This is a genomic window from Heyndrickxia acidicola, from assembly GCF_001636425.1.
Lineage (GTDB): Bacteria > Bacillota > Bacilli > Bacillales > Bacillaceae_C > Bacillus_AE > Bacillus_AE acidicola.
In genome coordinates this window covers 3,086,792-3,144,462 of record NZ_KV440953.1, presented here as the reverse complement: position 1 = coordinate 3,144,462, position 57,671 = coordinate 3,086,792, and the positions used below count along the sequence as shown (strand labels likewise).

Genomic DNA, 57,671 nt, shown 5'->3' with positions numbered 1-57,671 from the left:
GGCTGTCCCAAAAGGTCCAATGATAGCAGGTGACGTTGGATACAGTATCTTTTTTTCTGCTCGTTGATTTCTGCTGCAGTGCCGGTAGTGGCACCTGGGGTCTTCCTAAGGCCAGCTTATCTCGCAGGAGTCGCACTTTCCTCTCCAATCAACCTTTGAATTAAATCCAAATTGGGATTGTACATAGATATAGGCTGCGATCTGTTCATCCTGCTGGGTTGATTTCCACTTCAGGCAATCGCTTTACGCTCCAATCAACCTTGATTGAAAACGCACATTAGGCTTTACTCGGATATGAGTACTGCTGTTTGTCTGCCTGTTCACTTCCATTAATCAACATAGATTTTTTCAGAGGCCACCCTAGTATGTTCTTTCTTCCATATTGATAAGGCAATAATGATTACCATAGGTCGGTGTGGCTTGATTTTTGAATTCGTATAAAGTGATTTTCGGGTCTTTTTAGTCTAAAACTAAATAGAAGAATCCCACTACCTTTTTTATTCAGTAGTAAAAAAGGGTGACTCCATTCAGCGGCATAGTCCGGCCTTTTGAGTCACCCTCTTTCTTGTCGTTTAGGAAATTATGAAAATGCTAAATCTGTGGATATTTTTTCTTGTCTAACTCTAGCGCCTATCGGTTAGTGTATTTCTGCGTCTTCTCCCTGCAATAAGTCAACATCTAGTTTCCTTTATCTCAGTTGAAGACTACGAAATCCGTACGCTGCTGAACAAGGTGCTTGCGCTTTTTTCTCTAATCCTGCCCCCATTACTTCTAGGTTTTTCGTCGTCTGGAAAAATTACTAAATTATACACAATTATACAATAAATCTACTTAGATCTCTTTTGGAAATGATATAGAATTGACTATAATAAAGAGAAATCAGATATGTAAAAGGAGCTGCCATGACATGAACGTTTTATTTGTCTGTACTGGAAATACCTGCAGAAGCCCAATGGCTGAAGCCATTATGAAAAATCAGCAGATTCATGATATAACGGTTAAGTCCGCGGGGATATTTGCCGCAGAAGGCAATCATGCGTCTGCTCATGCCATTAGGGTACTGGAAGAAAACCAAATAAAGCATATCCACCGTTCCAGGATGCTAAGCAAAGAAGATATCCTGTGGGCTGACTATATATTCACTATGACGGAGGGACATAAAGCTATACTGATGGATCAATATCCTTTTGGTGCAGATAAAATTTTTACATTAAAAGAATTTGTTAATGAATCAAGAGAAGATATGGATGTAGCAGATCCATACGGCGGGAGTAAGGAGGTTTACCTAGAAACTTTTAATGAATTAAAGGGCTTAATTAAGGGATTGCTCAAAAAAATTGGATAACTCATTCAGGGATTGGGAGAAAAAATTATGAAGCAAAAACAAAGATATCCTTTTAGTTTGCGGAAGAAGCTGGTCATATTTATCACACTATTAGCGTTAATTACTTATTCAACAAGTGCCTTTTTCTTATATTATGTCTATCCAGCGTATTTCTCGCATGTAATCGGATCTGTTGGATTCACCATTATTACGTTAAGCCTGGGGATTTTTTGGTCTGGATTATTAGGTTATTTTGTAGCTGGATTTATTGTCCGTCCTCTTAAGAGTTTGGAAACAGCGGCAATTGAAGCGAGCAGGGGTAATCTGGAGCAAAATGTTCATCTGCCGAAGTCAAATGATGAAATCAGTTCACTTGGTTTCGCTTTTAACCAAATGCTGGGAAATTTAAGAGAGATGGTAAAAAGGATAGAAGAGAACGTTGAACAAACGAATGAGAACGTTACAGAAATATCCGGCAAAACAGCAAAGGCAGCTCTTCAATCTGAGAGTATAGCCAGAACCATTCAAGAAATTTCAGCTGGAGCTGAGAGTTCGGCAGGAGCCATTATGCAAACAGCTGAGTATGTTGAAAGTATTACTCAGATTGCTGCGGAGGTTCAAACAAAGGCAAGGTCCTCAGAACAGGTTTCAGGTGAAATGTTGGATGAATTGCATGAAAGCAAGCTGGTGGTGAATTCACTCATTGACGGTATTCAGCGATTAGCAGGCGGAAACAAAGATTCTTTAGCTGCAGTCTTAAGACTGGAGGAAAAGGCAGGGAAGATAGAGCAAATTATTCTTCTTGTTGGAGAGATGGCTGCACAAACAAACCTGCTGGCTCTTAATGCCTCGATAGAAGCTGCCCGTGCAGGTGAGCATGGAAGAGGCTTTGCTGTAGTAGCAGAAGAGGTAAGGAAATTGGCGGATGAAAGTGCAAGAGCTGTACAGGGTATATCCACTCTGATTAAGAGCATTCAGGATGAAATGAAAGAAGTAGTAGATCAAATAACAGTCCAGGTGAGAGCTGCCAACGATGAGGCTGAAAAAGGCTCTAAAACAAACGAAGTGATAGAGGCGATGACAGAAACTATCCATGAGGTAGCTGGAGCAGTGAAGAGCATTTCAGCTCTAGTGGACAAGCAAATGGAAAGCATCCAATTTACGGCTTCCCAATCTCAGGAGGTTGCAGCAATTGCAGAAGAAACATCGGCCGGAGCCCTGGAGGTAAATATGGCCACGAGCCAGCAGGCAGCTGCAATGGAAACCATTGAAGCCCTCGTACAGCAGTTAAAAGGAGATGCACAGAGGCTGCAGGGAACTATTGTTCAATTTCGTCAATAAAGTGAACATACAAAACTATTGTGGTTGTTGCGCAGTAGTTTTTCTTTTTCCGTTTTTTACTTAGACACCTGTTTACTTTTCGAACAATGGATAAATTTCGTATTTTCGTTTAGGGAGTCTCCCCTAACCAGCTTTTCTAAGCAGGAGACTCGCGCCTGCTGCTCCAATCATTATGGGGTAATATCAATAACTGCAGGAAGGTCCTTCACATAATAATATCTGCAAATAATGTGTAAGCTATTAGTTCCGTTTCTTTTAAAAAATGATTCGCTATGCAACAATAAATAGACAATGAGATATGCTTTATTGCAGAAGCCCCAGTGAAAACAAAGGAAGGGAGTTTTTTATATGAATAACAATTTAAAACAGCTTGGAAGTCAGCTTCATCAAATTTTGAAAGACTTCACTGCGCAAGCTCCTTTTAAACGGAAAGGCCAGGTCTTTGTGGTGGGATGTTCAACCTCCGAGGTAATGGGGAAAAAAATAGGCACGGCTGGAGTTCTTGAAGTAGCATCCGTTATTTTTTCAGAGCTGGATCATCTTGCAAAGCATTCGGGCATAAGCCTTGCTTTTCAGTGCTGTGAACATTTAAATCGTGCGCTGGTAGTGGAAAGAAAAACGGCAATAGAGAACGGCTGGGATGAAGTATCCGTAATTCCGGTCCAGAAAGCTGGAGGATCGATGGCTACGTATGCTTTTAACCATTTTGAAGATCCTGTTGTGGTGGAATTTATAAAGGCTGATGCAGGGATTGATATAGGAGACACCTTTATTGGTATGCATCTTAAGCATGTAGCCGTGCCTGTCAGGGTATCAAACAACCAGCTGGGCGAGGCGCATGTAACGATTGCTACCACCCGGCCAAAGCTAATAGGCGGCGAAAGGGCTGTTTACCAGAATACGCAGGAAAATAATAGCTGCTCCTTTTAATAATGCTCTGTATATTTGCCGGATGCTTGTTGCGCAATCGCCAATGGATCCATATAAACAATTTTTAAAAATTAGGCTCTGTTAAAGGACACTGTTGTTTTTTAGCTCATTCGTGTGAAAAGGCCGTTTCACACTCCCTTCAGCATAGCTGAAAAAATGAGCTGAAAAACGAGCAGTTATCAAAGTTGAAATCTAACACAACCAAAAATTAAAGTTGAAATTAAAGAATTCCCACTTTTACATCCCTTGCGATATTTGAAAGAAAGATAAGCACCAGTTTGCAAATTATGATAAAATAAAAACGATTTTAAGTATTTGGCCGACACAGAGGGGGATTTACATGAACAAATTAGCGCAGCAGGATAAAGAACTATACCAGGCAATGCAGGATGAATTAACTCGTCAACGGACCAAAATCGAGCTCATTGCTTCAGAAAACTTTGTCAGTGAAGCGGTAATGGAAGCTCAAGGATCTGTTTTGACAAATAAATACGCAGAAGGATATCCGGGGAAACGTTATTATGGAGGCTGTGAATATGTCGACGTAGTAGAGGATCTGGCGCGTGATCGGGCAAAAGAGATTTTTGGAGCAGAATATGTTAATGTTCAGCCGCATTCAGGGGCACAGGCCAATATGGCGGTGTATTTTACAATCCTTGAAACAGGAGATACTGTTTTAGGTATGAATCTGTCTCACGGTGGTCACTTAACACATGGAAGCCCAGTGAATTTCAGCGGCATTCAATATAACTTTGTGGAGTATGGTGTTGATGAAAAGACACATACCATTAATTATGATGATGTCTTGGAAAAAGCACGCAAGCATAAACCGAAGCTGATTGTTGCAGGTGCAAGTGCCTATCCGCGTGTAATTGATTTTAAGAGATTCAGGGAAATAGCAGATGAAGTGGGTGCTTATCTGATGGTGGATATGGCACACATAGCAGGCCTTGTCGCGGCAGGTGTTCATCCTAGTCCGGTGCCTTATGCTGATTTTGTTACAACAACTACGCATAAAACATTAAGGGGTCCCCGCGGGGGAATGATTTTATGCAAAGAAGAATTTGGGAAGAAAATTGATAAATCGATTTTCCCTGGTATTCAGGGTGGTCCGTTGATGCATGTCATTGCAGCTAAAGCAGTTGCTTTCGGCGAAGCTCTTCAGGACAATTTTAAAGACTATGCCAATAATATAGTAGAAAATGCACAAAGACTTGCACAAGCTTTAAAAGCACAAGGAATTGACTTAGTTTCAGATGGAACAGATAATCATTTGCTTCTAGTAGATTTACGTTCTTTGAATTTAACGGGGAAAGTGGCTGAAAAGGTTCTTGACGATATTGGTATTACTGTCAATAAAAATACCATCCCGTTTGACCCGCAAAGTCCTTTTGTGACCAGCGGAATTCGTATTGGAACAGCTGCAGTGACGTCCCGCGGCTTTGGTCTGGAAGAGATGGATGAAATTGCGTCAATCATTTCTCTGACTTTAAAGAACCATGAAGATGAAACGAAGCTTGAAGAAGCGCGTAACCGAGTAGAAGCGCTGACAGCAAAATTTGAGCTATATCCAGGCAAATAATATAGAAGGGTCTGATTTCTGGGATAACTCCCCTTGAGGTCAGACTCTTTTTTCGTGTAAAATAGGTAAAGGTAAAAAAGAGTACTTTACTACTTTAACTTAATACATAAAAGGGAGCGAAAAAAATGAGTAATGTCTATGTAATTGATCATCCTCTTATTCAACATAAATTAACCTATATACGTGATAAAAATACAGGTACAAAAGAGTTCAGAGAATTAGTCGATGAAGTGGCTACTTTAATGGCTTTTGAAATTACGAGAGATATGCCCCTTGAAGAGATTGAAATCGATACACCGGTAAGTAAAGCGAAGGCAAAGATTCTGTCAGGAAAAAAACTTGGGATTGTGCCGATCCTTCGTGCGGGAATCGGAATGGTTGACGGCGTATTAAAATTGATTCCTGCAGCAAAGGTTGGACATATTGGCCTTTATCGTGACCCTGCAACCTTGAAGCCGGTCGAGTATTATGCAAAGCTTCCTAATGATGTAGAAGAACGTGATTTCATTTTAGTTGATCCAATGCTGGCTACTGGGGGATCAGCTGTAGAAGCTATTAACTCCCTTAAAAAACGGGGTGCCAAAAATATTAAGTTTATGTGCTTAATTGCAGCTCCTGAAGGTGTTGAAGCTATTCAGAATGCTCATCCTGATGTAGATATTTTCATTGCTGGATTGGATGAAAAGCTTAATGAAAAAGGCTATATTGTTCCAGGGCTTGGGGATGCAGGCGATAGGCTTTTCGGCACTAAATAATAGAAAAGGTAAGTGAGAAAAGAAAGAAAGTAACCAGATGAGCACCTTTGTTATGCGGATTGGATTCATAATAGGACGGCTCTGTTAAAGAACAAAGTTGATTGGAACTGATAAGCTTGTTTCAGGAGATCCCCCCACGAGCATACAATGAGGAGGCTTACCTCCCGCTACTGCAGCGAAATTCAACAGGCAAGGTTATAACAGAGCCAATAGGAAAAGGGAGATAGCTATGGGACACATAAAAGTAATGACCATCTTTGGCACAAGACCAGAAGCAATTAAAATGGCTCCATTAGTACTTGAACTTCAAAAATATCCAGACGTTTTTGAGTCAATTGTTACCGTAACAGCTCAGCACCGCCAGATGCTTGATCAAGTTCTTGATATCTTTAACATTACACCTGATTATGATCTAAACATTATGAAGGAAAGGCAAACGCTGACAGATGTAACAACAAGAGGACTAGCGGGCCTTGATCTGGTAATGAAAGAAGCGAAGCCGGATATTGTTCTTGTTCATGGGGACACAACAACTACTTTTGTAGCCAGTCTGGCTGCTTACTATAATCAAATTGTTATAGGGCATGTGGAAGCAGGGCTCCGTACCTGGAATAAATATTCTCCGTATCCTGAAGAGATGAATCGCCAATTGACAGGGGTCCTGGCAGATCTTCATTTTTCACCAACAAGTAAATCTGCGGAAAACCTCCTAAGGGAAAATAAAAAAGAAGGCAGCATATTTATAACGGGGAACACCGCAATTGATGCGCTGGAAACAACTGTTGAAGACAGCTATTCTCATCCTATTTTGGAGAGTGTCGGAGAAGACCGCCTAATACTGATGACGGCACACCGACGCGAAAATCTTGGTGAACCTATGAGAAGCATGTTCCGAGCAATTAAACGAATTGCGGAGGAACACAAAGATGTTCAAGTGGTATATCCAGTCCACTTAAATCCTGCAGTTAGGGAAGTAGCAGATGAAATTCTTGGAGGCCATGCACGTATTCATCTGATCGAGCCTTTGGATGTTATAGATTTCCATAATTTTGCAAGCCGCTCTCACCTTATTCTGACTGATTCCGGAGGGGTTCAGGAGGAAGCTCCATCACTTGGAGTGCCAGTTTTGGTTTTAAGGGACACAACTGAAAGGCCTGAAGGAATTGAAGCGGGTACTTTAAAGCTAGCTGGTACTGATGAAGAAACCATTTACCAAATGGCCAAAGAATTATTAACCGTCCAGGCAGCCTATGAAAAAATGGCGAAGGCTGCTAATCCATATGGAGATGGTAAGGCTTCGAAAAGAATTGCAGAAGCCATTCGTTACTACTTTAAGAATACAGATAAACGTCCAGATTCTTTTGTGTCTCTTTCGTAATCATTTATGCAGTAAAAGCTTGCCTCAGGGAGAAAAATTCCGCAGGCAAGCTTTTATTATATAGAATTTTTTATATTTCTATTTTAATAACTGCCCGTTTTTTAGCTCATTCGTGTGAAACTGTGTTTCACACGCCTTTCAGCTAAGCTGAAAGGTTACTGTAAAATGAGCTAAAAAACAATAGAGACCGCCATGCTATTAAAATTCGCATTATGTCGCATGAAAATAAGTTCTTTTGCCCATAACAGTAAGGTGATGATTATTACCAAAGGTCGGTTTAGCTTGGTGCTTCGAACTCATAATAAAGTTATTTTCAGGGCAGCACATTTAATAGAAGAAGCAAATCTCTTTTTTCATTGCAGCGATAAATATTTAAGCTTGCAGGCAACTTGGCTGAAGATGAAAATAGTTGAGTTTCTTCTTATAATAAATGTTAATCATGTTAATAATATTAAAAGCAAAATGTAGCTATACAAAATAATACATAATATTAAGCAAATAACAAATTTGAGGATTTTGTGACAATTGTGTCTAAGAGAGTATAGGATTGCGCAGTTTTTCACTAAACACATTGACATTGATTATTGCCTATTGTATGCTTACAGAGGATGTAGGGTAGTAGGGTTTTGAAACGTTTACAGCGCTGTTTCTGCCTCTTGATTTTACTTCTTTTACCTAAAAAAAGAAACACCTGATTGAATGGATGAATGTAAATGAAAGACGGAAAAAAACCTCCCTTTACTGCCTCGGGAATGGCTTTATATTCCGCAATTCTTGGACAATTAGCAGGATCTATTCTAATTGGGGTTTTTTGCGGCAGATATTTAGATCATTCATTCCAAATAGAACCACTTTTTTTGATTATCGGACTACTCCTTGGCCTTGCTACAGGCATATGGGCCATGCTTCATACAGTCCGCCATTTCTTTTCGGGAGATTAAAAGATATGCCGGAACTCCAAAAAATGCATAGCAGACATCGCAAGTATATACTGTACCTTTTATCCCTTTTTGTTTTAGGATGGGGGTTCACCTCATATCATTCCATTTTTTTAGGACTTATTCTTGGTACAATTGTCAGTCTCTTTAATTCCTGGCAATTAATGAGGAAAACGATAAGTATAAGCGATGCTGTAGCGCAAGAGCGCAAAGCACGCTCATTAGGAACCATTACAAGAATGGGGACAGCCTTAATCGCTGTTATGGTGGCTTCGCGGTATCCGGAGACTTTTCATTTCCTCAGTGTAGTTATTGGATTAATGACATCCTACTTTGTCATTATGATAGATTTTGCAATCCTTACTATTCAATCACATAAATAAGCGGAAAGAGAGGTGATTTTAGTTGAATCATAAAGCACCTGTGGTAGAATTTATGGGGCTTTACTTTAATTTAGCAAATGTCCTGATGATTACTGTTGCCTCTTTAATTGTATTCATCATAGCACTTGTATCCACTAGAAAGCTTGCAATGAAGCCAACCGGTATGCAAAACTTTTTTGAATGGATTATGGACTTTGTTAAAAATATTATTAAAAACAACATGGATTGGAAAACAGGCGGTGCCTACCATATTCTTGGGCTTACCCTGATCCTGTATATTTTTGTATCGAATATGCTCGGACTGCCATTCTCTGTTGTTTACGATGAATATCTCTGGTGGAAATCACCTACCTCTGATCCTGTTATCACATTGACTCTTGCTGTAATGGTAGTTGGATTAACACATTACTATGGAATCAGACAAAAAGGATTTAGAGAATATGCACGTGGGTTTGTACAGCCATTTTCATTCCTGCTTCCTTTTAAACTGATTGAGGAGTTTGCCAATCCGTTGACATTAGGTCTCCGGTTATATGGGAATATCTACGCTGGGGAAATCCTGCTTGCGTTGCTATCAGGAAGTTTGGCTAAAACAGTTGGGGGCACGATCGGTGCCATTATTCCAACCATTGCATGGGAAGGTTTTTCCGTTTTCGTCGGCTCCATTCAAGCATTTATTTTTACAATGTTAACAATGGTCTATATGGCTCATAAAGTGAGTCATGATCATTAAAATATACCTTATCAAGGTTAAAATTTGATTAAAAAAATATTTTTTTTATACATTTAAAGGAGGAACTTTATAATGACAGGAGTTATTGCAGCAGCAATTGCAATTGGTTTAGCAGCGGTAGGCGCTGGTATTGGTAACGGTCTTATTGTAGGACGCACAGTTGAAGGTATTGCTCGTCAACCGGAAGCACGTGGTATGCTTCAATCTACAATGTTCATCGGGATTGCGTTAGTAGAGGCGATTCCTATTATCGCGGTTGTTATTGGATTCATGGTTGTTAATAGATAGTAAATGCGTGAATAAATGGCGAAGATTACTTTGAAGGAACCTTCGCCATTCATTTATGTAAAAGCTATTATTTTTTTATGAAAAATAGGATTTGGAGACTGTTAGAAGCCAGCCTGCAGGGCATATCAACATATTAATACTCCTTTTTGGTTTTGTTTCAGGGGGAACAGGACCATTTTCCGCGAGTTATGATTGAATATACCTTCTAACTTCATTCCATAATTAACCTTCAATCTTGAAAAACTAATGGAAAGCAGGAGCTTAACTTCTCTTGTTTTCATCTCTATTCAGAAGAGAATTTTAAAATTGGCTCTTGAAGGGAGTGACGAAAGCGTGTTAACAGATGGTTTCGTTTTGGGATTTGTCTCAGGTAAATTGAATACCGGTGACATCGTATTCCAGCTAATCATGTTTATTATCTTGCTATTATTGCTTAGAAAGTTCGCTTGGGGTCCTTTAATGGGGATTATGAAGCAGCGTGAAGAGCATATTGCAAATGAAATACTGGCAGCAGAAAAGAGCCGCGAGGAAGCCAACAGGGCTTTGGAAGAACAGCGGTCATTATTAAAAGAATCACGAATTGAAGCACAGACTTTAATTGAAAACGCCAGAAAACAAGGCGATATTCAGCGTGAAGAAATTATTAAAACTGCACGTCTTGAAGCAGAACGTTTAAAAAGTGCAGCTAAAGTTGAAATTGAGACGCAGAAAGAAAAGGCTGTTACTGCATTGCGTGAACAGGTTGCATCTCTTTCTGTATTAATTGCATCTAAAGTTATTGAAAAAGAATTGAATGCGGATGATCAAGAAAAACTAATCAATGATTATATTCAAGAGGCAGGAGAAAAGCGATGAGTAACGAGGCAGTTGCAAAACGATATGCTTTGGCGCTTTTCGAAATAGCGAAAGAACAGCAAATGCTCCAAAGTTTTGATAATGAACTGAGGACAATTAAAAAAGTTGTGCTGGATAATCCGGATTTGATCAGTCTTTTGAAATCTCCAAAGCTATCAACCGACCAGAAAAAGTTAATTATAAAAGATGTATTTAATGGAACGTCCGTTTATGTACTTAATTTACTAATGCTTCTTACGGACAGAAACCGTCAGGCAGTCATTGCCGATGTAGCAGATGCATTTATTGACCTCTCCAATGATGAGCAGGGCATAGCAGAAGCGAGTGTATACTCAGTAAGACCTCTTACCGCAAATGAGAGTGCTGTAATTTCCTCCGAATTTGCTAAGAAGGTAAATAAAGTATCCTTAAATATTGAAAATATAGTTGATCCTGACCTTCTGGGTGGATTAAAGGTTCAAATTGGTAATCGAATATTCGATGGAAGCTTACAAGGTAAGCTAAACCGTCTTAAGCGTGAATTAATAGGCTAAGATTTAGAAATGAGGGGTGAAATTCATGAGCATTAAAGCTGAAGAAATCAGTGCACTGATAAGAAAGCAGATTGAAAATTATCAGTCTGAGATGAAGGTTACGGATGTAGGTACTGTTATCCAAGTAGGTGATGGTATCGCACGTGCTCATGGCCTGGATAATGCCATGGCTGGTGAACTTTTAGAGTTTTCAAACGGTGTAATGGGTCTAGCCCAAAACCTTGAAGAAAACAATGTAGGTATTGTAATCCTCGGACCATATAAGGATATTCATGAAGGTGATGAGGTTCGCCGTACAGGACGCATTATGGAAGTTCCTGTAGGGGAAGAACTGATTGGACGTGTGGTAAATCCGCTGGGACAGCCTGTAGATGGCCTTGGTCCAATTAACACAATAAAAACTCGCCCTATTGAAAGCCCTGCTCCTGGCGTAATGGACCGTAAATCTGTTCATGAACCGCTACAAACTGGTATTAAAGCGATTGATGCACTAGTGCCAATCGGCCGCGGACAACGTGAATTGATCATTGGTGACCGTCAAACAGGTAAAACAACAGTAGCGATTGATACGATTCTAAACCAGGCAGATCAAAATATGATTTGTATATACGTAGCGATCGGACAAAAGGAATCTACTGTCCGTAATACAGTTGAAACACTTCGTAAGCATGGAGCTTTGGATTACACAATCGTCGTAACTGCATCAGCTTCTCAGCCGGCTCCGTTATTATACCTTGCTCCATATGCAGGTGTAACGATGGGTGAAGAGTTTATGTATAACGGTAAACATGTACTTGTAGTATATGATGATCTGTCAAAACAAGCTGCAGCATATCGTGAACTTTCCTTGCTGCTTCGCCGTCCTCCAGGCCGTGAAGCTTATCCAGGGGATGTTTTCTACTTGCATTCCCGTCTTTTGGAAAGAGCTGCGAAACTAAGTGATGCTAAAGGTGCAGGTTCCATTACAGCACTGCCGTTTGTTGAAACACAAGCAGGAGATATTTCAGCTTACATTCCAACAAACGTTATCTCCATTACAGACGGCCAAATCTTCTTGCAATCTGACCTTTTCTTCTCAGGTGTACGTCCAGCAATCAATGCCGGATTATCCGTATCCCGCGTAGGAGGAAACGCACAGATTAAAGCGATGAAGAAGGTTGCCGGTACTCTTCGTCTTGACCTTGCTGCATTCCGTGAATTAGAGTCATTTGCTCAATTCGGCTCTGACCTGGATAAAGCAACACAAGCCAAGCTTGCACGTGGTGCTCGTACAGTAGAGGTATTAAAACAAGATTTAAACAAACCTGTAAAAGTAGAAAAACAGGTTATGATCCTTTATGCATTAACAAAAGGACATTTGGATGACATTCCTGTCCAGGATATCGTACGTTTTGAACTTGAATTCTACGGATGGCTTGATCTAAACCGTGAAGAACTTCTAAGTGAAATCAGAACAACTGGGGGACTTCCAGCAGACGAAAAAATCGTATCTGCTATTACAGACTTCAAAAAGACATTTGCGAAATCTGAGTAATAAATAAAAGTAAAGCATTCAACCATATAAATGTGAATTCGGATGGCCTTCATGACTTAACGGGCATGAAGGCTAATATAAGACGAGGGTGGTGAGATGAGTGGCATCCTTACGTGATATAAAAACTCGTATTAACTCGACTAAAAAGACAAGCCAAATTACAAAAGCGATGCAAATGGTTTCTGCTTCCAAGCTTAACCGTGCTGAATTAAATGCTAAATCCTTTGTTCCATATATGGAAAAAATTCAGGAGGTAGTTGCTAATATTGCTCTTGGCAGCCAGGGACTAAGACACCCTATGCTGATAGACAGGTCTGTGAAAAAGACAGGTTACCTTGTAATTACATCTGATCGTGGTTTAGCAGGAGCTTTTAACAGTAACGTGCTTCGCCAAGTATATAACAGCATCCGCGAAAGACATCAGTCAGATGATGAGTTTGCGATTATTGCTATAGGCAGAATTGGATTTGATTTTTTTAGAAGCCGCAATATAAATGTAGCATTAAGTATAACGGGCCTGCCAGACCAGCCGTCATTTACTGATATTATGGATATTGCAAGGAAGACTGTAGGAATGTACTTAGATGAAACGTATGATGAACTATTCCTTTTCTACAATCACTATGTAAGTGCAATCCAGCAAGATGTTACATCCAAAAAACTATTGCCGCTTTCTAATATCAATACAGTAAACAAACTGACTTCCTATGAATTTGATCCATCACCGGAAGAGATTCTGGAAGTATTGCTTCCACAATATGCTGAAAGCTTGATTTATGGTGCGTTATTGGACAGTAAGGCAAGTGAACATGCTGCCCGTATGACAGCTATGAAGAATGCAACAGACAATGCAAAAGAATTAATTGACACGCTTACTCTTTCATATAACCGTGCCCGCCAGGCAGCTATCACTCAGGAAATTACTGAAATAGTCGGCGGTGCTGCTGCACTGGAGTAGTAAGAGTTAATTTATTAAATGAAATATGAAAAAGGGTTCTTGAATTGTGTTTAAGAACCGAATATGCAGGTTAGGAGGGAATTTAATGAACACAGGGCGCGTTCTGCAAGTAATGGGACCAGTTGTTGACGTTAAGTTCGAAAACGGCAAGATTCCAAACATTTATAATGCGTTAAAAGTTCAATATAAAGCGCAAACTTCGACTGAAAAAGATGTTGATTTGACTTTAGAAGTTGCACTGCATTTAGGAAATGATTCAGTTCGTACGATTGCTATGGCATCTACAGATGGTGTTCAGCGTGGAATGGAAGTACTTGATACAGGTGCTGCTATTTCTGTCCCGGTTGGTGATGTTACTCTAGGCCGGGTATTTAATGTTCTTGGTGAAACAATCGACTTGGACGGTAAGCTTCCTGAAGAGGGAATTCGACGTGATTCTATTCACCGCTCCGCTCCAAGCTTTGAACAGCTGTCAACAGAAGTAGAAATTCTTGAAACAGGAATTAAAGTAGTAGACCTTCTTGCCCCATATATCAAGGGTGGTAAAATTGGACTATTTGGTGGTGCCGGTGTAGGTAAAACCGTTTTAATTCAGGAACTTATCAATAACATTGCCCAAGAGCATGGCGGTATTTCTGTATTTGCCGGCGTTGGTGAGCGTACACGTGAAGGAAATGACCTTTACTATGAAATGAAGGATTCAGGAGTTATCAGTAAAACCGCAATGGTGTTCGGACAAATGAATGAGCCGCCGGGTGCGCGTATGCGTGTTGCGTTAACAGGCTTGACAATGGCTGAGTTCTTCCGTGATGAGCAAAGCCAGGACGTACTATTCTTTATTGATAACATTTTCCGCTTTACACAAGCTGGATCTGAAGTTTCTGCATTGCTTGGCCGTATGCCATCTGCAGTTGGTTATCAGCCAACTCTTGCTACTGAGATGGGACAATTGCAGGAACGGATTACATCTACAAATGTGGGATCTGTAACATCTATTCAGGCGATCTATGTACCTGCGGATGACTACACTGATCCGGCTCCAGCAACAACATTTGCTCATTTGGATGCAACAACTAACCTTGAGCGTAAGCTTTCTGAAATGGGTATCTACCCTGCGGTTGATCCATTGGCTTCGACATCTCGTGCATTATCACCTGAAATTGTTGGTGAAGAGCATTATAATGTAGCACGTCAAGTACAACAAACTCTGCAGCGCTATAAAGAATTGCAGGATATCATCGCTATCCTTGGTATGGATGAGTTAAGCGATGGAGATAAACTAATTGTTCAACGTGCTCGCCGTATCCAATTCTTCTTATCTCAGAACTTCCATGTTGCCGAGCAATTTACAGGGCAAAAGGGATCTTACGTACCTGTTAAGGACACTGTTCGCGGATTCAAAGAAGTGTTGGAAGGAAAATACGACCACTTGCCAGAAGATGCTTTCCGTTTGGTCGGCCGTATCGAGGAAGTTATCGAAAAAGCAAAAGAAATGGGCGTAGAGGTATAATTTCGGGACCAGGAGGATAAAAAATGAAGACACTAAAAGTCAGTATTGTCACTCCAGACGGCCCAGTGTATAGTTCAAATGTGGAAATGGTAAGTACAAAAGCCAAGAGTGGTGAAATGGGTATTTTGCCGGGACACATTCCGACAGTAGCACCACTTGAGATTGGTGCAGTGAGACTTAAAGATGGCGGTAACACTGAGCTTGTAGCAGTTAGCGGCGGCTTCCTTGAAGTTAGGCCCCAAGAGGTAACAATTCTAGCTCAAACTGCTGAAACGGCAGCAGGGATAGATATTGATCGTGCAAGAGAAGCAAAGATTCGCGCTGAACAGCGCATTGAATCCAAGCTGGATGATATAGATCAAAAACGGGCTGAATTAGCTTTAAGAAGGGCTATAAACCGTATTAACGTGTATGAACGTCGCTTTTAATAGGAAAGACCCTGCGATTATTGGTAATCAAAGGGTCTTTTTTACTTGCATTTTAAAACTGATAGTTGTATTATTTGTAATGTATTTGTAACAATCGAAAAAAATATTTGCATGAAACTATTTCCCTGCATAGTTCGTCTAAATGATGTGGCGTCTTTTAGTGTACTACTTGCTCAGTTGTAATATTGAATAGGTAAGAAAGTAACTAAAAACTTAAACAATCTATTATGGACAAGTTTTAGTTTTGTCTATATTGGGTATTTTAAGCAAGTAGACATTAAATAAAGCCTGTGTGTTGATTATTCATGATCAGAAAACACTCTATATCAGAATAACTGGTTATGCAGCAAAATGACAGCAGGAGGATCTAAATGATTTCAGGTTTTGGCCAGCAGGCCATTATCAGCATCCTTTCCCATTTGGCCTTTATAGCGATTACTTTTTGGGCACTACAGGCGTTTCATATTGAAAAACTTCTTAAACCGAATAGGGTTTTTCAAGCAAGGGTGCTGATTATTTTAATTACCATAGCTATAGGCTCAGCAGTAAGCAATTTTTTTCTTGATTATTTAACCTGGGCACAGCAACTACCAATGCTTTTTCAAATGATCCTGTAAAGGCATAGGCTTTCTTACATATATTCAAAGTGTCTTTGAATTAGTATGAAGAGGTTGACTGGAGATTGTCAAAGTCTCTTTTTCGTAAACTCTGTTGCTATTCGACAAAAAATGATTAAAAATTTAGGAGCACTATAAAAATTATTGATTAACTTACGAAAAGATGCCACGAAGATAGTCCCAATACGGAATGTAAAGCAGTAATTTATGCGAAAACAGTCTTGTCAAAAGATGACGACTTTTCCCAAGTATGTCCTTTCCATTAGTAGTAAACACTTTTACTAAGGGGAGGAATACACATGAAAAAAAATGCATTTTTTATTACGGTGATTTTATTTATATCTGTGGCTTTGCTGATTGTTTCGGGGAAAAACATGGCCTCAGCTGATTCTGTATTGGATATGAATAAAATAGTAAAGGTTTCAAAAGAATTTCATGGCAATATCACTGGATGGTCTTTATATGCAAGAGAATCATTTGATTGTTCATCGCAAAGTGACTGGTTAAATAAGGTCGCGTCCTTAAAGAGCGAATTTCCAAATATGAATTGGCAGATTGCTTCTGATGCACGTTCTAAAAGTGCAACCGGGCAATTAATTCATAAAAACAGTGTCGAAACAATTAAGTTGGTGTCGACCCTTACAAATCAACAGCCAATGTCGTATTTATTATATGAGGTGAGCGGGGATCGGTGGAATGATCAAACAGCTGAGGAAGTTAACAGGAAATTCAACAATAAATTGGCTGTTCTATTTAATGAAAAGCCGCTTATTTTCTCTTGTATCAAAGGCGAATTCAATGATAAAATGGATAATGTTTTGTTGCCAAAAGCAAACAATATTCTAAAAAGCCTTAAAGCGGTTAAGAAAGAAGATTTAGAAGAAGAAGATTTTGTTTCAATTTCAGCATATTCACCGCTATTTTCAGAAAAACTTCCAACTAAGAACAGCAGTATGAATGTGCAAGTTGGATTAAGGAAAACTGGATTGGGCGCTAAGACGACCTTCGTTATTGGCACACCTATCATAACGATTGAATATTAATATAGAGAAAATGGACGCGGAGGGGAATACTCTTGGAAAAAATCATCGTCCGCGGCGGAAAAAGGTTAAATGGTACGGTACAAGTAGAGGGTGCTAAAAATGCCGTATTGCCTGTTATCGCTGCAACATTATTAGCAAGTGAAGGAAAAAGTATCATACGTGATGTACCGCAACTCTCCGATGTATATACAATAAATGAAGTGTTACGCTACTTGAATGCAGAGGTAACCTTTGATGGAAGCAAAATAACTGTAGATGCATCAAGAGAGTTATTAATTGAAGCTCCATTTGAGTATGTAAGAAAAATGCGAGCTTCTGTATTAGTAATGGGGCCCTTACTGGCGAGAGAGGGTAAAGCACGTGTTGCTTTGCCTGGAGGGTGTGCAATTGGATCAAGGCCAATTGATTTGCATTTAAAAGGCTTTGAAGCAATGGGGGCAAAGGTTAGAGTTGGAAATGGTTTTATTGAAGCAGAGGTAAAAGATCGGCTTCAAGGAGCAAAAATCTATCTTGACTTCCCAAGTGTTGGTGCAACTCAAAACATAATGATGGCTGCAACTTTAGCAAAGGGAACAACAACAATTGAAAATGTTGCCAAAGAACCGGAAATTGTGGATCTGGCTAATATTTTAAATGAAATGGGAGCGGTTGTAAAAGGAGCAGGTACCGGTACAATCCGCATTGAAGGTGTGGAAAGGATGTATGCGGCAGATCATGCCATAATTCCTGATCGCATTGAAGCCGGAACTTTTATGATTGCATCTGCAATTACAAAAGGAAATGTATTGGTTAAAGGTGCCGTTCCTGAGCATTTAACATCCTTAATTGCAAAGCTTGAAGAAATGGGTGTAACCATTCTTGAAGAAGCAGAGGGTCTTCGCGTTATTGGACCTGAAAAGCTAAAGGCTGTAGACATTAAAACCATGCCTCACCCAGGTTTCCCGACAGATATGCAGTCACAGATGATGGCTTTATTATTAAATGCAGAAGGAACTGGAATGATTACAGAAACGGTTTTCGAAAACCGCTTTATGCATGTTGAAGAATTCAGAAGAATGAATGCAGATATTAAAATTGAAGGCAGGTCAGTTATTATCAATGGACCATGTGAGCTTCAAGGTGCAGAAGTTTCTGCGACTGATCTGCGTGCAGCAGCAGCATTAATCATTGCCGGATTAAAAGCAGATGGCTATACTCGTGTAACAGAATTAAAGCATCTAGACAGAGGATACTTAAACTTCCATCATAAATTATCTTCCCTTGGCGCAGATATAGAGCGAGTGAATGAAGAAGCAGAGAACGAGAAATCAAATCAATTTGTTTCCGATATGAACGTATAATTAGTAAAAGCCCGTACATAAGTATGGGTTTTTATTTTTTTTGGCTTTATAAGAGTTAACACTGCGCTTGGCAAGAGGAGATTGAAGATAAACCAGCAGGACAACAGGACGCTGCCAAATCCCAATATTGATCTGAATCTGATGTTGATTAATGAAAAGCACAAGATTTTTTAAAAACCAAAAGGAGTCTAGTACATGCTTAGTTTCTTGATTTCCCCCTACTATTCAAATATGCAAGAAATGTGAGTATTATTCATAACTCAAATTGAAGAATTCAAGAGAATATGTCCTTAATTGAATAACGGAGGAAGTTAAAAATAAACTGTTATCTAAAGGTGGACAGCAGTAAAAAATTGAAACCTTCTTAAGATTAATACGTTATATAGTCCAAGGGGGAATAATAATTGAGAAAAAAGTATAGTGTGCTTATTGGAATTGTAGTTGTTGCGGTAGTCATTGTCATTGCTTTTATGTCCAGCTACAATGGATTTGTATCTGAGGAAGAAAATGTTAATCAATCCTATTCACAAATCCAAAATCAGCTTCAAAGAAGAATGGATTTGATTCCCAATCTTGTAAACACTGTAAAAGGGTACGCTGCCCACGAAGAAAAAGTGATAAAAGATATTTCTGATGCACGGGCTCAATTGGCTGGAGCCGAGTCACCAGCCTCACAGGCAAAAGCAAATGACCAGCTCTCAGGTGCTTTAAACAGGCTGCTTGCCGTTTCGGAAAATTACCCTGATTTAAAGGCTAATCAAAATTTTACACAGTTGATGGATGAGCTTGCAGGGACAGAAAATAGAATTGCAGTAGCCAGACGGGATTATAATAATGAGGTTGCATCTTACAATAAAAAGGTGAAAAGATTCCCGGGGGCCATTGTAGCAAATGCGTTTGGCTTCCATGAAAAAGAGTACTTTCAAGCTGCAGCAGGTGCAGATAAGGCTCCGACTGTAGACTTTAATAGTGATAAAAAATGATTAAAAAGGGCTTCCTTTTAACTGCCTTATGGGCCTTTATAACGGTTAGTTTTTTCACTGTAAGTGTTAAGGCAGAAATACCTGATCCTGTAGGAAATATTTATGTTCAGGACCATGCCGGCATCCTTTCCAGCGAAGACAAAAAGGAACTGGCACAATTAGGGGAACACCTTAATGATAAAACTAAAGCACAAATTTCCGTTTTAACAGTAAAAGGTCTGGATGGAAAATCAGTGGAGGAGTATGCAGTAGACGCTTTTAGAAAATTTCAGCTTGGCGATAAAAAGTTAAATAATGGTGTATTATTATTAATTGACACAAAGGGAAGACACATTCGCATTGAAGTAGGGTATGGGTTGGAAGGAGCTCTTCCAGATGGAAAAGTAGGAAGAATATTGGATGAGTATGCAATTCCCTACCTCAAGGACGAACAGCCAGCTAAAGCGGCTGTAAACACCTATAAGAAGCTTTACAATGAGGTGGCATTAGAATATAAAATAGACGATAAAACCAATCCTAAGCCATATGAATCAAGCCAGGGACTGCCATTATGGCAGATCATGCTGATTGCCGCGGCTCTGTTGATTCTTATTACAGTTGATATAAAGTTCTTTGGAGGCACCTTCACTTATCTAATCCTAAATATTGCATCGGCTTTCTTTAGGAATGGAGGCGGAGGAGGCGGAGGAAATCAAAAAGGCGGCGGTGGTTCATCTGGCGGCGGTGGTGCAAGCAGAAATTGGTAACAACAAAATAAAAGTAAGTACCGGCTTTTATTTAGAAAAGGCCGGTTTTTTTATTTATAGAATCTGTTAATCTTGCCTGTTTATTTCTGTTGCTGACAATCTCATTCCGCGGTCGGTAGGGAAGCCTCCTCTGACTCGTCTTATGCTGGTCGCCGATGAACGAGCGCTCTCCGCTTTTCTTGTCCAGCTTCGTGCGCTATCGGCTCGAGGTCATAAGCCAAGCCAGAGGATAGGTTAAAGAGCAAACCTCACCTCTGGCTCATCTTATGCTGGTCGCCGATGAACGAGCGCTCTCCGCTTTTCTTGTCATAATTGCTTGTCCATTTCCATATGCTGATTATAGATTGTAAGTTTTCAATCGTATATCAGAGCTGTTTTCCTATTAATTCGTTTAAGGGATTAATCGGAATTTTGTAAGTTTTCCTTTCTTCTTTCTTTTGCTTTATAAAAGCTTGGAGATAGACCATTGTTCACTAACGCCCAAATAACAACACAGCTTACGAAAAGAGTCTAAATCAATAATGGAGGCACTAGTCATGAAACAAATGAAACCTGTATTCGCAGCTTCTATTCTCATTATTTTCGTATCTTGTTTGATCCCCTCACTGCTTGTTCTTCCCTTTTCATCAAACAAAACCAACTCCCTCCAGATTCACTCTCCTCATAGAACGGTTAAGAGGACAGGTGCAGAGATAGAAGTATCTGTATACCGGTCAATGAGCAATAAAACGGAAACTCTTCCTCTTGAAGATTATGTAGCTGGAGTAGTAGCTTCCGAAATGCCAGCTAACTTTAATATAGAAGCCTTAAAGGCTCAAGCTCTTGCTGCCAGGACTTTTATTGTAAATCATTTATACTTTGGAGGCCGGTCCGATTTACCTGGAGGAGCAAATGTCACAGATACCCCAAATGATCAGGTTTTTCATAATAAAGCCGAACTAAAGAAAATCTGGGGGAAAGATTACCAGGAAAATTTCAATAAGATTAGTCAGGCTGTTTTAAGTACAAAAGGGCTCATTATCACATACAATGGAGAACCGATTTCTGCGTCTTTTTTTTCAACAAGTAATGGATATACAGAAAACTCCGAGGATTATTGGGGAAATAAGGTTCCTTATTTAAGAAGTGTGAAAAGCACGTGGGATGATTCATCCCCTAAATTCTATAAGCAAGTAAAAATATCGGCGGCCGAAGTGGAAGCGAAGCTAGGCGTCCATATTCCGGCTAATGGAAGCATCGGGACTATCATTTCCAGAACAGCAGGCAACCGTGTCGGCACCGTTACTATTGGAGGCAAGAGCTTTACAGGAAGACAGGTTAGAGAAGCCCTTAACCTGGCCTCATCCGATTTCAGCTGGATAAGAAAGGACAATGATATTATCTTTACAACAAAAGGATATGGCCATGGTGTGGGGATGAGCCAATATGGAGCTAATGGCATGGCACAAGAAGGAAAGAAATTTACGGATATTGTAAAGTATTATTACAAAGGAGTACAAGTGACTGATTATTTAAGCATGCTGGAAAAGCAAAACGGCAAAAAACTATAATAGCAAGCAGGAACAGCTTCCATCATTTAAGTGATGGAGCTTTTTTAATTTAAGGCATTGTAAGAGAGGACTATGTTGGTTGTTAGCTCATTGGTGTGAAACAGCTGTTTCTGTAAAATGAGCTGAAAAACGAGAGTTATCAATATAGAAGCTTTAATACAATTTTCTCTCTGATTCCCCCGCCATTCTCTTTTCATCAATTTTGAATGATGGTCAAAATTCACTCTTATGGACCCAATAAAATAATAAATCATGCATAGAAAAAAATATTTGTCGAATAATAATAAATTTAAATTCTTTCTCCTCATGTATATATTTCCAGTTATCTGTTCAAACTGATTGTTGAGGTGATGAAAATGAGAGAGGAAGAAAAGAAACAATCTTCTCAAGTAAAAAGCTTGTTTAGAAAACGGTGGGTGTATCCAGCAATTTATTTAGCGAGTGCAGCATTAATTATTACAGCAATCTTTTGGTACCAAACTGCGGGAAGTAACTCTGCCAAAGACCAGTTTAAGAAAGATGGAAGTGAGTTATTAGGCCAGAAGGCAGATAAAAATCCGGCAGTTGAGGTAGGAAAAGCAGTTGAGGACTTTAAAATGCCTTTAGAAAATCCGGAATTGGCAAAAGTAGAAATGGGATTCTATGATGCAAAAGCATCTAAGAAGCAGCAGGAAGCAGCCATGGTGGTTTATGGTTCTACTTATTCTCCAAACCGTGGAATCGATATAGGCATGAAAAATGGCAAGGAATTTAAGGTAGTAGCATCGATGGCAGGAACTGTCACAAAGGTTTCAGAAGATGCAATGCTTGGTAATGTAATCGAAATTCAGCATTCCAATGGTGTTGTGACTCAATATCAATCTGTGAAAGACTTCCAAGTAAATGTTGGAGACAATGTTCAACAAGGACAAGTTATAGCGAATGCTGGAAACAGCCAGATTAGTGAAAATGAAGGTATCCATGTACATTTTGAAATCCGTAAGGACAATGTCGCTGTAAACCCAACAACTTATTTTGGTAAACCATTGTCTGCCGTTCAAGTAGATGGAGCAGCTTCTCAATCAAGCAATTCCAATAGTACTCAACAATCCAGTCCTTCAAACGGACAGGATACAAACAGTAAATCTCAGGACTCAAATTCTACACCCGATACAAATGATTCCCAAGGCTGATTAAAAAGCTGGGCAAAGAGCAGAAATTAGATGTTCTGCTCTTTTTTATATGCAGTCTGTCCGGATTGAGTTTTGGATTAGTTGCTGCAGGGTTAAAAAATATTTTTTTCTAAATTTTCTTAATATCCTGTCCTTATTATTTAATTCGTGCATATATTTTTATCCAAGCTAATAAAATATTACAAACTTGACAAAAACAAAGAGAGTGTTTGAGGTGAAGAGTCGTTAACCATAAATATATACAGTTAAAGACATGACTATTCCTTGCAAAAATAGAGAGCAGTTCTCTTTGCTTTCTTCCGCATACATAATCAAGCAGATGTTCGAGACTATTTAAAATGATAATCGCTTCTCTATGCGGCCTCTACTATTCCATTGAAGTGAAGGCGAGTCTCATTTCACACTTCTCACATCCAATTTGGGGAGGGCGAGTGGTGTGCACGATTACATCAAAGAGAGAACTATCAAGATTGGAAGATATATCGTGGAGACGAGAAAAACAGTTCGCGTAATTGCGAAGGAGTTTGGCGTGTCCAAAAGTACAGTTCATAAGGATCTTACTGAACGATTGCCGGAAATTAACCCGGACCTAGCAAATGAAGTAAAGGATATATTAGACTATCATAAATCGATTCGCCATCTTCGGGGCGGTGAAGCAACGAAACAGAAGTATAAGAAAGAAGAATTCCAAAGCAACTAAAACATGAGCGCGGAGCCATTCATCTAAACAATGGTTCCGGGCTTTTATTGTATAAAAGCTTCTGTTATGACTCAATGTTGATTGGATCGGAAGGCGCGAGACTCTTGCGGGAGAAGCGGGTTAGGGTAGAACCCCGCAGGAGCGTGCGGCGAAAAGGCTTTCCTGCCGCCCGCGGAAAACGAGTCCTGCTACGGAAATCAACAGGCAAGATTAACAGAGCCTAACATAAAAATGTTTAAGAAAATTTGACAATTGATTCCTTATCTCGACATTTTTATGCTAAAATATAAAATTAGGGAAATAGAGACTTTAGTATGATATGAATACACAAAATCCTTTGACAATAAGGGCTAAATTAGCCGATACAGTTGATTTTCCAATCGGATCTATAGATGTGACGAATAAAGGATAGTTGATCAACATGAATCTTAATAAAGCCAGATAAAAAAGAAAAAATAATTGGAAGGAGCAGGCAATTCATGTTTGCAAAAGATATTGGTATTGATCTAGGTACTGCAAATGTTTTAATACATGTAAAAGGTCAAGGAATCGTTTTAAATGAGCCATCAGTGGTTGCTATTGATAAAAATCAAAATAAAGTACTGGCGGTAGGAGAAGAAGCCAGACGCATGGTTGGACGGACACCAGGAAATATTGTAGCTATCCGTCCTCTGAAAGATGGAGTCATCGCAGATTTTGATGTGACGGAAACAATGCTTAAGTATTTCATTAATAAATTAAATGTAAAAGGCTTTTTATCCAAACCAAGAATTCTTATCTGCTGCCCAACAAATATCACAAGTGTAGAGCAAAAAGCCATTCGGGAAGCTGCTGAAAAGAGCGGAGGCAAGAAGGTTTACCTCGAAGAAGAACCAAAAGTTGCGGCTATAGGGGCAGGAATGGATATCTTCCAGCCAAGCGGAAACATGGTAGTAGATATTGGAGGAGGTACAACAGACATAGCTGTACTTTCCATGGGTGATATTGTAACGTCTGCCTCTATTAAGATGGCTGGGGATAAGTTTGATAATGAAATTCTTCAGTATATTAAAAAAGAATATAAATTGTTAATTGGCGAGAGAACCGCTGAAAACATCAAAATAAACATTGGCACGGTATTCCCTGGTTCACGTAATGAATCAATGGAAATCAGGGGAAGAGACATGGTTTCCGGCCTGCCTAGAACCATTACTGTAAATTCAGTTGAAATAGAATCCGCTCTTCGTGAATCGGTGGCTGTCATCACTCATGCGGCAAAAAATGTCCTGGAAAGAACTCCGCCGGAATTATCTGCAGATATTATCGACCGCGGTGTTATTTTAACAGGTGGCGGAGCGCTTCTTCACGGAATCGACCAGCTTCTCGCAGAGGAACTGAAAGTACCAGTATTAGTTGCTGAAAACCCGATGGATTCTGTAGCGGTGGGAACCGGCATTATGCTCGAGAATATTGATAAAATCTCCAGAAGACGTTTTGGATAATTATTTTCTTTTACCCGTCATGACTCAATTTGAACCCAAAAGGCATTTAATAACTCTTCTAATGGGGTGGAAAAGAATATGTTGAGGGGCTTTTACACTGCTGCTTCTGGAATGCTCGCGCAGCAGCGTTTAACCGATATGTTAACCAATAACTTAGCCAATGCAAATACACCGGGTTTTAAACAGGATCAGTCTTCCATAAGGGACTTTCCTCAGCTTTTGCTTCAACGTATGGACCAGCAGAGTCTGCCTGTGAAGGATGCACCGTCTCTTCCAAGCTTTACTCAAGTCGGCAGTTTAAGTACTGGAGTATACCTTCAGGAAACACAGCCAAAATTTTTACAGGGAGATTTGCAGAATACGGGGAAAAAGACGGATCTCGCCATTGTTGATCAAGGAACGAATTCCAGTGCTGATAGTTTTTTTACTATACAGGGGGAAGATGGTCACGTCCGCTATACTCGAAACGGTAATTTTACTCTAGACCAGAATGGGTATTTGACACAGGATAACGGGTTATATGTCCTGGATAGCAACGGAAATAAAATTCAGCTGAAAAGTGATCAATTCACAGTAGATAATAACGGGAACATATCAGAAAACGGGAATCGAGTGGCAACACTTGGGATTGCCTATACGAATAAACCGATGTCTTTGATAAAAGAAGGAGACGGCCTTTATGGAACTGTAAATAATGCCAAGCTTCCTGCCTCGCAAAACACTCAGTTCACTTTAAATCAAGGATTTCTTGAAGCATCTAATGTTGATCAAACGCAAGTAATGACACAAATGCTTGCTGCCTATCGTTCTTTTGAGGCAAACCAAAAAGTTCTCCAAGCCTACGATCAAAGTATGGATAAAGCAGTAAATGAAGTAGGCCGTGTAAATGGGTAATCTATCTAATGCTGGAATGAAAGGGTATGAAAAATGAATCAAACCATGATTACTGCAGCTGCCACACTTGGACAACTCCAAAAGCAAATGGATATTATCAGCAATAACATTGCTAATATTGATACGAATGGCTATAAGGGCAGAGATGCGACTTTTGCTGACCTTCTTGTTCAGCAGTTTGATAATCAGCCTGATCAAACAAAAGAAGTTGGAAGAAATACCCCATATGGAATAAGAATCGGAGCAGGGGCAAAAATAGCTCAATCACAGCTGGATGAATCACAGGGGGCAGTTAAACAGACAAATCGTCCCTTGGATGTATCATTCACTAAAGAGAATCAGTACCTAAAGGTTCTTAATGATCAAAATGGGCAAAACAGCATCTGCTACACGCGTGATGGGAATTTGTCTGTTTCTCCTGTTGGGAAAAATGAGCTAATGCTTGTAAATAGTTCTGGTCTTCCGATATTGGATGAGAATAATAAGGTCATTACTTTTCAAGATAACGTGAAAGATTATACGATTACCGAACAAGGTCAATTTAAAGTAAACTCGGTGAATGGACAAACCACTTCTTTTAATTTGGGTGTGGTAACGGCAGATAAGCCGCAGTTTCTTGAGCAAGCGGGTGATAATCTGCTAGATGTTCCTTCACAATTCTCAGCAAACCCTGCTGGTATCATAAAAGAGATGACAGGGCCATTAAGAGCGCAAGTATCGATGCAGCAGGGTGCATTAGAATCTTCGAATGTTGATATGGGAAAAGAAATGACAGATCTATTGAATGCACAGCGTTCCTATCAATTTCAATCGAGGGCCATTACCCTTTCAGACCAGATGGCCGGTTTAGTTAATAGTCTGCGATGAAAATAGGTTAGTGGTAAGCTTCAGAAGCTTGGAGACGTTACGTAAACTTTTAATTTTTTTGAGTTAGCCTTAATCTAGGGAAGGAGTTGACAGCTCCTTCCCTTTTATTTGGCTCTTAATGCAGTGTTTGATGATCCTGTTCTCTTTGAACAAGGCTGGTTTCACATAAATTGTTGCTTTACTTATAAGGGATTATTCCGTATGTTGTCTGTCGTCGTGGCATCTTTTCGTAAGCTATTAAAAGTTTTAATGCTGAACCTGGGTTTTTACTCCTTTTTTGTGTGAAAAGCAACAAAGTTTACGAAAAGAGCCTTGTACAATAATGTGTGATTTTGAAATGGGACGAAAATTTTAGTATGATAAGAAAAGGGACAATACATAGTGGAGGTTCAACAAATGTTAAATACAGATCAGATTAAGGAAATCATACCTCACCGGGATCCATTTTTACTTATAGATGAAATTCTGGAAGTGGAAGAGGGAACGAAAGCGGTAGGAATTAAAAATGTAACTGGGGATGAGGACTTTTTCAGAGGCCATTTTCCAGGTTATCCGGTAATGCCAGGTGTTCTTATAGTGGAAGCCCTCGCTCAAGTCGGTGCTGTTGCCATGTTAATTAAAGAAGAGAACAGAGGCAAGCTTGCTTTCTTTGCAGGAATAGATAAATGCCGATTTAAACGCCAGGTAAAACCAGGAGACCAATTACATCTGGAAGTGGAAATAGTCCGTATTAAGGGCCCAATTGGGAAAGGCAAAGGGATTGCTAAAGTAAATGGGGAGATTGCCTGCGAAGCAGAAATTACATTTGCTTTGGAAAAATAACCATATAAATTAACAATCTGCTGAAATGAAGGTTCGGGATTCCTGATACATCTGTCAGTTTTCCGAATCTTTTTTTGTTGCTAGTAAAAACTGAGGTAGAAATTTCCATGTTTAATCAGTTGATGAAAATGTTTTTTTCAAGTAAAATACATTAATGAATAACGTATGAATTTTCTATCAATTGGATTTATCTTAAATTAATTATCTTTTTGTGAATGTAAAGCAAGTTTGTATTTTGCTAAAGTAGGGTAGGGGGTACTTCCACAAATGTCTAATGAACTTTCATCAGGAATAAAAATTAGCATCACACGATCCATTACATATGTCTTTGAACAATATATGGAAAGTCTTGAGTGGAATGAGGAGAAATTCAGCCATGAGGCATTCATTCAGCATTGGAAGGATTATATCCAAAACCATGCATCTTGGTACAAAAAAGTTGATGAAGATATAAAAACAAGTTCTGATTTTCATGAATATATTGCGTCAAAAATGAATGAAGTAATAGATCGAATTCTTTCTGAAGCTCCTACTAAAGAGCAAATAGAGGAAATCGAAAAGCTGGAAAAACAAACAGGCAAGGAATATACATTTTCATGCAAAGCGGAAGCGAAATATATTCTTGGTAAACACTTATCTGCAAAGAAATAGTTTCTGTCCGCATTGCGATCAACAGCAAAGAGTCAAAGGTTCCTGCTATATTAAAAACCTTGTACTTTAATCCTTGTTTATATCGAATAGCAACAAAGAATTTAAAAAGAAGCTCAGTGAAACAGCAGAGCTTCTTTTTTAATAGATTAATCGTCAAAGAGGGATCTTCACTTAAAGCTCTTTTCGTAATCTTTTTTTGATATTTGACATAAAAAAGGATGGAAAACCCAGGTTCAGTATTAAAACTTATTAATAAAGTTACAAAAAGATGCCGCGAAGACAGACAACATAAGAAATTATCCTTTATACGTAAAGCATCAAACTATGCAAAAACAGCTTCACTTATATACCTTTTATTGATAAGATTGCTCTCTTACATTTCCATTCCTGCTTTTCCTCTTTAATACTAATTTAAATTCCTTTATCAGCTCTTCACCGGATAAGCCCTTTTTAACAAGCCCTTCTAAAAGCTCTCCAGTATTTTCTCTGGTTCTTGTACTTAAGAAGCCTTGGAGCAAGATGCTTACATGTTCTTCGAATACCTGCACGCCGAGTATAGTAGTGCGGAAGGGAGCCGGGGGATTTGCTTCATGGGTAATGACAACTTCTACTTCCATCTCCTGAGAACTGTCTTTTGCTTTCTGGAAATACTCTGAATACTGATTATCCAAATAGGCTTCGATCAACCAGGTTTTTTTTCCGTCTTCTTTATTAATAATCAATCCATCCACCAGAGGGATGTCTCTTTCTTGGTCCTTTTCCAATACGGTTAAAGAAATGATTTTAAATGTTTTCATATCGATTCCCCCCGTCTTATTTATCCGAATTATAACATACATTGACCATAAAAACGGAATACCATTTCAGCGGTTTAGTTGAATTCCTGCTTTTTGAAGTGGTGAAGTGATGAAAAACATTCAAAATAGTTTTTTGGAATTCTTTTCGTTAAGAAAAATGCATTTATGTGAATGTGAAAAAGCAGGTATTCAAGTTTATTTAGGATGGAAAATAGTATTTCCTTTATTTTACTAATGTCCGGCATAGGAGTAAGATCAATGTAACTTAAAGGAAAGGAGAGAATGTAACAATTGATTAATCAGGTTACCTTGGTTGGCAGATTAACAAAGGATCCTGACATTCGGTATACAATGGAAGGCAGGCCTGTTCTGAATATTACGTTAGCGCTAAACAGGCAATATCGTAATAGTCTAGGAGAATTTGAGACAGACTTTGTATTATGCACGTTATGGAATAAAGCAGCGGAAAATACGACAAAGTATTGCAGAAAAGGATCCGTCATAGGAGTGATGGGGCGAATTCAAACAAGAAATTATGAAAATCAAGATGGAAAGAAGGTCTATGTCACTGAAGTTGCTGCGGATACGGTAAAGTTCTTAGGAGGTAAGCCATTGGAGGATCGCGATTTACAAGCCGCAGTAAAGATGTAAAGGATGATGAAGAGGAGGCCGGAATTGGAGGCATTAAAAAAAAGAATTGAAACATTGGAATACTTGGTAGAAGAGTTGATTTTTAAGCTTGGAAAAAATAATCAGCGTATCAGCTTTTTAACGGCCCAAGTGGCTTGCCTTGAAAAAGAGCTTAAAAGAGATTCGAATGTCTACCAGCCTAAACTGTTAAGTCACTAACCCCTATTTACCCTCTATTTTCCTCATCAGATAGGAATTCAATTAACCTCACATTTCCCCAGAAGGTGTAAGACCCTCCCGAAATTCGGAAGGGTCTTTTTTTGTGGAAGGGTATATGCTAAAAGGTGGGTTGATTAAATGCTATCGTGCGGTAAAGCACTAAAGGGGTCTGACCCCTTTAGTGGGATAAAGTGTTTTGGGTGTATGTATTGCGATTTATTTGCAGGGATTTTGCCTTCAACACCGGCGGATGCAAGCAGTTTTCTTAAAGGAGAAACGAAGAGGATAAAAGATAGGAAAAAAATTATGAAAGAGTTCTCTATGGAGTGATGAAAGACAAAAGCGTGAGAGAAAACTAGAGAAACGTCCTTCATAGGGTGATGAAGGACAAAAGCGTGAGAGCAATCTAGAGAAATGTCCTTCATAAGGGTGATGAAGGACAAAACGGGGAGAGAAAAGCAGGGAAACGTCTTTCATAAGAGTGATGAAGGACAAAAGCGTGAGAGAAAACTAGAGAAACGTCCTTCATAAGGGTGATGAAGGACAATACCGAGAGAGAGATCCAGGGAAACGTCCTTCATAAGGGTGATGAAGGACAAAACCGAGAGAGAGATCCAGGGAAACGTCCTTCATAAGGGTGATGAAGGACAAAACCGAGAGAGAAAAGCAGAGAAACGTCCTTCACGAGGGTGATGAAGGACAAACCAGTGAGAAAAAATCAGAGAAACGTCCTTCATAAGAGTGATGAAGACAAAAGCGTGAGAGAAAAGCAGGGAAACGTCCTTCATGAGGGTAATGAAGGACAAACCAGTGAGAAAAATCCAGGGAAACGTCCTTCATAAGGGTGATGAAGGACAAAACCGAGCGAGGAATTCAGTGAAAAGCCCTTTAGAAGGATGAGATGAAGTCCAAAGTCAAAGGCAAAGGTGAGAGGAGAATCACTAAAAAAGTCCTTCATCAGAGAATATATTTATTCAAAAAAGCCCATGAGTCTAGCAAAAAGAAGAGAAGATAGACGCTCAAAAACAATAAAAAAAGCCTGACCCCATTAATATGAGCGGGGCCAAGCCTGTTATAACCAGCATTGGGAAGAGCCTGGTATTGCCTTTTCAGATAGAACGCAGTTCAAAAGCTTTTAAAGCTGTTCTCTCTGCTTTATCCTCTTACATTGTAAGCGACAATAGATTTTGAAGTTCAACGTTAGAGAGTTCTGTAATCCAATCATCGCTTTGGATAATTTCATCGTTGAGCGACTGCTTTTTCTCCAGCATGGCATCGATTTTTTCCTCTAACGTTCCTGTTGTAATTAGCTTATGAACATGGACGAACCTTTTTTGGCCAATTCGGTAAGCGCGGTCGGTTGCCTGATTTTCAACGGCTGGATTCCACCAACGATCATAGTGAATGACATGGTTGGCAGCGGTCAGATTTAACCCTGTGCCGCCAGCTTTCAAGGATAAGAGAAAAACAGGGAATTCGCCTTCCTGGAAACACTGGACATATTCATCCCGCTTTGCTTTTGGCATGCTTCCGTTTAAGAAAGGGACAGTTATCCCGTATTCTTCCTGAAGGATATGCTGAATCATTTCTCCCATGCCGATATACTGCGTGAATATTAAGCAGGCTTCCTTCGAATCGAGAACAGACTCTATAAGCTCCATTAGTTTTTCCAGCTTATAAGAGCGTTCTCTAATGGAGACTGGCTTCTCTTCTTTAAGATAAAGTGAAGGGTGGTTGCATAATTGTTTCAGCCTATTTAACATCTGAAGAATTAATCCTTTACGCTGAAAACCAGTCAGCTGTTCAAGTTCGTTAAAAGTATCCCGCATTAGCTGTTCATAGAGAGAAGCTTGTTCGGCAGTCAGCGGGCAATACTCTTTTTGCTCTAGTTTGTCAGGCAGGTTTAGCTCGACCTCCGGATCTTTTTTCGTTCTCCTCAATAGGAAAGGGCGGATTAACCCTTGCAACTCCTGAATTTTGCTTTGATCCTCGTCTTTTTCAATAGGAACGATAAATCTTTTTTGGAACTGTGTGAACGTTCCTAAAAACCCATGGTTAGTAAAATCGAAAATGGTCCACAACTCAGAAAGCCTGTTTTCCATTGGAGTTCCAGTTAGTGCGATTTTATGGCCGCCGTTAAGCTTTCGAATGGCCCTCGATTGTTTAGTTTGTGCATTCTTGATGTTTTGGGCTTCATCTAATGCAATGGTACTCCAGTTTAGAGATAAAAGTTCTTCCTGGTCAAGCTGTGCCAGCCCATAACTGGTTAGCACAATGTCCGTGCCTTCCGCTTCTTCCTTAAAATAGTCAGCTTTTAAACGGTTAGGTCCATAGTGGAGCTTTACATTTAACTCAGGAGCGAAACGGTCTATCTCTTTTTGCCAGTTGCCCAATACGGATGTAGGGCAGATAATCAGAGCGGGGGCATTAGAACCTGTATTCTGTTTGACATGCAGTAAATAGGCAATGAGCTGAATGGTCTTTCCAAGTCCCATATCGTCAGCCAAAACGGCCCCTATCCCAACGCTTCTTAAAAAGCCTAGCCAATTTAGTCCCTGCTGCTGATAGGGTCTTAGCTGTCCCTTAAACGGCTTTGGAATAGCAACATTCGGAATGCTGTTTAAATCCTTAAGCTGATGGATGAATTTCTTAAGCGATCTGTTCATTTCGATTTGGATGTTGGCAAAGGCACGCGGGCTGAATTCATCTACTTCATCTGTCTCACTTGGAATTAGCTCCTGTTCGAGTAAATCGCGCATAGTGAGCCCTTCCTGTTTTGCCCTCTGCATTAGCTCTTGAAGCTGTCGAATCATTTTTGGATCCAGCTTAATCCATTGTCCATTCACTTTCGCAAGATGCCGCCTTTGCTCCACCAGCTGCTGAAACTCTTCTTCCGATAATTCAGCCCCCTGCATGGACAACCGCCAATTAAAATCCAGCACTGTATTAAGGCCTACAAAGGACGGCCTGTAATTCGTATTGTTCTGTTTCATTTTTGCTTTCAGCGTCAGCTGCGCTTCCCGCAGACTTGCCCACCACGATGGTAAAAGGATGTCTACACCAAGAAATGTCAGCTTTTCACTTGCATTCGTAAGAAACTCCCATGCGAGACCTTCGTCCAGCTCCTGCTTCAAAGCTCCTTTTTCTTCTAACCAGGGAAAAAGCGTTAGCCATCCTTCTTGTTCATGTTGAATTTCATCCATGTACGGAAGCCACTTTTTAGGGATTTTATCTTCTTTTGTAATCGAAATAATTTTGTCCTTGTCTTTTTTATCCTTAATAATGGTTTCAAGCTGCCACAAATCGTTTTCATCTTCAGGTTCAAGAAGACGAAGCCCTATAGAAAAGGGTCTATCATTGGCTTCTTCAACCCACTTTTGAAATCGTTGTTCGTCAAAATAACTGGTTAATTCGGAAGAGGTAAGGTGTGATCTTTTTAAGGCATCAATCTTTTGTTGAATCCGGCGATTTTGTTGTAATAAACTGGATACGGCATGATGAAACCATTCTTCAATCAGATTTTTGGCTGTATCCCCGTCTACTTTGTGCTCCCAGAACGATGAGGAAAATTCATCCTCGACCATTGCAGGAAGGTTCCATTTTATAAAGTCGTCTTCATCATCCATAAAGGCAGGGGAATACAATTTTTGTGAGATAGCTTCAAAGATAATGGAAGAGGCAGAGAAAAAAAGCTCGCCTTTTTCGTCCCACTCCAACCGCAAGAGAGAATTGAAGCTTTCTTTTCCAAGCAGAGTAACGAGCATCCAGCTATTTAATTCCAAACCTAGGTGTGACTGAAAGGCTGCCTTTGAAATCAGCGTTCCAAAAAAACTTTCGTCATGCCATATAAAGAGGGCACGCTTCCATTCATCCGGGTCAATATCTTTTCCGTTTTCATCGGTAACATAAAGAAAAAAGTTCCCATACGATTGATTATCGATATGGACAGTTAACGTATTGGAATTAAGCATCTATCAGCTTTCCCTTTCTGCATTCTTCATGAAAGGCACGGAGTCTTTTGGTCTTATTTAATAAATTCTCAAAAAAAGCAGACCATGCCTCATTTCTTTTTTGCTTCTTATATAATGCTCGTAGTTTTTTTAAGTACTTTACTGTCTTTTTATAGGAATCGCGGCTTTTGTTAAGCAAAAGTTTATCAATAGCATCATGGTACAGAGGCAAAAGCACATGTGGAGCCTCTTTAGTGATGATATCAATGCGCCATTTTTCAATATCGCTTATATCATTGCCTCTTAAATTTTGGAGTTCTGTCCATTCACGGTACTTCTTTTGGTTGAACAGATAATCACTATAATGATAAAAACTAAAAGGCAATAGATGTATGTACAGCTTTTCCAGCAGGCTGGCGTTTTTTTCAGCTAGCATGCTTTCATCTATTGTCCGCAGGAATAAAAGAATAAAAGCCCTGCGATCCTGATCATTTGACTGATTCTGAATAAACACTGGAACAAATGGCAGGATGGCATTCAAATAACGATAAACCTGAGCATAGGCTTTTTTATCTTTAAAATAATTCAGCCAGAAAGGAGAGAAAAGTGTGATATTCTCATCGTTATTATGTTCAATTTGATGGATGGCTTCATCATCATATCCGCATAAAATGGCCAGATGAATGGAAGCGATCCTGGTCCTTTCATTACATAATGGTGCAGGCAGGGATTGCAAACGGTCAAATTCCATTTTTCTCCATACCAGCTGTTTAATAAGCAGTGTCCATAGCATTCGATATAATTCAATAAATTCAAAAGTAAATTGGGTGGCTTCTTCTAATAGATAAACAGAGTTTTCCCTTAAATAAGCCAAATAAGGATCGAAAGCAAAAGGAAATGCGGAAACAGATAGATTATCAAGAGCATCTGCCGCTTCTTCAAGCATAAATTGGAAAAAGGAGCGGGACCAATAATGATGCTCAGCAATGGATATTTTATTAATCTGTTTGAACGATTCGTATACCACAAAAAGCTGATATAGAGGTCTCCACTCCCGTTCAATAGGAGAAGCGGCAATCAGTTTTTCATATTTTTTCCGGATGCTGTGCTCATAAGAATAGGGACTATGCAGATCTGCATCATCATAAGCGTGCTCCATCCGTTTAAGCCACGCTTCCACCTCTGAGATTGGAGCGGGTGACTTTTCCGCAAGGAGATCGCTGCCTCTCTTAATTTGCTTTAGGATATCCAATGGATTTTTTGCTTCCTTCCAGCTTTGTACCCAATGAAAGACACTGTCGTTCTCACTATACAAAGAAAAAAATAAGGCCATAATATGTCTGCAGAGCCCGTCGAATGGACAGGAGCAGTCACTGTTTTGAACATCGGCCAAATCGATTATAGAGGTTACAGGAGTGACATCCTGCACCTTGGCCGTAACAGCGTTATGCAATGCCTTCCGCTGAAATACCGAATGCTGGCGAAATAAAAGGAGCCCCTTTTGCACCAGTTTTTGATGCTGCTCATTGGAGGGGTCAAGCTTCTTCTTCAATTGGTCAGCTGCAATTTTTATACCATCTTCCATATTGGTTTGCACCTCTTTAAAATGGAGTTTAGCGCAAACGACAAGCGGCCGCCGCTTCCTCCTGTACATAAACTAACGATATGAAAACTATACAAGTTCTTTAGATTACTTATCATTATAATTTTAAACGACTTGCTTGTCGCTAGAAAAGGGTATTGGAAAAAACGAAATTAAAGAAATGTGTGATCTATCCTTCATTGGCTTATGGCAGTCGAATGTAAAAAAACGAATGCAATTGTTTATGCAGCAGGGCTTTTACAAAGGCAGTTTTCCATAGATTGTTGCTTTACATACAAGGCATCATTCCTTATGTTGACTGTCTCCGTGTCATCTTTTCGTTGGCTATTCACATTATTTAATACTAAATCTTTGTATTAAATCATTTTTTTGTGTCAATTAGCAACAAAGTTTACAAAAAGAGGCTTTCGCAAAAAATGTTATATCCTTATTAAGTGAGGCACCGTGGCATCTTTTTGTCTTCAGTCATTTTGTTTTCAAGCTTGAACTCTGTGTATCCTAGATTCATTTATGCTTCATTCTACCCTTTCTACAGGCAGTCGTACAGCTGTGTCTATTTTTTTACTCAGAAAGAAATGCTTGCCGCATGGCTGTTTTAACAGCTTTAGCAGCAAACATTTCGAATTTCATTTTTTAAGTTGGCTGTTTTCCCATAGATTGTTGTTTTTCACAAAAGTGTTAAGTCCGTATTAAGTGAACCTTTTAGTTTAAGGTGTCGGCTTCATTGGGGAAATCCAAACATGGTTTCCATTAGAAACGGTAACACCGATTAATCTTATTTTCTTTCCATTTTGGAGTAAATAGTTTTTGTTGATAGGGTAATCAATTATAGATCCTTTTTTCTCAGCCCTAAAGACAGGGTTTTGAGGGTCCGTCTGATTTAATTCCGTTTTATAGCCCTTTGAGCCATAGAATTCATCTGCACGGACAAATAATCTCTCACTTAAATCTGATAGGGAAGGCAGAGATAAAAAGGATGAGATGATTTTTGGCAAATCGGTATTATTTACTAGTCCATGGGGTTTATCCGGACCGTATGAGTACAAAAAAACATCCTCACCTGTGTGGCCATTTGTAGTAAATCCAATATGAGCTCTTTTGGATAATAAATGCGCCATTGATTCTTCAGCACTTGGCGATTTCGTTAACTCTGCCCATTCCTCTTTAGTAAGATGTGTAAGTCCATAGGCTTCCGCTGCCTTTTTCATGTTTGAACGATTGTGATTCAACAGAGACGCTGCTCCAGTAACAGTAAGCTTTGCTGCTTTTAACGGCTTAACAAAGGTTTCGGCTGGACTGACAGGATAGGTTTGATTGGTACTGATATTCCCCATGGTTAATCCACTATTTCCGTGATCTGTTACTGCTATGACAAGGGTATTTTGATCTTGACTTGCAAAAGATATAGCTTCCGATACTGCTGTATCGAAGGATAGTATTTCACTTATCATGCCAACAGGATCATTTTTATGTGCAGCCCAGTCAACCTTGCTTCCTTCTATAAATAAGAAGAACCCTTTTTTCTTTGCTGAAAGCAGCTGAATTGATTTTCTTGTCATCTCTGCCAAGGAGGGCTGTGATGGATATAGTTTTTTTCTATCCAATTCATACGCAATGTCACTTTGTGCAAAGCTTCCCCATACCTTTGGCCCGATTGTTTTGGTTAATTGCTCTTTTGTTTCTACAAATGCATATCCTTGTTTTTTGATGGAAGACACAAGATTTTCTCCGTCTTTCCTTGAGTTTTTTGTTTCAGGCTTAGACAGCAGCGACTCCTTCCCGCCTCCGAGTATAACATCAACGCCTTGATAAACCTGCTGTTCTGCAATGTCATCAAAGTGGCCGCGGTTTATAGAATGGGCTGAGAACGCTGCAGGAGTAGCGTGCTGGACAGGGGAGGTAGAAACAACACCTGTCGCAAGTCCCTTTTGCCGAGCAGCTTCCAGGAGATTAGCAGCTGGTTTAGCTTCCAGCATTTTTCCGTTCCTTAATACAGGCACCATTCCAATTAAATCAACAATCGTTTTTTCACCGGTAGCCATAGCGGTGCCAGCAGCAGCTGAGTCTGTGATGGATGATTGCAGCGAATAGGTTCTTACGCCGCCAGTTAAAATTTTATCAAGAGCCAGCGGACTTCCTTTGTACCAGCGTGACAATGTTACAGAATCTGAGTTTGTTCCATCCATGACCATAAAAATGACGTTTCGCGGTTTTACAGGGACTGTATCTGCTTTTATAGCTGAAGCCGTAGAGAAAAGGAGCATAATCACGAAGAACGTTTTCATATCATTCACCTCTTTAGCATTACCATTTTGTTAGGGTGCTTTTGTATCATTACTTGCTTTTTTCATGAAATCTTAAATCACTCAGTTTTTAAAAATAGGCTAGAACTCTGTTGTGTTTTTGTGAAATGGCTAGCCATTACATAAAATAGCTTTTGAAGGAAAAATGAATTTATACCTTAAATGGCGAATAAATATGCCGTGCTGAGATTCTAGTATGGAAGCATCTATGTAGAAAGGTAAAATGGAAGAGTGTATAGTAAAATTAGAAAAATTTCATTAATGTGTGAGGTGAATGGTTTTGGCAGGCTTGTTGGACCTACTTTCAATCCATTATCCGATTATTCAAGCGCCCATGGCGGGAGGAGTATCCACTCCATTACTGGCCGCCGAAGTTTCTGAAGCAGGCGGGCTGGGGATGATTGGCGCAGGTTATTTAAATCCAAATGAAACAAGAAAGCAAATTCGGGAAGTGAAATCAAGGACAATAAAACCTTTTGGGGTCAATCTCTTTATTCCTGAAAAAACGTTCTGGGCAGAAGGAGAGACAAGGAAGGCGTATGATGCTTTAGAAGCCTTTCGTTTTAAGCTGGGTGTAGAATCCTCCTATTCCACCAGCAGTGCGGATCATTATAAAGAGCAGCTTGAAATCATTATTGAAGAAGGGGCGCCCATTTGTACGTTTACATTTGGCCTGCCTTCTGATGAGGAAATCCAGTTGCTAAAGGAAAAAAATATAGTATTGATTGCGACTGCTACCACCGTGGAGGAAGCAAAGCTTGCTGAGAGGAAGGGAATGGATGCAGTGGTGGTTCAGGGGAGTGAAGCCGGCGGGCACAGAGGCACATTCCTTCATACCATGGAGGAGGGATTAGTTGGCCTCATATCTCTTGTTCCACAGGCAGCAGATCGTGTGAACATCCCTTTGATTGCAGCCGGGGGAATAATGGATTCAAGAGGAATCAATGCAGTGTTGTGCCTGGGAGCACAAGCCGCACAGCTGGGAACAGCCTTTCTTACCTGTAAAGAAAGCGGAGCAAACCCTGTACACAAGAAAGCTGTTCTTTCTGCAACTGAGGAACAAACGGTAGTGACAAAGGTTTTCTCAGGAAAATATGCCCGCGGTATTTACAACAATTTTATTAAAGAAATGGAAGAGGCAGATGCTGCGGTTGCCCCATTTCCAATTCAAAATTCTTTTACAGGCGGCATTCGAAAAGAAGCAGCTAGACAAAATAACCCCGGGTATATGTCTCTTTGGTCAGGACAAAGCCCAAGATTAAGCAGGGATGTTTCTGCTTTTGAGTTGATGCAGTCTCTTGTGGCAGGGCTAAACTGTAATAACGAATAAACAGGGCTGGAGCAATGTATTTGCTCCAGTTTTTCATATGCGCGTACACAGATTATAAAAATTTTTTACGATTTACAAACGTAACAGTGTTATGTTACGATGTAATCATCAAAGAAGGGAGTCGTTTCGTTTTGACTGATGACTTGATAGCAAAAAAGGATTTGCTGGAATTAGCAGACATTTCATATGGGCAGTTATATAGATGGAAAAGGAAAAACTTAATCCCTGAAGATTGGTTTATTCGAAAATCGACCTTTACTGGTCAGGAAACCTTTTTTCCCAGAGAAAAAATTCTTCATCGGATTGAGAAAATCCAGCAGATGAAGGAGAATCTTTCTCTTGATGAGCTGGCAGATATGTTTTCGCCGAATCTAAAGGAAATGAATCTTACATTGGAGGAAGTGATAAAACGGGGAATTGCTTCTCAGCCCGTACTCCACTTTTTTAGGGATCAGACCGAGGGAATGAGTAATGAACTAAGTTTTTCACAAATTTTATATGTGTATGTATTGGAAAAGTTATTAAGCTCAGGACAAATCAATTTAGATGAAGCCAAAATGGTTCTTGAAGTCTTAACAGAACATTATCCTTCGGTGAGGGATAAGCAGGCAGACCTGATTTTCATGAGGAAGCTGGGTGTATCAACTTGCCTGCTTGCAGCAGAAACGTCGAATATTTACTTTGATAAGACTGCCAAAGCGGTGGCAGTATTGCCGCTTTCGGTGTGTTTAGAGGAATTGAAACCAAAATTATTATAATGGGGGACTTTAGGAATGGCAGGGTCGACAGATAAAAAGAGAAATTTATTGATCAATGGTTTTGGCACCTCTTCAGGCGGCCATTTTGAGAAAGCGGAAGTCAATGGAAAGGGCACTGTAAATGGCGATGTCTATTGTAATGAGATCATTTGTAATGGTTTTGCCACGATTAATGGCAATGTGGAGGCCCAAACAATCAAAATAAACGGTAATGGAAAAATAGATGGTAATGTATACGCACAGGAGATTTCCGTAGACGGAATTGTGAAGATGAGCGGTGAAGTAAACGGAGGCGAGCTTAAAGTGAGCGGATCGGCTGCTTTCGGAAACAATGTAAAAGGAGACTCCATTCTAGTAAATGGAAAGGCAAAAATAGCAGGTGATTGTGAATCGGAAAACTTTTCGTCAGAAGGGATTTTTCGTATTGGAGGTTTGCTTAATGCCGAAGAAATCTCCGTTCTCTTATATGGTGAATGTAAAGCAGAAGAAATCGGCGGCAAGTCGATTATTGTAAAAGAAAAGCCGTCTGGAATGATGAAATTGATTAAACCATTTTTTCCTTCAAGACTGGTAACGAAAGTAATGGAAGGCGATGATATTCGAATAGAGGCTGTGACAGCCGATGTTGTAAGGGGTAACACTGTTGCAATCGGACCGAACTGTGAAATAGGATTAGTAGAATATAAATCAGATATTCAAATAAGTCCCGGATCAAAAGTAAAGGAACACAAAAAGATTTTATAAGTGAACATGGTGGGCAGTCCTCCTGTTGCTTTGAGAAAATAGCCTGTTTCAAATCCTTTAAATGGAAAAATAAATGACTGAAATGAACAATCGGTGAATAAATAAAAAAGGATGTATAGGGAGAGGGAGACATTGGAAAAAAATAATTTAAATATCTTCGGATCTGGGAGCTCTGGCGGAGGGGAATTTCATAAGGCTAAGATTAATGGAGAAGGGACCATTACGGACAACATTGAATGTACGGAATTAAAAATTAACGGTGAGGGTACCGTTATAGGGGATTTTAAAGGGGAATTTCTCTCTGTACATGGAAATGCTCAGATTACGAAACAAGTTAAATCAAAAGAAATTCGTGTCTATGGGGCTTTGGCTGCGGAAGGAGATGTCTTTGCCGACAGTGCCAAAATTAGAGGGAGTTTGGATATTGAAGGCAGTTCAAAAATGGGATTGAGTGATATTAAAGGATCCTTAACTGTAAAAAATGACTGTGAGTCGGAAAGGTTTTATTTTGACGGGAGCTTTCATGTCGGAGGATTATTGAGTGCTGATGATATAAAACTTGAAATGAGAAATGGGGAAAGCAAGGCACTTGAAATTGGCGGGGAACATATTGTCATTAAACGCAAATCTGCTTTTTTGGGATTATCCAAGTCACCTGGGATGCTTTTAACAGAATCCATTGAGGGAGACCGTATTTATGTAGAATATACAAAAGCAAAAGTTATACGAGGCAAAAACATTGAGATTGGTCCAGGCTGCGACATTGAGATTGTTGAATATCAGGATGATTTAAAGCTATCCAGCCAGTCGACCATTAAAGACAAAAGAAAAGTATAAATTGGAGGGGAAACATGAGTAAGAAGAAAAATCACTTAGGGTTTGTAGTAGCAGGTTTGCTGCTGGGGATATTGATGGCTTCGATGGATAATACGATTGTGGTTACAGCAACCGGAACGATCGTAGGTGAACTGGGAGGTCTTGATAATTTTATTTGGGTCGTTTCAGCCTATATGGTGGCTGAAATGGCAGGAATGCCAATATTCGGAAAGCTTTCTGATATGTACGGCAGAAAACGGTTCTTTCTTTTTGGGCTGCTGTTCTTTATGCTGGGTTCGATTCTATGCGGAACCGCTGACAGCATCACTCAGCTGAGCCTGTATCGGGCCATTCAGGGAATTGGAGGAGGCGCACTGGTGCCAATTGCCTTCACCATCGTTTTTGATATTTTTCCAGTTGAAAAGAGAGGGAAAATGGGAGGCTTATTTGGAGCAGTATTTGGACTATCCAGTATTTTTGGCCCATTAATTGGAGCCTATATTACAGACAATATTAGCTGGAGATGGATTTTTTATATTAACTTGCCTTTAGGCTTGCTGGCTCTTGTCTTTGTCTCGATTTTTTATCACGAAACAAAACAGAAGGTAAAGCAAAAAATAGATTGGATTGGAGCTATCACACTAGTAGGAGCGGTTGTTTGTTTAATGTTTGCGTTGGAGCTTGGCGGCAACAAATATGACTGGGGGTCCTCTCCAATTATTAGCTTGTTCAGCGGGTTTGTAGTATTGCTCGTTCTGTTTTTATTTGTAGAAACGAAAGCAGCAGAGCCGATCATTTCATTTAAAATGTTTAAAAACAGATTGTTTGCTGGAAGTACGATTGTAGGATTATTTTACGGAGCTGCTTTTATGGGAGCAACGGTCTATATCCCGATTTTTGTTCAGGGTGTATACGGCGGTACAGCCACAAACTCAGGTCTTATTCTTTTGCCGATGATGCTTGGGTCTGTGGTAGCTGCACAGCTTGGAGGTTTTTTAACAACAAAGCTAAGCTATCGTAATATAATGATTATTTCAGCTATCATTTTGATTGTAGGAATCTATCTATTAACCACTTTAAACCCGGACACCCCCAGATATATACTTACCATTTATATGATCATTACTGGCGTAGGGGTTGGATTCTCCTTTTCTGTGCTGAGCATGGCGACCATCCATAATTTTGGAATGGATCAGCGCGGTGCTGCCACTTCTACGAGTAATTTTATCCGTTCACTTGGCATGACAGTTGGAACAACAATCTTTGGCATGATACAAAAAAATGTCTTCGCGGATAAGCTGAAAAAAGTATTTGAAGGGTTTGGGCCAATGCCAGGAAAGTCAGGGATAAATTCCAGCCAAATTTTATTGGAAAAGACAAGATCTCATATTCCTGCACCTATCCTGCACAAAATAACAGATGTCCTTTCTGCATCTATTGTCCACACCTTTATGTGGGGGCTAGTGCCGGCGGTCCTTGCATTAGTATTTATCTTTGTCATGAGCAACGAAAGACTTGTATTTGCCAAACCGGTTAAGAAAGCGGCAATAGACAGATAGATTATAACAAAAGGGACCTCTTAAAGTTTTTAGCTCATTTTACAGTATAGAGGCTGATTCAAACGGCGGTTATAATTGGCCTTTTGAGTCAGCTCTTTTTTATTTTTGGACAGAAAAAAGGGGAGAATAACGATTAATACGATTAATAGCATGATGTCTATCTGTTAAAAATTTATCTGAGCAGAAAAGAACAGGCAGACGAATAGCTCTGAGGATATCTAGTAATATCCAAAGATAGTTTGGATTCCACGTTAATTAGAGTGGCAGGCTAAAGACTCCTGCGGGATCAGCTAACTTAAGGAGACCCTCAGGAGCACACTGCGAGGATCCCGTCCGCCCGCGGAAAGCGAGTGCCTGCAGCGCAAGTCAACCTGCAGGGTGACCAGAGTGCTACCTTTTTCTCAGTTCATTCTGAATTTCGAACTTGAAGCGAAAAGAAATGCTTGCAGTGGAAACCAACAAGAAAAAAAATTTGCTATAGCCAAGGTCACTTGATATCATTGCACCATTTGGGACAGCATCTTTATTGAGGACTAAATTCGTAAACTGTTGCTATTGGGCACAGTAATATCATTATAAATATGTGTTCAGTATTAAAACTTGTGAAGAGCTTACGAAAAGATGCCACGAAGACAGACAACTCACGGAATAGTCCTTTGTGCGTAAAACAACAATCTATGCGAAAACAGCCTTGATAAAAGACGAATTGTGAAAGCCAAGTATCGAGTGCTGATGTATGAAATGACTAAGATTTTCGATAAAAAAGATCAAATATAATTCGATAAGTGTTTTTTTGGAATCATTCTGGGTATTTAATAATCATGTGTCGTTACATTTTCAAAAGGAATAGGCAAGCCGATCTAAGTAAGATAAAATAAACTAAGGATGTAAAAATCTGAAGAGGTGAGCTTTCTTGAAAAGAGGCCATGATCAATTAAAAAGAGTGATTTCCAATTTGTCAGAAATTGGTGTCAAAATCTCGAAAACAAAATCACGTGGAGAATTATTTAAGGTGCTGGAAGATGTAAAAGCTGTTCCCAATTACCCTAAAATTCCACACTAATAAAAAAATGAGCCAAGTGTTTTCACACCTGACTCATTTTTTTATTAGTGGATTTCCATACAGATTTCCTTAAATTATTTCTCGGGAAATCGAACCATGTCGAAAGAAGAAAGTCTGGAAAGCCTGTACTGCTTTTATTTTTGGCTCTGATAAATGTCTATGTCGAAAGCTTTGTTAAAAAATCTCGACTAATTTTACACCCATGTTGATTGAGTGTAAATCAACAAGTAAGATAAACAGATCCATATTGAAAATAACAGAGTTCTGTAACAAAGCCTTATTTTTATAAATACAGAAAATTTATATATTTAGCAGTTGTTTTTTTAAAAAGGAATCAATATAATAAGGGAAATCATAATAGTTGGTCGATGAGGAAGAGAGTAGTCTTAAGGCATCCGTAAGCGAGCCGGGGGAGGTGGAAGCCCGGTGGAAAGGCTTTATGATGAAGCGCACTTCTGAGAAGCTGTTCTGAAAAAACAAGTAGGTTCAGCCGTAGCTCGCGTTAAGAGCAGAGGGGTCTATTTTTTAGTCAAAAAGGGTGGTACCGCGGGTGTAAGCTCGTCTCTTATTTTTATAAGAGGCGGGCTTTTTGTATTTTTCGAAAGGTGAAAACGGTCTTTCATTCATTTACAAAATCAAATTGAGAAGGGGTTTTAATATGGATTTAAAAGCAGTGTTTGCTCAAAGATTAGAAGCAGTTCTTGATGGGAAAGTGGATTATCATGAGATTTATCCGCTCATTGAAGTGCCTAAAAATAAAGATTTTGGTGATTTAGCATTTCCTTGTTTTCAACTTGCGAAATTGGATAAAAAGCCGCCTGCTCAAATTGCTGAAGAACTTGCGACACAGCTTTCCAGCCCTATTTTATCGGAAATTCATGCTATGGGGCCATATGTGAACGTGAGCTTTTGTTCTAAGACAATAGGAAAAGACATTCTTACAGCGATATTACAAGCTGGGGAAAGCTATGGGGAAAGTGATGGAGGAATAGGGAAAACGGTGGTTTTGGATATGTCCAGCCCTAATATAGCTAGACCATTTTCAATGGGTCACCTGCGGTCAACGGTAATTGGCCATTCACTTTCCAAAATTGCGGCCAAGTGCGGATATAAGACGGTGAAAATAAACCATTTGGGAGACTGGGGAACCCAATTTGGAAAGCTCATCGTCGCCTACAAAAAGTGGGGAGATAAGGAAAAGGTAGAGCTGCATCCCATTGAAGAGCTGCGGACACTTTATGTAAAATTTCATGAAGAAGCTGAAAAAAAACCTGAACTGAATGAAGAAGCCCGCGCAGCCTTTAAGGAATTAGAACAGGGCAGCGAGGAATATTTAACATTATGGAATTGGTTTAGAAAAGAGTCACTTAAGGCTTTCCATGAAATCTACGACTTGCTTGGTGTGAATTTTGACTCCTATAATGGAGAAGCTTTTTTTAATGATAAAATGGAAAAAATAGTGTGCTTGCTTGGGGATCGTGGACTTTTGGAGAAATCAGAAGGGGCTCTTGTCGTTCCATTAGAGGAAGGCCTTCCTCCTTGTTTAATAAGAAAAACAGATGGAGCCACCCTTTATGCCACTAGAGATTTAGCGGCTGCTCTTTATCGAAAGCAAGAATATAATTTTGATGAGATGCTTTACGTTGTTGGCCAGGAACAAACCGTTCACTTTAAACAAATTACTGGAGTGTTAGATAAGCTGCAGTTTAAATGGGCGCACAGTATTAAGCACATTCCGTTTGGCCTTTACTTGAAGGATGGGAAAAGAATGTCAACTCGAAAGGGAAAAGTGGTTCTTTTAGGAGAAGTATTAAAAGAAGCGGTTGACTTGGCTTTAGCTAATATACTTGAAAAGAACCCTGATCTTCCTGACTCCATGGAAGTTGCGAAGGATGTGGGAGTAGGTGCTGTGGTTTTTCATGATTTGAAGAGTGATCGTTTAAACAGTATTGAATTTTCATTAAAGGATATGCTGACTTTTGAGGGGGAAACGGGGCCCTACATTCAATATACACATGCTCGTGCACATTCAATTTTACGAAAAAGAAAAGAAAAAGAGTATAGATTTTCAGGGCTGGATGATAAGGAAAGCTGGGAAATCATTAAGCTATTGAATGAGTTTCCTGCTGTCATTGCAAGATCATATTCAGCTTATTCCCCGTCTCTTTTAGCAAAGTATCTGATTGAATTAAGCAAATCATTTAATAAGTACTATGGCAAGGTAAGAATTATTGAAGAGGATGAAGACCTTTTATCTCGCCTGTCCCTTGTTAAAGCTGTAGCGGATATCTTGGCTGAAGGCCTGCAGCTTTTAGGGATTGGGGCACCGAAAGAAATGTAGGGGACATATCTTAATTTGGCAGGTAATGATGTTTGGGACAATCATACAGAGAGGTATATAAAAAGCACTGCCGATAATTAGGCAGTGCTTACATATAGGGAACGGCTGTTAGAGAGCGGCTTCTGAGTTAGAAATTTGCAGCTGTGACTGCACTTTTATATCCTGTACCGCCTGTTTCTTAACCTCAACATATTTTACATGAAGATCTTCCATTTCTTTGATGGTAAATTGGTATCCGTCAAAGTCGATAATATCTCCTTGCTTAGCCTCATAGTTTTCGGTTAAGACCCAACCGCCAATCGTATCAATATCTTCATCATTAATCGTAATCCCAAGAATATCGTTTACTTCGCTTACAAGAACCTTTGAGTCAAAAATAAAATGATTTTCCTTGATTTTGCGGATGAGAGGCACTTCATCCATATCGAATTCATCGCGTATTTCGCCAACAATTTCTTCCAGGATATCCTCTACAGTCACCAGTCCGGAGGTACCGCCGTATTCATCAATTAAAACCGCCATATGAATTCTTTCCTTTTGCATCATAACAAGCAGTTCGTTAATCGGAATGGTGTCGATGACCCTGATGATAGGACGGACGTAGGTTTCAAGAGTTATACTTGTAACACTTTTTTCCTGGATAAAATCTGTCAAAATTTCCTTCACATTAACAAGGCCGATAATATGGTCCTTATCACCATCAATCACTGGATAGCGCGTAAATCGTTCTTCGTTCACTATCTTAAGGAAATCTTCGAGTGAGTCTTCCTTGGAAAGCGAAGTAATTTCCGTTCGGGGAACCATAATCTCTTTCGCAATACGATTATCGAATTCAAAAATTTTATTAACATATTTAAACTCTGATTGGTTTATTTCTCCGCTTTTGTAGCTTTCGGAAAGAATAATTCGCAATTCTTCCTCGGTATGAGCCAGTTCACTTTCAGAAGCAAGCTTTAAACCAAAAGCTTTTGTGACAAGCCGGGCTGAACTATTCAATATCCAGATAAAAGGATACATCACGCGATAAAAAAGAATAAGCGGGCGTGCAACCATCAATGTAATTGTCTCGGCTTTTTGAATGGCCAGAGTTTTAGGAGCCAGTTCTCCAATCACTACATGGATAAAGGTAATAGCAAGAAAAGAAATGACAATGGATAAAACTTCTGTAACGGACCCAGGAATATTTACCAATCCGAAAACGGGATGCAGGAGTCCTGAAACAAAGGATTCTCCTTTCCAGCCCAGTAAAAGGGATAGAATGGTGATTCCAAGCTGGCACGCAGACAGGTATTCATCCAAATTAGAAATCAGTCTTCTTGCAGCAATTGCTTTTTTGCTTCCTTCTTCAATAAGCTGATCGATACGTGAACTTCGCACCTTTACAATTGAAAATTCCGAGGCTACAAAAAAGCCGGAAAGTGCTATTAAAAAGAATATTAGCACCAAGTTAAATATGTCCAAATAAGTTTTCCAATCCCCTTCTTGTGAGAAATGAGATTGGAGTCACCTCCTAAGATATCAATTTGTTAACAAATCCAGAGACTTCATCAGTGCAGTGCTTGTGACAGCAAGTTTGTTTGTAATGGCTTCCTTTTGTTCCGGGTTTAACTTCTGCAATACAGGTGTAATGCCGGATAATTCAATATAAAGCTGACTCATCTGTTCTGCCAGGTGGTCGACCTGCTGTTCGAAGTCTTCTTCATTTACAAGTATGTTTTTTTTTAATTCCAGCCTTTTTCGAATGGTCTCAAGAGGCAGATGCATTCTTTTTCCTTCTTCAATGAAATGGAGGTCAGTTATAGCATCAATGCCATATAAGCGATAATTGGACTTTGTACGTTTTGCCTGCAAAAGGCCCAGTCGCGTATAGTGATCAATTGTCCTCTTGGATACGTTCGCTAAAGCTGCTAATTCGCCTATTCGGTAAACAGCCCCATTTTATCACCTCGACACTCCTATAGTTAATAATAGCCTCATTGGGTATACGCTGTTTTTCTTACCCCCGAAAATACACTTTAATTCTATAAAGTTAGTAATTAAATAAAAGGGGAAAGTTAACTTCATTATAAAAAAAACGAACTGTACAGTCAAACGTGTCACTTCTGCTGGCTGTTTCAAGGGTTGTGAAAAGACTTCAGGAGATAGAGGTATGCCGTGTAAGTATCTTATCATACTGTATGGTGTTAAACGCTTCGGTATACATAGGATTTGTCTATATTTTTAAAAAGGCTCAGTGGAATTTCTATGTTGTTAACTGCTCGTTTTTTTCATTTGTGTAAAACGGCGATTCACACAAATGAACTAAAAACAAAAGAGTCTTTTAATAGACCAAAATCAACAATAAGGGGATGAAAAAATTAAGAGCCGGAGCCAGGCTCAAGGCTCTCCGGGTTTTTGAAAGGGAGTTTTTATTATAGGATAATATTAAATAAAGGCTGTTTTCGCATAGATTGTTGTTTTACGTACAAAGGATTATTCCGTGTATTGTATGTCTTAGTGGCACCTTTTCGTATGCTATACACAAGTTTTAATACTGAATATATATTTACAATGATATTTCTGTGTCCCATAGCAACAAAGCTTACGAAAACAGCCTAAATAAATTATTTTACCTATGCAGTCTGTGGCTAGTTCCATCGCCTATTGGCTAGCCGATAGGCGATGGAACTTTATTATAAAATCAACTGAGCTGAAAAATTGCTCTGCGCTATACTTTGTCGGTAGATGCTTCCTTTACAGTTACCGGCGATACTTCAACGTAAAGGACATGGGAATCCTGCATCTCAGCTACCCTAAATTGTATGTTTTCTTCTATTAATGTATCCTCTTGCCTTAAGTCATACTTTTGAGTTAAAAGCCAGCCGCCAATTGTGTCCACTTCTTCATCTGAAATATGTGTTCCGAGCAAGTCATTTACATCTTCAATTAATACTTTTGCATCAAGTAAATAATGCTTGTCACTCAGCATTTGGATAAGAGGAACTTCGTCAGCATCAAATTCATCACGGATTTCCCCAACGATTTCTTCTAATATATCCTCAACTGTCACAATTCCAGCTGTACCGCCGTATTCATCGAGCAAAACAGCCATATGTGTGCGATCTTTTTGCATCCTGGCAAGCAAACTTTGAATCGGAACTGTTTCAATGACGTGCAGGATCGGTTTGCAATAGATTTCTATAGACTCATCGCCTTTACATTTGTTTGAAACGCAATCTGTTAACACTTCTTTTATATTTACAACACCAATAATATTGTCCTTGTCACCATCTGTAATGGGATAACGAGTGTATTTTTCCATCGTCATCACTGGCATGACATCGTTAATGGTCTCTGTCCTATCCAGGCTTACAATCTCTGTGCGGGGTACCATAATTTCTTTTGCAATCCGGTTATCGAATTCAAAGATTTTATTTACATACTTGTATTCCGACTGGTTTATTTCACCGCTTTTTAGACTCTCAGAGAGAATAATGCGAAGTTCTTCTTCGGAGTGGGCCATATCATGTTCTGAAGCAGGTTCTATTCCGAATAAGTTTGTAACAAAGCGGGAAGAACGGTTTAATACCCAGATAAATGGAAACATAATTTTGGTAAACAAAATGAGCGGCTTGGCAACCAAAAGAATAATGTTTTCTGCTTTTTGAATAGCGAAGGACTTTGGAGCAAGTTCACCTATAACCACACTTCCGAAAGTAATAACAATAAAAGAAAGAATGAATGATAACAGCCTGGAGAAAGAAGGTGGTACATTAAATTTGTTCAATAGAGGGTCTATCATTTTTCCAATGGTAGGCTCACCCAGCCACCCAAGAATTAAGGAGGTTACAGTAATTCCAAGTTGTATGGCAGATAAATAGCTGTCCAAATTTGAGAGGATCTTCTTAGCTGCATACGCTCTTTGATTCCCTTCAGTAATCAGTTGATCTATTCTTGAAGTGCGGACTCGAACAATAGAAAATTCAGAGGCAACAAAGAAAGCTGTCACCGATATTAAAATAATGATAAAAATCAGGTTTATTATAGGCATTAAAGTGTCTTGCACTCATGGTTTCTTACTTTACCTGCTGCAAGACAGGCACCTCCTAGCGCTCGTGTATATCTAATAATTTTAATCTTCCCGAAAAACCTATTTGAAAACCGTTTATTGAAAGCAAAGCCTTAGAAAAACCTTTTTTGTTAAGTGTTTATGTTGATATTAGCATGTTTTTAAGCAATCCATTTGTAAATATTTCTTCCTCTTCCGTTAAATCGTTTAATTGGATGAGAGGGAAAAGACTATATTAAGTATTGTACCAAAATGATGAGCAATTAATAAAGGAAACCGCCTTTGAGGCCAATCTATGGTCTAAATTCGATGAAAAAAGCTTTGCTATATATGTTGAATATAAGTTTTTACTCTGACAATTGAAGCGGAAGGCACGAGACTCCTGCTGGACAAGCAGGAAAAGGGAGACCCCACAGGCGCAATTTGCGACGAGAAGGCTCCCTGCCTGCCCCTCGGAAATCAATAGCCATTTTATAAGTAATAACTGATTGCAATTTATATAATAAATTTATTCTTTTTGTACCATTATTCAGAAAAAGTATTTATAATAAATGGGATTACTTAGAGAATGAGTTGTATACATTAAACCTATAAGCAGGGACGGGCTAAACAAGTTCTGCCCTCAGTAACATTTCATTTGTCAAGAATTAATTGATGCTATTTGAGTTATATAATCGTATATGTGACAAAAATAATATGAAGCTTTAATAAAGATATTTGGTAAAATAGAGATATTGATGGTACGTATGCACAGTTTCAAATTGTGAAGCTGTTTTTTTATGTATTCCCATTTCAAGAGATTTCGTTTGGAGGGAACCCGATTGAAGAGTTATGCAGATAATCCTGATATTATTTACATCCATGTTAATGAGGTCGACCGATATGTACTGTCACATGGAATAGAATTTAAAGAGTTTATGCGAGCGGTTCCTGATTTAAACAATCTTTTGCTACTTGCCCATAAATATGATGATGGCACCTTTAATCACCATACTTTATTTGAATATGTGGAAGCGGATTTGATTCAGCGGCTTAGAGGTGAGGAAATTTATAATTATGGCGATTTTTGCTGGATTGACTTTGAGGAAGAAGAGGCATTGAATGTGTTGGAGGCTCAGGAAATTGCAGAGCTTCTGTATTTAAGTCATATAAAAAATCACCTTAGACTCCCTTTTTACCGGAAATTAAATAATCGATTTGCGTATCTGTCACATGAAGACAGCTGGTTTAACAAAACGTATTATCGTTCTTTTGATGATTTTTACAGCATACTTGGTGAGGTTATTGCGGGGAAATTGAGTGATACAAAAGGTGAAAAATCATTTTTTGGCCGTAAAAAGAAAAGGGATATCCCAAGCATCCCGAAAGAGGTACTCTATCCTTTTATAGAAGACATGAAAGAAGGGATGGTTATTTCGATTGGGAAGTCTGTCCAAACGAGGCCGCAGTTAGAAATTCCTATATGGGTAATTGGCGATTATTACAATATGGATGAAATGTATGAAGAATATAGTGAAAATCAAAATTTGCCAGTGGATGGAAAGCTTGTATATGATCGAAAAGCAAAAGAGTGGAGAGCTTTTGTAAAGTAGGACGGCTGCAGCCGCCGTCCGCTGTCCAGCCTATACATATTAACGGCTCTCCGTCTTACTGCTTCCTTTATTTAAGACATTATTTGCCCTTGTGTAAAGGTCTTCGAGCTCCTTTTTAAAAACCTGCATTTTTTCCATTTTCATATTTATTAATTCAACTTGTTTCTGAACGTTCAAAGCAAGCTCTCTTAATTCCTGAAGTTTATTTTCATCACGAGATGCACGATATTCATTTCTTTTTTGTTCTATTGTTTCATTCAGGCTAATAAAGTACTGCAGCTCCTGAAGGGAGAAACCAAGTACATCCTTTGCGACAACTACTCTTTTGAGTTTGTTAATTTCCTCCTGGGTGTATAATCTGGTACCGCCATCAGTGCGGTCAGGCGGTTGGATGAGCCCGATTTCTTCGTAATAACGAATAGTCCTCTTAGTCAACCCGGTTTCCTTGGCTACGTCGTCAATTTTAAAATAAGTCATTCATCCTCACCTCATTTTTATTATTCCCCGAGTGTGTATTTCTATATTGAAAAAACTCCCGTGTGCAAGGGAGTTTCTGTAGAACAGATAAAGCATTTGCTCATTATATTTTTATTTAATCACAAAATTAATCCTAACGTTAACGTTATATCATGTCAAGAATCTTGCTAGTTAATTTATAATACAGGTGACTGGTATATGTCACATTGAATGTAACCTGCATATATTATTAGGCACATGTCTAGTGTTTACAGAGAGATGGGAAAGAAAGATTATTTCCCTCCGCTCTTGTCATGTTAAAATAGAATTATCTCGGATTATTGGAGGAAGACAATGAAAACCAAACTTTGTTTATTATATGGCGGGAAATCTGCTGAGCACCAAGTATCACTTCAAACAGCAAAGGCAGTAATCCAGGCATTAGATTTAGATAAATATGAAATTCATCCCGTTTTTATTACTACCGAAGGAAAATGGATTAAAGGGCCGCAATTAAGCGAACCTGTTCAATCAATAAAAGAACTGGAATTCCAAGATGAGAAAGGCAAGGCTCCCAATGACCTTTCAGAATTCACTTTAAGTAAAGATGGGAGCTATGACGTGGTATTCCCTCTTTTGCATGGACCAAATGGGGAAGATGGAACTGTTCAAGGGCTTCTTGAATTATTGAACCTTCCATATGTGGGCAATGGTGTTCTTGCTTCTGCTGCTGGTATGGATAAAGTGGTAATGAAAAATATATTCGCACAGGCTGGCCTCCCTCAGGTAAAATATGTTTGGTCAACAAGAAGTGAATGGAAGGCTGATCAGGAAGAGGCTCTAAGTCAGGTGGAAAATGAAATAGGCTATCCTTGCTTTGTTAAGCCTGCAAATTTAGGTTCTAGTGTGGGAATCAGCAAATGTACCAACCGTAATGAGCTTGAGGCAGCCTTTGAGGAAGCATTCCAATTCGACCGTCGTATTATTATTGAAGAAGGCGTCATCGCCAGAGAAATTGAAATAGGCGTTTTAGGAAATGATTACGCTGAGTGTTCTGTAGCGGGTGAAATTGTCCCTAAAAAAGATTTCTATGATTATAAAGCTAAATATGAGGATCAGGACACAGCTTTAATTATACCTGCGGAAATTTCAAGTGAAGAGTATGCAAATCTAAAAGCTATGGCCATTAAAGCATACAAAGCAATTGATTGCTCTGGCTTAGTTAGAGCTGACTTTTTTGTAACAAGGGATGGCAGAGCTCTTATTAATGAAGTAAACACAATGCCGGGCTTTACTCCATATAGCATGTTCCCGCTATTGTGGAAACATACTGGGGTAGAATATCCCGAGTTAATTGAACAGCTTGTAAAACTTGCGCTGGACCGTCATCAAGAAAAACAGAATACCAAATTTACTATATAATATCTGAGGAATCACGATTGTCGTGGTTCCTCCCTTTAATAGCTCTGTTAAAGCTGGCAAAAGCGGAAAGCGGGCGCCTGGAGCAGAAATCAACACGCGATTTTAATGGGGCCAAATTAATACATCAGCAGTACTGAAGGATGGAGGACATTCATGATAAATAGAACGATAAAACAAGTGTCAAAAATGATTAAAGCTGAAAATGATCTCAGCCGGTTTTCTGAAATCAGGATTGAAGGAGTTTGTATAGATTCCAGGAAGGTTCAGCCGGGAAATCTTTATATACCGCTGAAAGGGAGATTCTCTGATGGGCATCAATACGTAGAAGCTGCGATAAATGCCGGAGCTTCAGCAGCTCTTTGGCAAATAGATGTCCCAAACCCTCCTGAAGGAATGCCAATTATTATGGTGGAAGATGCACTTGCAGCACTTCAACAGCTTGCTAAGTCATATAGGGACGAGTTATCTATTAAAGTAGTAGGTGTAACCGGAAGTAATGGAAAAACTACTACTAAGGATATGGTCGCATCTGTTCTTAAGGAAAAGTACAAGGTTCAAAAGACGGAAGGGAACTTTAATAACCATCAGGGACTTCCGCTAACTATTCTTTCATTAGAAGAAGATACCCAGGTAGCCGTTCTGGAAATGGGAATGAGTGCCCGCGGAGAAATTGAGTTTCTCACTAAACTTGCCTGCCCTGATATTGCCATCATTACAAATATTGGAGAGGCTCATTTACAGGATCTTGGTTCTCGCGAAGCAATTGCGGAGGCTAAATTTGAAATTATACAAGGCCTTTCTGAAAAGGGGTTATTAGTTTATCTTGGAGATGAGCCTTTATTAAATCAACTTCTCCGTTCTGCACAAAATTTCCGAGTGAAAACCTTTGGGAAGAATGAAAGCAATGACCTGTATCCGGTCTCTATCCGCCAGGAAGGGCATGGAAGTATCTATCGCGTTAATGGCATAGAAGGAAATTTCCATATACCTGTTCTCGGAGAATACAATGTTCTTAATTCATTAGCAGCCATCCATACAGCATTAGAGCTTGACCTTAGCCTGGAACAAATCCAAAAAGGATTAAACTCAATGAAGCTAACTGCCATGAGAATGGAAATGATAGATGGGTACAAGGGTTCAAAAATCATTAATGATGCTTATAACGCCAGTCCTACTTCAACAAAAGCTGCTATTCGTATGATGGAGGGGCTGGATGGTGAAAAAAATAAAATATTAGTCTTAGGGGATATGCTTGAGCTTGGAGAAGACGAGAAAGATTATCATAAACAAGTTGGACGAGAAATAGACCCTGAAAAAATTAATTATATCTTTACATTTGGAGAACTTGCCCGTCATATTACTGAAGAAGCCCGCCATTTATTTCCTGAAGGCCATGCCGAGGCTTTTATGGATAAAGGTGAGCTTGTAAAGAAATTAAAATCTATAGTAAAAGAAGATGACTATATTTTAATTAAAGCATCAAGAGGCATGAAGCTTGAGGAAGTTGTGAATTCCATTCTTGCTGATCAAAAGCAGTAATTAGTTAGTGAATACTGCATGTGGTAAATAAAAACCAGCTGTTTAATGAAATAGCTGGTTTTTATTATATTAGTGATTTTTCACGCCATATAAAATAAAACCTATTCCTATAAGAATAAAGAAAATCCTGGTGAAGGATATTTTATCCGAAATGCCCATCAGCCCTATAGTAGTGGTGGCGATTAAGATTACCGGGCCTACCAGTGCCAAAGAACTGTTAATAATCAGAGCTTTATCTATTTGGTTTAATTTCAACATTAATAATCCGGCGGTAACTTCAATCGTTCCAGAGATAAGTCTTAAAATAGCCATAACCAAAACAGCTTTATCGAATAAATAGAACATTCTCGGATCCCCTTTGCACTAATTGTTCCTTGCTCATTATATGCACAGACAAAAAGATTTAGGACAAGTACGGGGCCTTCGTTAAGAAGTGATAAATTAATGAATATCAGGGGTAAACGAGTAGGGAGAATAAGTTTGCTTTTTACAACTAGCTATTGACAGTTTGGGATAACCGGTTTAAGATATTGAAGTGTCACCAATTATTTGCTGAACACAAAAATTCTTGTAAGATGAAAAAACTTGGTTGACAATTAAAAAGATATATAGTAATCTAATAAAGCTGCTGAAAACGCAGCGAAGATTGTTCTTTGAAAACTAAACAAAACAGAAACGTCAACGTTAATTCTTTGTCTTATATAGACAACAACTTTAAGAGCTAAATCAACTCTTTTTTGGAGAGTTTGATCCTGGCTCAGGACGAACGCTGGCGGCGTGCCTAATACATGCAAGTCGAGCGAATCAATTGGGAGCTTGCTCCCTTTTGGTTAGCGGCGGACGGGTGAGTAACACGTGGGTAACCTGCCTGTAAGACTGGGATAACTCCGGGAAACCGGGGCTAATACCGGATAACTTCTTCCTCCGCATGGGGGGATATTGAAAGATGGCTTCGGCTATCACTTACAGATGGACCCGCGGCGCATTAGCTAGTTGGTGAGGTAACGGCTCACCAAGGCAACGATGCGTAGCCGACCTGAGAGGGTGATCGGCCACACTGGGACTGAGACACGGCCCAGACTCCTACGGGAGGCAGCAGTAGGGAATCTTCCGCAATGGACGAAAGTCTGACGGAGCAACGCCGCGTGAGTGATGAAGGTTTTCGGATCGTAAAACTCTGTTGTTAGGGAAGAACAAGTACCGTTCGAATAGGGCGGTACCTTGACGGTACCTAACCAGAAAGCCACGGCTAACTACGTGCCAGCAGCCGCGGTAATACGTAGGTGGCAAGCGTTGTCCGGAATTATTGGGCGTAAAGCGCGCGCAGGCGGTTTCTTAAGTCTGATGTGAAAGCCCACGGCTCAACCGTGGAGGGTCATTGGAAACTGGGAGACTTGAGTGCAGAAGAGGAGAGTGGAATTCCACGTGTAGCGGTGAAATGCGTAGATATGTGGAGGAACACCAGTGGCGAAGGCGACTCTCTGGTCTGTAACTGACGCTGAGGCGCGAAAGCGTGGGGAGCGAACAGGATTAGATACCCTGGTAGTCCACGCCGTAAACGATGAGTGCTAAGTGTTAGAGGGTTTCCGCCCTTTAGTGCTGCAGCTAACGCATTAAGCACTCCGCCTGGGGAGTACGGCCGCAAGGCTGAAACTCAAAGGAATTGACGGGGGCCCGCACAAGCGGTGGAGCATGTGGTTTAATTCGAAGCAACGCGAAGAACCTTACCAGGTCTTGACATCCTCTGACAACCCTAGAGATAGGGCTTTCCCCTTCGGGGGACAGAGTGACAGGTGGTGCATGGTTGTCGTCAGCTCGTGTCGTGAGATGTTGGGTTAAGTCCCGCAACGAGCGCAACCCTTGACCTTAGTTGCCAGCATTCAGTTGGGCACTCTAGGGTGACTGCCGGTGACAAACCGGAGGAAGGTGGGGATGACGTCAAATCATCATGCCCCTTATGACCTGGGCTACACACGTGCTACAATGGATGGTACAAAGGGCTGCAAGACCGCGAGGTTTAGCCAATCCCATAAAACCATTCTCAGTTCGGATTGTAGGCTGCAACTCGCCTACATGAAGCCGGAATCGCTAGTAATCGCGGATCAGCATGCCGCGGTGAATACGTTCCCGGGCCTTGTACACACCGCCCGTCACACCACGAGAGT

51 protein-coding genes, 1 rRNA gene and 1 other annotated feature (1 of these 53 cut by a window edge) are annotated in these 57,671 nt (G+C 39.7%); of the genes, 43 read left to right on the top strand and 9 right to left on the bottom strand.

What is annotated here, in order from left to right; genetic code table 11:
- Window positions 1–907: 907 nt before the first annotated feature.
- From A5N88_RS14690 to A5N88_RS14545, 29 genes are all read left to right on the top strand, one after another.
- Entirely contained in the window at window positions 908–1,345 is a 438-nt protein-coding gene (locus tag A5N88_RS14690; protein ID WP_066267387.1) for a low molecular weight protein arginine phosphatase, read from the top strand.
- A gap of 27 nt (window positions 1,346–1,372) precedes the next feature.
- On the top strand, window positions 1,373–2,665 hold the full coding sequence (locus tag A5N88_RS14685) for a methyl-accepting chemotaxis protein (protein ID WP_066267385.1): 1,293 nt from the start codon (window positions 1,373–1,375) through the stop codon (window positions 2,663–2,665).
- Between the two features lie 348 nt (window positions 2,666–3,013).
- Window positions 3,014–3,595: a TIGR01440 family protein gene (locus A5N88_RS14680; RefSeq protein ID WP_066267383.1), complete on the top strand. Its 582-nt coding sequence runs from the start codon at window positions 3,014–3,016 to the stop codon at window positions 3,593–3,595.
- A 340-nt stretch (window positions 3,596–3,935) separates the two neighbouring features.
- Window positions 3,936–5,177: a serine hydroxymethyltransferase gene (gene glyA, locus A5N88_RS14675; RefSeq protein ID WP_066267381.1), complete on the top strand. Its 1,242-nt coding sequence runs from the start codon at window positions 3,936–3,938 to the stop codon at window positions 5,175–5,177.
- A gap of 125 nt (window positions 5,178–5,302) precedes the next feature.
- On the top strand, window positions 5,303–5,932 hold the full coding sequence (gene upp / locus A5N88_RS14670) for a uracil phosphoribosyltransferase (protein ID WP_066267379.1): 630 nt from the start codon (window positions 5,303–5,305) through the stop codon (window positions 5,930–5,932).
- A gap of 229 nt (window positions 5,933–6,161) precedes the next feature.
- A complete protein-coding gene (gene wecB / locus A5N88_RS14665; protein ID WP_066267378.1) occupies window positions 6,162–7,310 on the top strand; it encodes a non-hydrolyzing UDP-N-acetylglucosamine 2-epimerase in 1,149 nt (382 codons plus the stop codon).
- A gap of 713 nt (window positions 7,311–8,023) precedes the next feature.
- Window positions 8,024–8,251, top strand: coding sequence for an AtpZ/AtpI family protein (locus A5N88_RS14655; protein ID WP_066267372.1), 228 nt, complete (start codon window positions 8,024–8,026; stop codon window positions 8,249–8,251).
- A 5-nt stretch (window positions 8,252–8,256) separates the two neighbouring features.
- Window positions 8,257–8,631, top strand: a complete 375-nt coding sequence (locus A5N88_RS14650) for an ATP synthase subunit I (RefSeq protein ID WP_066267371.1) — start codon at window positions 8,257–8,259, stop codon at window positions 8,629–8,631.
- 22 nt (window positions 8,632–8,653) lie between these two features.
- Entirely contained in the window at window positions 8,654–9,364 is a 711-nt protein-coding gene (gene atpB, locus A5N88_RS14645) for a F0F1 ATP synthase subunit A (RefSeq protein WP_066267368.1), read from the top strand.
- 72 nt (window positions 9,365–9,436) lie between these two features.
- Window positions 9,437–9,652: a F0F1 ATP synthase subunit C gene (gene atpE / locus A5N88_RS14640; protein WP_066267367.1), complete on the top strand. Its 216-nt coding sequence runs from the start codon at window positions 9,437–9,439 to the stop codon at window positions 9,650–9,652.
- Between the two features lie 333 nt (window positions 9,653–9,985).
- Window positions 9,986–10,507 carry a F0F1 ATP synthase subunit B gene (gene atpF / locus A5N88_RS14635; RefSeq protein WP_066270561.1) on the top strand — a complete coding sequence of 174 codons (522 nt, stop codon included), beginning with the start codon at window positions 9,986–9,988 and terminating at the stop codon, window positions 10,505–10,507.
- A complete protein-coding gene (locus tag A5N88_RS14630; RefSeq protein ID WP_066267366.1) occupies window positions 10,504–11,040 on the top strand; it encodes a F0F1 ATP synthase subunit delta in 537 nt (178 codons plus the stop codon). The genes atpF and A5N88_RS14630 overlap by 4 nt, the downstream gene beginning before the upstream one ends.
- A 25-nt stretch (window positions 11,041–11,065) precedes the next feature.
- On the top strand, window positions 11,066–12,574 hold the full coding sequence (atpA, locus tag A5N88_RS14625) for a F0F1 ATP synthase subunit alpha (protein WP_066267364.1): 1,509 nt from the start codon (window positions 11,066–11,068) through the stop codon (window positions 12,572–12,574).
- A 100-nt stretch (window positions 12,575–12,674) separates the two neighbouring features.
- Window positions 12,675–13,532, top strand: a complete 858-nt coding sequence (locus A5N88_RS14620) for a F0F1 ATP synthase subunit gamma (RefSeq protein ID WP_066267363.1) — start codon at window positions 12,675–12,677, stop codon at window positions 13,530–13,532.
- A gap of 85 nt (window positions 13,533–13,617) precedes the next feature.
- Window positions 13,618–15,042, top strand: coding sequence for a F0F1 ATP synthase subunit beta (gene atpD / locus A5N88_RS14615; protein WP_066267362.1), 1,425 nt, complete (start codon window positions 13,618–13,620; stop codon window positions 15,040–15,042).
- Window positions 15,043–15,065: 23 nt separating this feature from the next.
- Entirely contained in the window at window positions 15,066–15,470 is a 405-nt protein-coding gene (locus A5N88_RS14610) for a F0F1 ATP synthase subunit epsilon (RefSeq protein WP_066267361.1), read from the top strand.
- 371 nt (window positions 15,471–15,841) lie between these two features.
- A complete protein-coding gene (locus A5N88_RS14605; RefSeq protein ID WP_066267359.1) occupies window positions 15,842–16,087 on the top strand; it encodes a DUF1146 family protein in 246 nt (81 codons plus the stop codon).
- A gap of 299 nt (window positions 16,088–16,386) precedes the next feature.
- On the top strand, window positions 16,387–17,130 hold the full coding sequence (locus A5N88_RS14600; RefSeq protein ID WP_066267358.1) for a YwmB family TATA-box binding protein: 744 nt from the start codon (window positions 16,387–16,389) through the stop codon (window positions 17,128–17,130).
- 32 nt (window positions 17,131–17,162) lie between these two features.
- Window positions 17,163–18,470: a UDP-N-acetylglucosamine 1-carboxyvinyltransferase gene (murA, locus tag A5N88_RS14595; protein WP_066267356.1), complete on the top strand. Its 1,308-nt coding sequence runs from the start codon at window positions 17,163–17,165 to the stop codon at window positions 18,468–18,470.
- Window positions 18,471–18,892: 422 nt separating this feature from the next.
- Entirely contained in the window at window positions 18,893–19,453 is a 561-nt protein-coding gene (locus tag A5N88_RS14590; protein ID WP_412733819.1) for a LemA family protein, read from the top strand.
- Window positions 19,450–20,199, top strand: coding sequence for a TPM domain-containing protein (locus tag A5N88_RS14585; protein ID WP_066267352.1), 750 nt, complete (start codon window positions 19,450–19,452; stop codon window positions 20,197–20,199). Before A5N88_RS14590 ends, A5N88_RS14585 begins: the two co-directional genes overlap by 4 nt.
- 536 nt (window positions 20,200–20,735) lie before the next feature.
- Entirely contained in the window at window positions 20,736–21,749 is a 1,014-nt protein-coding gene (gene spoIID / locus A5N88_RS14580) for a stage II sporulation protein D (RefSeq protein WP_066267350.1), read from the top strand.
- 356 nt (window positions 21,750–22,105) lie between these two features.
- Entirely contained in the window at window positions 22,106–22,921 is an 816-nt protein-coding gene (spoIIQ, locus tag A5N88_RS14575; RefSeq protein ID WP_066267349.1) for a stage II sporulation protein SpoIIQ, read from the top strand.
- A 436-nt stretch (window positions 22,922–23,357) separates the two neighbouring features.
- On the top strand, window positions 23,358–23,621 hold the full coding sequence (gene spoIIID, locus A5N88_RS14570; protein ID WP_066267348.1) for a sporulation transcriptional regulator SpoIIID: 264 nt from the start codon (window positions 23,358–23,360) through the stop codon (window positions 23,619–23,621).
- A 479-nt stretch (window positions 23,622–24,100) separates the two neighbouring features.
- A complete protein-coding gene (locus A5N88_RS14565; RefSeq protein ID WP_066267347.1) occupies window positions 24,101–25,102 on the top strand; it encodes a rod shape-determining protein in 1,002 nt (333 codons plus the stop codon).
- Between the two features lie 78 nt (window positions 25,103–25,180).
- The gene (locus tag A5N88_RS14560) at window positions 25,181–25,996 is read left to right on the top strand and encodes a flagellar hook-basal body protein (protein ID WP_066267346.1); all 816 of its coding nucleotides are present in this window, start codon (window positions 25,181–25,183) and stop codon (window positions 25,994–25,996) included.
- A 33-nt stretch (window positions 25,997–26,029) separates the two neighbouring features.
- A complete protein-coding gene (locus A5N88_RS14555) occupies window positions 26,030–26,863 on the top strand; it encodes a flagellar hook-basal body protein (protein ID WP_066267344.1) in 834 nt (277 codons plus the stop codon).
- A gap of 396 nt (window positions 26,864–27,259) precedes the next feature.
- Window positions 27,260–27,685 (top strand): 3-hydroxyacyl-ACP dehydratase FabZ, encoded by a 426-nt coding sequence (gene fabZ, locus A5N88_RS14550; protein WP_066267343.1) that lies wholly within the window; start codon window positions 27,260–27,262, stop codon window positions 27,683–27,685.
- A 267-nt stretch (window positions 27,686–27,952) separates the two neighbouring features.
- Complete coding sequence (locus A5N88_RS14545) at window positions 27,953–28,336, top strand: hypothetical protein (RefSeq protein WP_066267341.1); 384 nt, start codon at window positions 27,953–27,955, stop codon at window positions 28,334–28,336.
- 353 nt (window positions 28,337–28,689) lie between these two features.
- Here A5N88_RS14545 and A5N88_RS14540 read toward each other — a convergent pair whose 3' ends face one another.
- Window positions 28,690–29,133 (bottom strand): YwpF-like family protein, encoded by a 444-nt coding sequence (locus A5N88_RS14540; RefSeq protein WP_066267339.1) that lies wholly within the window; start codon window positions 29,131–29,133, stop codon window positions 28,690–28,692.
- 291 nt (window positions 29,134–29,424) lie between these two features.
- On the opposite strand from A5N88_RS14540, the gene A5N88_RS14535 reads away from it, so the two are divergent.
- The 3 genes from A5N88_RS14535 (at window position 29,425) to A5N88_RS26175 (ending at window position 30,824) form a co-directional block, all read left to right on the top strand.
- On the top strand, window positions 29,425–29,784 hold the full coding sequence (locus A5N88_RS14535; protein ID WP_066267335.1) for a single-stranded DNA-binding protein: 360 nt from the start codon (window positions 29,425–29,427) through the stop codon (window positions 29,782–29,784).
- 24 nt (window positions 29,785–29,808) lie between these two features.
- A complete protein-coding gene (locus A5N88_RS24990; protein ID WP_157090687.1) occupies window positions 29,809–29,982 on the top strand; it encodes a hypothetical protein in 174 nt (57 codons plus the stop codon).
- A 707-nt stretch (window positions 29,983–30,689) separates the two neighbouring features.
- Window positions 30,690–30,824 (top strand): hypothetical protein, encoded by a 135-nt coding sequence (locus A5N88_RS26175; protein ID WP_260525561.1) that lies wholly within the window; start codon window positions 30,690–30,692, stop codon window positions 30,822–30,824.
- Between the two features lie 321 nt (window positions 30,825–31,145).
- Here the strand turns inward: A5N88_RS26175 and A5N88_RS14525 are convergent, their stop codons facing one another.
- From A5N88_RS14525 to A5N88_RS14515, 3 genes are all read right to left on the bottom strand, one after another.
- Window positions 31,146–33,953: a DEAD/DEAH box helicase gene (locus A5N88_RS14525; RefSeq protein ID WP_066267331.1), complete on the bottom strand. Its 2,808-nt coding sequence runs from the start codon at window positions 33,951–33,953 to the stop codon at window positions 31,146–31,148.
- On the bottom strand, window positions 33,946–35,517 hold the full coding sequence (locus A5N88_RS14520) for an SWIM zinc finger family protein (RefSeq protein ID WP_066267328.1): 1,572 nt from the start codon (window positions 35,515–35,517) through the stop codon (window positions 33,946–33,948). Before A5N88_RS14520 ends, A5N88_RS14525 begins: the two co-directional genes overlap by 8 nt.
- A 725-nt stretch (window positions 35,518–36,242) precedes the next feature.
- Window positions 36,243–37,820, bottom strand: coding sequence for an alkaline phosphatase (locus A5N88_RS14515; RefSeq protein WP_066267326.1), 1,578 nt, complete (start codon window positions 37,818–37,820; stop codon window positions 36,243–36,245).
- Between the two features lie 292 nt (window positions 37,821–38,112).
- On the opposite strand from A5N88_RS14515, the gene A5N88_RS14510 reads away from it, so the two are divergent.
- From A5N88_RS14510 to argS, 7 genes are all read left to right on the top strand, one after another.
- Window positions 38,113–39,168, top strand: coding sequence for an NAD(P)H-dependent flavin oxidoreductase (locus A5N88_RS14510; protein ID WP_066267324.1), 1,056 nt, complete (start codon window positions 38,113–38,115; stop codon window positions 39,166–39,168).
- 131 nt (window positions 39,169–39,299) lie between these two features.
- Window positions 39,300–39,926, top strand: coding sequence for a YhbD family protein (locus A5N88_RS14505; protein WP_066267322.1), 627 nt, complete (start codon window positions 39,300–39,302; stop codon window positions 39,924–39,926).
- 15 nt (window positions 39,927–39,941) lie between these two features.
- Window positions 39,942–40,670, top strand: a complete 729-nt coding sequence (locus tag A5N88_RS14500) for a polymer-forming cytoskeletal protein (RefSeq protein ID WP_066267319.1) — start codon at window positions 39,942–39,944, stop codon at window positions 40,668–40,670.
- Window positions 40,671–40,802: 132 nt separating this feature from the next.
- Window positions 40,803–41,507, top strand: a complete 705-nt coding sequence (locus A5N88_RS14495; RefSeq protein WP_083953164.1) for a hypothetical protein — start codon at window positions 40,803–40,805, stop codon at window positions 41,505–41,507.
- A gap of 14 nt (window positions 41,508–41,521) precedes the next feature.
- Window positions 41,522–43,045: an MDR family MFS transporter gene (locus A5N88_RS14490; RefSeq protein ID WP_066267312.1), complete on the top strand. Its 1,524-nt coding sequence runs from the start codon at window positions 41,522–41,524 to the stop codon at window positions 43,043–43,045.
- Window positions 43,046–43,958: 913 nt separating this feature from the next.
- A complete protein-coding gene (locus A5N88_RS25575) occupies window positions 43,959–44,108 on the top strand; it encodes an Lmo0850 family protein (RefSeq protein WP_198160283.1) in 150 nt (49 codons plus the stop codon).
- Between the two features lie 359 nt (window positions 44,109–44,467).
- Window positions 44,468–44,677 (top strand) — a binding site (T-box leader).
- Window positions 44,678–44,766: 89 nt separating this feature from the next.
- A complete protein-coding gene (argS, locus tag A5N88_RS14485) occupies window positions 44,767–46,449 on the top strand; it encodes an arginine--tRNA ligase (protein ID WP_066270559.1) in 1,683 nt (560 codons plus the stop codon).
- 108 nt (window positions 46,450–46,557) lie between these two features.
- Here the strand turns inward: argS and A5N88_RS14480 are convergent, their stop codons facing one another.
- The 3 genes from A5N88_RS14480 to A5N88_RS14470 form a co-directional block, all read right to left on the bottom strand.
- A complete protein-coding gene (locus tag A5N88_RS14480; RefSeq protein WP_066267310.1) occupies window positions 46,558–47,910 on the bottom strand; it encodes a hemolysin family protein in 1,353 nt (450 codons plus the stop codon).
- Window positions 47,911–47,967: 57 nt separating this feature from the next.
- Entirely contained in the window at window positions 47,968–48,369 is a 402-nt protein-coding gene (locus A5N88_RS26170; protein WP_066267307.1) for a MerR family DNA-binding transcriptional regulator, read from the bottom strand.
- Between the two features lie 787 nt (window positions 48,370–49,156).
- Complete coding sequence (locus A5N88_RS14470) at window positions 49,157–50,479, bottom strand: hemolysin family protein (RefSeq protein WP_066267305.1); 1,323 nt, start codon at window positions 50,477–50,479, stop codon at window positions 49,157–49,159.
- An 839-nt stretch (window positions 50,480–51,318) separates the two neighbouring features.
- On the opposite strand from A5N88_RS14470, the gene A5N88_RS14465 reads away from it, so the two are divergent.
- Window positions 51,319–52,089 (top strand): hypothetical protein, encoded by a 771-nt coding sequence (locus A5N88_RS14465; RefSeq protein WP_066267302.1) that lies wholly within the window; start codon window positions 51,319–51,321, stop codon window positions 52,087–52,089.
- A 39-nt stretch (window positions 52,090–52,128) separates the two neighbouring features.
- Here the strand turns inward: A5N88_RS14465 and A5N88_RS14460 are convergent, their stop codons facing one another.
- Window positions 52,129–52,566 carry a MerR family transcriptional regulator gene (locus tag A5N88_RS14460; protein ID WP_066267300.1) on the bottom strand — a complete coding sequence of 146 codons (438 nt, stop codon included), beginning with the start codon at window positions 52,564–52,566 and terminating at the stop codon, window positions 52,129–52,131.
- A gap of 333 nt (window positions 52,567–52,899) precedes the next feature.
- Here A5N88_RS14460 and A5N88_RS14455 point away from each other — a divergent pair, with 333 nt between their 5' ends.
- On the top strand, window positions 52,900–53,967 hold the full coding sequence (locus A5N88_RS14455; RefSeq protein ID WP_066267296.1) for a D-alanine--D-alanine ligase: 1,068 nt from the start codon (window positions 52,900–52,902) through the stop codon (window positions 53,965–53,967).
- 153 nt (window positions 53,968–54,120) lie between these two features.
- Window positions 54,121–55,506: a UDP-N-acetylmuramoyl-tripeptide--D-alanyl-D-alanine ligase gene (locus A5N88_RS14450; RefSeq protein ID WP_066267293.1), complete on the top strand. Its 1,386-nt coding sequence runs from the start codon at window positions 54,121–54,123 to the stop codon at window positions 55,504–55,506.
- A gap of 69 nt (window positions 55,507–55,575) precedes the next feature.
- Here the strand turns inward: A5N88_RS14450 and A5N88_RS14445 are convergent, their stop codons facing one another.
- Window positions 55,576–55,851 (bottom strand): YqhV family protein, encoded by a 276-nt coding sequence (locus A5N88_RS14445; protein WP_066267290.1) that lies wholly within the window; start codon window positions 55,849–55,851, stop codon window positions 55,576–55,578.
- 389 nt (window positions 55,852–56,240) lie between these two features.
- On the opposite strand from A5N88_RS14445, the gene A5N88_RS14440 reads away from it, so the two are divergent.
- A 16S ribosomal RNA gene (locus tag A5N88_RS14440) occupies window positions 56,241–57,671 on the top strand (it continues 122 nt past the right edge of the window).

Coding starts and splice junctions, on each gene's coding strand:
- A5N88_RS14560 (WP_066267346.1), top strand. CDS start 25,181: ATGTTGAGGGGCTTTTACACTGCTGCTTCTGGAATGCTCGCGCAGCAG.
- glyA (WP_066267381.1), top strand. CDS start 3,936: ATGAACAAATTAGCGCAGCAGGATAAAGAACTATACCAGGCAATGCAG.
- A5N88_RS14515 (WP_066267326.1), bottom strand. CDS start 37,820: ATGAAAACGTTCTTCGTGATTATGCTCCTTTTCTCTACGGCTTCAGCT.
- upp (WP_066267379.1), top strand. CDS start 5,303: ATGAGTAATGTCTATGTAATTGATCATCCTCTTATTCAACATAAATTA.
- A5N88_RS14610 (WP_066267361.1), top strand. CDS start 15,066: ATGAAGACACTAAAAGTCAGTATTGTCACTCCAGACGGCCCAGTGTAT.
- atpE (WP_066267367.1), top strand. CDS start 9,437: ATGACAGGAGTTATTGCAGCAGCAATTGCAATTGGTTTAGCAGCGGTA.
- A5N88_RS14690 (WP_066267387.1), top strand. CDS start 908: ATGAACGTTTTATTTGTCTGTACTGGAAATACCTGCAGAAGCCCAATG.
- A5N88_RS14445 (WP_066267290.1), bottom strand. CDS start 55,851: ATGTTCTATTTATTCGATAAAGCTGTTTTGGTTATGGCTATTTTAAGA.
- A5N88_RS14455 (WP_066267296.1), top strand. CDS start 52,900: ATGAAAACCAAACTTTGTTTATTATATGGCGGGAAATCTGCTGAGCAC.
- A5N88_RS14490 (WP_066267312.1), top strand. CDS start 41,522: ATGAGTAAGAAGAAAAATCACTTAGGGTTTGTAGTAGCAGGTTTGCTG.
- A5N88_RS14685 (WP_066267385.1), top strand. CDS start 1,373: ATGAAGCAAAAACAAAGATATCCTTTTAGTTTGCGGAAGAAGCTGGTC.
- A5N88_RS14540 (WP_066267339.1), bottom strand. CDS start 29,133: ATGAAAACATTTAAAATCATTTCTTTAACCGTATTGGAAAAGGACCAA.
- A5N88_RS14680 (WP_066267383.1), top strand. CDS start 3,014: ATGAATAACAATTTAAAACAGCTTGGAAGTCAGCTTCATCAAATTTTG.
- A5N88_RS14450 (WP_066267293.1), top strand. CDS start 54,121: ATGATAAATAGAACGATAAAACAAGTGTCAAAAATGATTAAAGCTGAA.
- A5N88_RS14650 (WP_066267371.1), top strand. CDS start 8,257: ATGCCGGAACTCCAAAAAATGCATAGCAGACATCGCAAGTATATACTG.
- A5N88_RS14605 (WP_066267359.1), top strand. CDS start 15,842: ATGATTTCAGGTTTTGGCCAGCAGGCCATTATCAGCATCCTTTCCCAT.
- A5N88_RS14460 (WP_066267300.1), bottom strand. CDS start 52,566: ATGACTTATTTTAAAATTGACGACGTAGCCAAGGAAACCGGGTTGACT.
- fabZ (WP_066267343.1), top strand. CDS start 27,260: ATGTTAAATACAGATCAGATTAAGGAAATCATACCTCACCGGGATCCA.
- A5N88_RS14470 (WP_066267305.1), bottom strand. CDS start 50,479: ATGCCTATAATAAACCTGATTTTTATCATTATTTTAATATCGGTGACA.
- A5N88_RS14510 (WP_066267324.1), top strand. CDS start 38,113: ATGGTTTTGGCAGGCTTGTTGGACCTACTTTCAATCCATTATCCGATT.
- A5N88_RS14655 (WP_066267372.1), top strand. CDS start 8,024: ATGAAAGACGGAAAAAAACCTCCCTTTACTGCCTCGGGAATGGCTTTA.
- A5N88_RS14585 (WP_066267352.1), top strand. CDS start 19,450: ATGATTAAAAAGGGCTTCCTTTTAACTGCCTTATGGGCCTTTATAACG.
- A5N88_RS14565 (WP_066267347.1), top strand. CDS start 24,101: ATGTTTGCAAAAGATATTGGTATTGATCTAGGTACTGCAAATGTTTTA.
- A5N88_RS14555 (WP_066267344.1), top strand. CDS start 26,030: ATGAATCAAACCATGATTACTGCAGCTGCCACACTTGGACAACTCCAA.
- atpD (WP_066267362.1), top strand. CDS start 13,618: ATGAACACAGGGCGCGTTCTGCAAGTAATGGGACCAGTTGTTGACGTT.
- spoIID (WP_066267350.1), top strand. CDS start 20,736: ATGAAACAAATGAAACCTGTATTCGCAGCTTCTATTCTCATTATTTTC.
- A5N88_RS14520 (WP_066267328.1), bottom strand. CDS start 35,517: ATGGAAGATGGTATAAAAATTGCAGCTGACCAATTGAAGAAGAAGCTT.
- atpA (WP_066267364.1), top strand. CDS start 11,066: ATGAGCATTAAAGCTGAAGAAATCAGTGCACTGATAAGAAAGCAGATT.
- A5N88_RS14500 (WP_066267319.1), top strand. CDS start 39,942: ATGGCAGGGTCGACAGATAAAAAGAGAAATTTATTGATCAATGGTTTT.
- A5N88_RS14630 (WP_066267366.1), top strand. CDS start 10,504: ATGAGTAACGAGGCAGTTGCAAAACGATATGCTTTGGCGCTTTTCGAA.
- wecB (WP_066267378.1), top strand. CDS start 6,162: ATGGGACACATAAAAGTAATGACCATCTTTGGCACAAGACCAGAAGCA.
- A5N88_RS14600 (WP_066267358.1), top strand. CDS start 16,387: ATGAAAAAAAATGCATTTTTTATTACGGTGATTTTATTTATATCTGTG.
- spoIIQ (WP_066267349.1), top strand. CDS start 22,106: ATGAGAGAGGAAGAAAAGAAACAATCTTCTCAAGTAAAAAGCTTGTTT.
- A5N88_RS14525 (WP_066267331.1), bottom strand. CDS start 33,953: ATGCTTAATTCCAATACGTTAACTGTCCATATCGATAATCAATCGTAT.
- argS (WP_066270559.1), top strand. CDS start 44,767: ATGGATTTAAAAGCAGTGTTTGCTCAAAGATTAGAAGCAGTTCTTGAT.
- A5N88_RS14545 (WP_066267341.1), top strand. CDS start 27,953: ATGTCTAATGAACTTTCATCAGGAATAAAAATTAGCATCACACGATCC.